Source organism: Robbsia andropogonis (assembly GCF_034047095.1).
Taxonomy (GTDB): Bacteria; Pseudomonadota; Gammaproteobacteria; order Burkholderiales; family Burkholderiaceae; genus Robbsia; species Robbsia andropogonis.
The window spans coordinates 57,672-115,342 of sequence record NZ_CP139166.1 but is presented as its reverse complement, the minus strand read 5'-3'; the positions used below and the strand labels follow the sequence as shown (position 1 = coordinate 115,342).

The 57,671-nt window shown below is 57.7% G+C and carries 44 protein-coding genes (2 of these 44 cut by a window edge); 17 read left to right on the top strand and 27 right to left on the bottom strand.

Features of this window, described 5'->3' with window-relative positions; all coding sequences use genetic code 11:
- The 6 genes from SJQ66_RS05700 to SJQ66_RS05675 all read right to left on the bottom strand — a co-directional run.
- A protein-coding gene (locus SJQ66_RS05700) for a heavy metal response regulator transcription factor (RefSeq protein WP_024904200.1) crosses the window boundary here: on the bottom strand, nt 1-95 show its 5' end (the start). 595 nt of this gene lie to the left of the window's left edge; the window shows 95 of its 690 coding nt (coding positions 1-95); the start codon lies at nt 93-95; its stop codon lies off the left edge, out of view.
- 59 nt (nt 96-154) lie between these two features.
- Nucleotides 155-1,684, bottom strand: coding sequence for an efflux transporter outer membrane subunit (locus SJQ66_RS05695; RefSeq protein WP_320534171.1), 1,530 nt, complete (start codon nt 1,682-1,684; stop codon nt 155-157).
- An 83-nt stretch (nt 1,685-1,767) separates the two neighbouring features.
- A complete protein-coding gene (locus SJQ66_RS05690; protein WP_320534069.1) occupies nt 1,768-3,036 on the bottom strand; it encodes an efflux RND transporter periplasmic adaptor subunit in 1,269 nt (422 codons plus the stop codon).
- Nucleotides 3,037-3,053: 17 nt separating this feature from the next.
- A complete protein-coding gene (locus SJQ66_RS05685) occupies nt 3,054-6,398 on the bottom strand; it encodes an efflux RND transporter permease subunit (protein ID WP_024904203.1) in 3,345 nt (1,114 codons plus the stop codon).
- A 368-nt stretch (nt 6,399-6,766) separates the two neighbouring features.
- Entirely contained in the window at nt 6,767-7,639 is an 873-nt protein-coding gene (locus tag SJQ66_RS05680) for an IclR family transcriptional regulator (RefSeq protein WP_024904204.1), read from the bottom strand.
- A gap of 47 nt (nt 7,640-7,686) precedes the next feature.
- On the bottom strand, nt 7,687-9,264 hold the full coding sequence (locus tag SJQ66_RS05675) for a nicotinate phosphoribosyltransferase (RefSeq protein WP_320534068.1): 1,578 nt from the start codon (nt 9,262-9,264) through the stop codon (nt 7,687-7,689).
- Nucleotides 9,265-9,430: 166 nt separating this feature from the next.
- Here SJQ66_RS05675 and SJQ66_RS05670 point away from each other — a divergent pair, with 166 nt between their 5' ends.
- The gene (locus SJQ66_RS05670) at nt 9,431-10,000 is read left to right on the top strand and encodes a hypothetical protein (RefSeq protein WP_320534067.1); all 570 of its coding nucleotides are present in this window, start codon (nt 9,431-9,433) and stop codon (nt 9,998-10,000) included.
- Nucleotides 10,001-10,033: 33 nt separating this feature from the next.
- Here the strand turns inward: SJQ66_RS05670 and SJQ66_RS05665 are convergent, their stop codons facing one another.
- The 10 genes from SJQ66_RS05665 to SJQ66_RS05620 all read right to left on the bottom strand — a co-directional run bounded on the left by SJQ66_RS05665 (nt 10,034) and on the right by SJQ66_RS05620 (nt 21,260).
- Nucleotides 10,034-11,227: a DUF1501 domain-containing protein gene (locus SJQ66_RS05665; RefSeq protein ID WP_024904207.1), complete on the bottom strand. Its 1,194-nt coding sequence runs from the start codon at nt 11,225-11,227 to the stop codon at nt 10,034-10,036.
- Nucleotides 11,227-12,816 (bottom strand): DUF1800 domain-containing protein, encoded by a 1,590-nt coding sequence (locus SJQ66_RS05660; protein WP_024904208.1) that lies wholly within the window; start codon nt 12,814-12,816, stop codon nt 11,227-11,229. The genes SJQ66_RS05665 and SJQ66_RS05660 overlap by 1 nt, the downstream gene beginning before the upstream one ends.
- A gap of 36 nt (nt 12,817-12,852) precedes the next feature.
- Complete coding sequence (locus SJQ66_RS05655) at nt 12,853-13,419, bottom strand: periplasmic heavy metal sensor (protein ID WP_024904209.1); 567 nt, start codon at nt 13,417-13,419, stop codon at nt 12,853-12,855.
- A complete protein-coding gene (locus tag SJQ66_RS05650) occupies nt 13,416-13,952 on the bottom strand; it encodes a hypothetical protein (RefSeq protein WP_157685091.1) in 537 nt (178 codons plus the stop codon). The genes SJQ66_RS05655 and SJQ66_RS05650 overlap by 4 nt, the downstream gene beginning before the upstream one ends.
- Complete coding sequence (locus tag SJQ66_RS05645; protein WP_024904211.1) at nt 13,915-14,655, bottom strand: RNA polymerase sigma factor; 741 nt, start codon at nt 14,653-14,655, stop codon at nt 13,915-13,917. Before SJQ66_RS05645 ends, SJQ66_RS05650 begins: the two co-directional genes overlap by 38 nt.
- 202 nt (nt 14,656-14,857) lie before the next feature.
- Entirely contained in the window at nt 14,858-16,408 is a 1,551-nt protein-coding gene (locus tag SJQ66_RS05640) for a methyl-accepting chemotaxis protein (RefSeq protein ID WP_024904212.1), read from the bottom strand.
- A gap of 155 nt (nt 16,409-16,563) precedes the next feature.
- A complete protein-coding gene (locus SJQ66_RS05635; RefSeq protein WP_046152191.1) occupies nt 16,564-17,370 on the bottom strand; it encodes a carbohydrate ABC transporter permease in 807 nt (268 codons plus the stop codon).
- A gap of 179 nt (nt 17,371-17,549) precedes the next feature.
- Nucleotides 17,550-18,428, bottom strand: coding sequence for a carbohydrate ABC transporter permease (locus SJQ66_RS05630; protein ID WP_036010949.1), 879 nt, complete (start codon nt 18,426-18,428; stop codon nt 17,550-17,552).
- A gap of 174 nt (nt 18,429-18,602) precedes the next feature.
- On the bottom strand, nt 18,603-19,865 hold the full coding sequence (locus SJQ66_RS05625) for an ABC transporter substrate-binding protein (RefSeq protein WP_036010952.1): 1,263 nt from the start codon (nt 19,863-19,865) through the stop codon (nt 18,603-18,605).
- Nucleotides 19,866-20,018: 153 nt separating this feature from the next.
- A complete protein-coding gene (locus tag SJQ66_RS05620) occupies nt 20,019-21,260 on the bottom strand; it encodes an ABC transporter ATP-binding protein (RefSeq protein WP_320534066.1) in 1,242 nt (413 codons plus the stop codon).
- A gap of 1,085 nt (nt 21,261-22,345) precedes the next feature.
- On the opposite strand from SJQ66_RS05620, the gene SJQ66_RS05615 reads away from it, so the two are divergent.
- Nucleotides 22,346-22,657 (top strand): H-NS histone family protein, encoded by a 312-nt coding sequence (locus tag SJQ66_RS05615; RefSeq protein WP_024904217.1) that lies wholly within the window; start codon nt 22,346-22,348, stop codon nt 22,655-22,657.
- 1,013 nt (nt 22,658-23,670) lie between these two features.
- On the opposite strand, the gene SJQ66_RS05610 is transcribed toward SJQ66_RS05615, so the two are convergent.
- Both SJQ66_RS05610 and trfA read right to left on the bottom strand, forming a co-directional pair.
- Nucleotides 23,671-23,832: a hypothetical protein gene (locus SJQ66_RS05610; protein ID WP_320534065.1), complete on the bottom strand. Its 162-nt coding sequence runs from the start codon at nt 23,830-23,832 to the stop codon at nt 23,671-23,673.
- Nucleotides 23,833-24,629: 797 nt separating this feature from the next.
- Nucleotides 24,630-25,538 (bottom strand): plasmid replication initiator TrfA, encoded by a 909-nt coding sequence (gene trfA, locus SJQ66_RS05605; RefSeq protein ID WP_236693364.1) that lies wholly within the window; start codon nt 25,536-25,538, stop codon nt 24,630-24,632.
- 172 nt (nt 25,539-25,710) lie between these two features.
- On the opposite strand from trfA, the gene SJQ66_RS05600 reads away from it, so the two are divergent.
- Nucleotides 25,711-26,898, top strand: coding sequence for an AAA family ATPase (locus tag SJQ66_RS05600; RefSeq protein ID WP_024904219.1), 1,188 nt, complete (start codon nt 25,711-25,713; stop codon nt 26,896-26,898).
- Nucleotides 26,895-27,842, top strand: a complete 948-nt coding sequence (locus tag SJQ66_RS05595) for a ParB/RepB/Spo0J family partition protein (protein WP_024904220.1) — start codon at nt 26,895-26,897, stop codon at nt 27,840-27,842. Before SJQ66_RS05600 ends, SJQ66_RS05595 begins: the two co-directional genes overlap by 4 nt.
- 293 nt (nt 27,843-28,135) lie before the next feature.
- Here SJQ66_RS05595 and SJQ66_RS05590 read toward each other — a convergent pair whose 3' ends face one another.
- Complete coding sequence (locus tag SJQ66_RS05590; protein WP_046154612.1) at nt 28,136-29,428, bottom strand: IS110 family RNA-guided transposase; 1,293 nt, start codon at nt 29,426-29,428, stop codon at nt 28,136-28,138.
- Nucleotides 29,429-31,559: 2,131 nt separating this feature from the next.
- Here SJQ66_RS05590 and SJQ66_RS05585 point away from each other — a divergent pair.
- Nucleotides 31,560-32,999: an alanine/glycine:cation symporter family protein gene (locus tag SJQ66_RS05585; RefSeq protein ID WP_320534170.1), complete on the top strand. Its 1,440-nt coding sequence runs from the start codon at nt 31,560-31,562 to the stop codon at nt 32,997-32,999.
- Between the two features lie 390 nt (nt 33,000-33,389).
- Nucleotides 33,390-35,399, top strand: coding sequence for a phage integrase family protein (locus tag SJQ66_RS05580; protein ID WP_320534064.1), 2,010 nt, complete (start codon nt 33,390-33,392; stop codon nt 35,397-35,399).
- Between the two features lie 377 nt (nt 35,400-35,776).
- Here the strand turns inward: SJQ66_RS05580 and SJQ66_RS05575 are convergent, their stop codons facing one another.
- Entirely contained in the window at nt 35,777-36,604 is an 828-nt protein-coding gene (locus SJQ66_RS05575; protein ID WP_024904223.1) for an SIR2 family NAD-dependent protein deacylase, read from the bottom strand.
- Between the two features lie 225 nt (nt 36,605-36,829).
- Here SJQ66_RS05575 and SJQ66_RS05570 point away from each other — a divergent pair, with 225 nt between their 5' ends.
- Nucleotides 36,830-37,390: an RrF2 family transcriptional regulator gene (locus SJQ66_RS05570; RefSeq protein WP_024904224.1), complete on the top strand. Its 561-nt coding sequence runs from the start codon at nt 36,830-36,832 to the stop codon at nt 37,388-37,390.
- Between the two features lie 71 nt (nt 37,391-37,461).
- Here the strand turns inward: SJQ66_RS05570 and SJQ66_RS05565 are convergent, their stop codons facing one another.
- The gene (locus SJQ66_RS05565; RefSeq protein ID WP_024904225.1) at nt 37,462-38,415 is read right to left on the bottom strand and encodes a LysR family transcriptional regulator; all 954 of its coding nucleotides are present in this window, start codon (nt 38,413-38,415) and stop codon (nt 37,462-37,464) included.
- 184 nt (nt 38,416-38,599) lie between these two features.
- Between SJQ66_RS05565 and SJQ66_RS05560 the strand changes: the two genes are divergently transcribed.
- The 3 genes from SJQ66_RS05560 to SJQ66_RS05550 are packed head-to-tail and all read left to right on the top strand — an operon-like array spanning nt 38,600 to nt 44,703.
- Nucleotides 38,600-39,832 carry an efflux RND transporter periplasmic adaptor subunit gene (locus tag SJQ66_RS05560; RefSeq protein WP_320534063.1) on the top strand — a complete coding sequence of 411 codons (1,233 nt, stop codon included), beginning with the start codon at nt 38,600-38,602 and terminating at the stop codon, nt 39,830-39,832.
- Between the two features lie 56 nt (nt 39,833-39,888).
- Entirely contained in the window at nt 39,889-43,110 is a 3,222-nt protein-coding gene (locus tag SJQ66_RS05555) for an efflux RND transporter permease subunit (RefSeq protein WP_024904227.1), read from the top strand.
- 36 nt (nt 43,111-43,146) lie between these two features.
- Nucleotides 43,147-44,703, top strand: coding sequence for an efflux transporter outer membrane subunit (locus SJQ66_RS05550; RefSeq protein ID WP_081765005.1), 1,557 nt, complete (start codon nt 43,147-43,149; stop codon nt 44,701-44,703).
- A 7-nt stretch (nt 44,704-44,710) separates the two neighbouring features.
- Here the strand turns inward: SJQ66_RS05550 and SJQ66_RS05545 are convergent, their stop codons facing one another.
- Together SJQ66_RS05545 and SJQ66_RS05540 are read right to left on the bottom strand one after the other, a co-directional pair.
- Nucleotides 44,711-45,913, bottom strand: coding sequence for a sugar transporter (locus tag SJQ66_RS05545; protein WP_096335585.1), 1,203 nt, complete (start codon nt 45,911-45,913; stop codon nt 44,711-44,713).
- A gap of 267 nt (nt 45,914-46,180) precedes the next feature.
- The gene (locus SJQ66_RS05540) at nt 46,181-46,804 is read right to left on the bottom strand and encodes a histidine phosphatase family protein (RefSeq protein ID WP_081765002.1); all 624 of its coding nucleotides are present in this window, start codon (nt 46,802-46,804) and stop codon (nt 46,181-46,183) included.
- Between the two features lie 318 nt (nt 46,805-47,122).
- On the opposite strand from SJQ66_RS05540, the gene SJQ66_RS05535 reads away from it, so the two are divergent.
- From SJQ66_RS05535 to SJQ66_RS05510, 6 genes are all read left to right on the top strand, one after another.
- Nucleotides 47,123-47,344: a CbtB domain-containing protein gene (locus tag SJQ66_RS05535; RefSeq protein ID WP_046152119.1), complete on the top strand. Its 222-nt coding sequence runs from the start codon at nt 47,123-47,125 to the stop codon at nt 47,342-47,344.
- Between the two features lie 15 nt (nt 47,345-47,359).
- Nucleotides 47,360-48,097, top strand: coding sequence for a CbtA family protein (locus SJQ66_RS05530; RefSeq protein WP_253463963.1), 738 nt, complete (start codon nt 47,360-47,362; stop codon nt 48,095-48,097).
- Between the two features lie 39 nt (nt 48,098-48,136).
- Nucleotides 48,137-49,018, top strand: a complete 882-nt coding sequence (locus SJQ66_RS05525; protein WP_024904233.1) for a LysR family transcriptional regulator — start codon at nt 48,137-48,139, stop codon at nt 49,016-49,018.
- A 468-nt stretch (nt 49,019-49,486) separates the two neighbouring features.
- Nucleotides 49,487-51,034 carry a methyl-accepting chemotaxis protein gene (locus tag SJQ66_RS05520; protein WP_253463965.1) on the top strand — a complete coding sequence of 516 codons (1,548 nt, stop codon included), beginning with the start codon at nt 49,487-49,489 and terminating at the stop codon, nt 51,032-51,034.
- A 50-nt stretch (nt 51,035-51,084) separates the two neighbouring features.
- Nucleotides 51,085-51,525, top strand: a complete 441-nt coding sequence (locus SJQ66_RS05515) for a hypothetical protein (RefSeq protein WP_046152121.1) — start codon at nt 51,085-51,087, stop codon at nt 51,523-51,525.
- 101 nt (nt 51,526-51,626) lie between these two features.
- Nucleotides 51,627-51,959 carry a hypothetical protein gene (locus SJQ66_RS05510; protein ID WP_024904236.1) on the top strand — a complete coding sequence of 111 codons (333 nt, stop codon included), beginning with the start codon at nt 51,627-51,629 and terminating at the stop codon, nt 51,957-51,959.
- A 137-nt stretch (nt 51,960-52,096) separates the two neighbouring features.
- Here the strand turns inward: SJQ66_RS05510 and SJQ66_RS05505 are convergent, their stop codons facing one another.
- The 4 genes from SJQ66_RS05505 to SJQ66_RS05490 form a co-directional block, all read right to left on the bottom strand.
- A complete protein-coding gene (locus SJQ66_RS05505; RefSeq protein ID WP_320534062.1) occupies nt 52,097-53,320 on the bottom strand; it encodes an MFS transporter in 1,224 nt (407 codons plus the stop codon).
- Nucleotides 53,321-53,372: 52 nt separating this feature from the next.
- Nucleotides 53,373-53,837 (bottom strand): MarR family winged helix-turn-helix transcriptional regulator, encoded by a 465-nt coding sequence (locus SJQ66_RS05500; RefSeq protein ID WP_046152122.1) that lies wholly within the window; start codon nt 53,835-53,837, stop codon nt 53,373-53,375.
- Nucleotides 53,838-54,119: 282 nt separating this feature from the next.
- Nucleotides 54,120-56,276: a TonB-dependent receptor gene (locus SJQ66_RS05495; RefSeq protein ID WP_320534061.1), complete on the bottom strand. Its 2,157-nt coding sequence runs from the start codon at nt 56,274-56,276 to the stop codon at nt 54,120-54,122.
- A gap of 448 nt (nt 56,277-56,724) precedes the next feature.
- The gene (locus tag SJQ66_RS05490) at nt 56,725-57,165 is read right to left on the bottom strand and encodes a MarR family winged helix-turn-helix transcriptional regulator (RefSeq protein ID WP_046152124.1); all 441 of its coding nucleotides are present in this window, start codon (nt 57,163-57,165) and stop codon (nt 56,725-56,727) included.
- 232 nt (nt 57,166-57,397) lie between these two features.
- Between SJQ66_RS05490 and SJQ66_RS05485 the strand changes: the two genes are divergently transcribed.
- Nucleotides 57,398-57,671: the beginning of an SDR family oxidoreductase gene (locus SJQ66_RS05485; protein WP_046152125.1), read on the top strand. The gene runs 440 nt beyond the window's last position; 274 of the gene's 714 nt are visible here — the first part of the coding sequence; its start codon is at nt 57,398-57,400; the stop codon falls past the right edge of the window.

Genomic DNA, 57,671 nt, shown 5'->3' with positions numbered 1-57,671 from the left:
TCCAACGCGACATCCACGATCCAGCCCTGCTCCGTCAAACCGGTACGCAAATAGTCGACAACCTTCTGCTCGTCCTCGACGATCAACAGCTTCATACCCCCTTCCTCCCCTGGCCCCTACGGCGCCATTTCGGGATGTTACCCCGGACGCGTGATCAACGGTCCGACGCGGCCATTTGCACTGACGATGCCGATGCGGTACCGGCAAGCTCCTGCGTTGTCCAGCCCCCGCCCAATGCCTTGATCAAGTTGACCGCAGTGGTCCAGCGCTGCGCACGAATCTGGGTGGCGGTGCGTTCGCTGGTCAGCAAGGATTGCTGCGCGGCAATCACATCGAGATAGGCGACGAGGCCGCCTTCGTAGCGATCACGCGCCAGTGACAACAAGCGCCGTGCATCGTCGACCGACTGCGCGGCACGCTGCTGCGCCTCACCCAGCGTGGCCAGTCCGGTAACGCCGTTCTGCACTTGCTGGAACGCCATCAGCACTGTCTGACGGTAGTTTGCCTGGGCGGCGCGATAGCCTGCATTGGCGAAATCAATCGATGCCGTGCGGCGTCCGCCGTCGAACAGAACCTGCTTGACCGATGCTCCGAGCGTCCACATCAATTCCGGCGCACTGAACAGGTTGGCAAAGCGGGTCGCCTCCCAACCGATACCGGGCGTCAACGTCAGCGTTGGGAAAAACGCGGCACGCGCCACGCCGATCTTCGCATTGGCCGCCGCCATCGCGCGCTCGGCCGAGGCGATATCAGGACGCCTTTGCAGCAGCTCACTTGGTAGCGCCAACGGTATCGTGAACGGCACGTCAGTGATGAGCGCCGGTGCAATCGTGAAATCAGGGGCCGGTACGCCAATCAGCGCGGCAATGGTATTTTGATATTGCGCGCGCTGATTCTCCAGCAGCGTCTGCTGGACCGCGGTGGCATCGAGCTGCGATTGCTGCTGCATCAGATTGAGCCCGGATACCGCACCGAGCTCGTGCTCCGACTGAACGAAACCCAAGGCCTTGCGTTGCAACGCAAGAGACCGTGCGATGACGTCCAGCTCGGCGTCGAGTTCCCGCAGCATGAAGTAATTATTTGCCAGATCGGTGGTCAATACCAGGCGCGCGTTGGCGAGGTCCGCCTGCGACTGTTCCGTTGCCGCGGCCGCACTCTCGACGTCCCGACGAATGCGTCCGAACAAGTCCAGCTCATAGTTGAGGGTGGGACCCAGCTTGATGTCGTTCTGCACCGTGTGATGCGTCGGCGTCGCGTAATTCGTGCGCGGCCGATCCTCGGATGTTCTAGCGCGCGAGACACCGCCACCCAAATCGACTTCCGGCATGTCCTGCGCGCCGACACCACGCAAGGTCGCCCTCGCCTGATCATAGTGCGCCACAGCGGCCGCCAGCGTCGCATTCCCAGCCAGCGCCCGTCCTTCCAGGTCAGTCAATACAGCGTCATTAAATGCCGTCCACCAGTCCATTCGCATCGGTGCATGCGACGGCACGGCAGTCAGCCAGTCGCGTGCCGCCTGATTCGCTGGCGCGGCGCTGGGCGCGCCCGGCGCGCTTGTCGCGACGTCCGTTGCGCGCCAAGCGGCCGGCGTGGTGGTATCGGGGCGATGGTAGTTGGGACCGACGGTGCAGCCCATCAGGGCTAATATGCCCACCGTCGTGCCGCACGCGGATACCCGATACATCGTCCGCGCGGCCAGGGCGGCACGTGCGCCCCCCTGGCCGGCCTGCCGACTGTCGGAAGCGTTGCCAAAGCGCCGCATGGGTTTCACGACCGGGCTCCGGCAGATGTCGCCTGAGCGGGTGACGATGCCGAACGCATGGTCGCGGCGGTCTCCACGATATGCACGGGATCACCCTCGGCGATCGAATCGCTCGGGTTCAAGATCAAGCGATCGTGCGGTCCGATACCGCTCTCGATTTCCAGCGACTGGCCGAAGTCCTGCGCAATGACGATCGACTGGAGGTGGACGGTGCCATCAGCACGCGCAATGGCCACTTGCGGACCCTGTGCGCGGAACAGCATGGTGTTCCCCGGGATGACGTATTGGGAACGCACGGCAGCCGGCAGCGCGACCTGCACATAGGCGCCAGGCCGCAGCGTATTCTCTGGATTCACCATCCGGATCTCGATTTGCAGGGAACGCGTGGCGACGTCGATGGCGCCCGCGATATGCGCAATCGTGCCTTCGAACGCGCGCCCCGGCAATTCCGCTTGCGAGATGGACACCACCTGCCCTTGCCGCACACCTTGCGCATACGCCTGCGGCACCTGTACGTAGACGCGCAACGTATCGGTCTGCGCCAGCGCGAACAAGGCACGCGTGCTGTTGCTTCCGCCTCCGCCCGCGTCCACCAGGTCACCCACATCGACATTGCGCTGCGTCACCACACCGGAAAACGGCGCGACAATCCGCTTGAACGACTCCAATTGCTTCAACCGCTGCACATTCGCATCCGCGGCGGCCAGATTGGCAATGCCTTGGGTATAGGCACTTTGCCGTTCGTCCAGCTCCTGCTGCGACACCGCATCACGGTCATGCAGCTTTTGCCATCGGTCGAACGAGCTTTTTGCCAGGCCCAGACTCGCGCCTGTCTGGGCACGTTGCGCCAAGGCCTGTATCAACTGTTGATCGATTTCCGGCGTGTCGAGTTCGGCGAGCAGTTGTCCCTGCGTCACCCGCGAGCCAATATCGACATAACGTTTCATCAGATAGCCCGATGCACGCGCGTATATCGGCGACTCCACCGCGCCCCGCAAGGTGCCAGGCAGACGGATAGTGCCATTGGCATTCGCTGGCTTGGGGTTCACCACGTGCACGTATTGTTTCGCGTTCTCGACGGTCGCGGCGGCAACCTCGTGACGCTCCTCGAAGTCGGCAACCGCAATCCGCAGCGTGCCCAACGCCATCAGCAGCAGTACCACCGCCGCACTGAATTTTGCGCGGCGCCAAGCGGTCCCGCGGGCAGGTAACACAGGGGACTCACCGGGCTCCGGTGCGGATATCGCCAATTCGGCATGGTGTTTTTCATTCATCGTTTTTCACCGCTTGATCAGAGCTCCTGCGTACCGCCGGAGTGGGTTGCCGCCGCATACCCCGGCTGCGCCGGGCCATAACCGCCTCCCGCATCGCGGCCGCCACCGGGACCATCGCCACCGCCGTCGGTGCCGTGCCGCATGCCGCGCCGCGCCAGACGGTCATGAATGCCTGCATAAAGCAACGGCACGAAAAACAACGTGGAAACCGTCGCGAACAACAGACCACCGATTACCGCGCGCCCGAGCGGCGCATTCTGCTCGGCGCCTTCCCCCCAGCCCAACGCCATCGGCACCATCCCGATGATCATCGCGCTGGCCGTCATCAACACCGGGCGAATCCGACTGGCGCCCGCTTCCAGCGCCGCGGTCAAGGCTGGCATCCCCGCCGCCGTGCGTTGCTGAGCAAATGACACCATCAAGATACTGTTCGCGGTGGCCACGCCCATCGTCATGATCGCGCCGGTCAATGCCGGCACGCTGAGATGCGTTCCCGTCAGGAAGAGCATCCAGACGATGCCGGCGAGGGCTGCCGGCAACGCGCTGATGATGATCAATGGGTCGATCCAGGATTGGAAATTCACGACGATCAACAGGTAGACCAGCACGATCGCCATGACGACACCGGCGCCCAGGCCGATGTAGGACGCGCGCATCGTCGCCACTTGGCCGCGCACGGTGATCCGGCTGCCGCGCGGCAGCGTCGCGCGGGCCTTCGCAACGAGTTTGTCGATACGCGACGCCACGCTCCCAAGGTCTCGCCCGTCCACGCCGACGAAGATATCCATCACCGGGCGAATGTTGTAATGGCTGACCACGGCAAAGTCCCGTTGCGCAGATACATGCACCAGATTGCCGAGCAACTGCGAATTCAGCGTGCCGGTACCCCCGGCTGCCGCGCTAGGCGCGACCGGCGTACGCAGCAAGTCATCGACCGACGAGATCCGATATTGCGGCGTGACCACGGCCAGGTTGTATTCCACGCCGTTGCGCGCGTTATACCAGAAGCCAGGCGATGTCTGCGCACTGCCGGACAGCGAGACCAGCACATTCTGCGCGACATCCGTTGCGTTCAAGCCTAGCTGCTGCAGTCGTGTACGGTCCATTTCGAGATGGAGCGTTGGCGCATCCATCCGCTGCTGGATATGCGTGTCGACGGTACCGGGTACATCGCGGATCTGCTTCATCAGTTGTGCCGCGGCATCGAAGTTGCCGCGCAGGTCGTTACCCGAAATCTGCACATCGATAGCGGCGGGCAAGCCAAAATTCAGGATCTGCGTGATGATATCGGCCGGCTGGAAGAAAAACTCGACCCCGGGGAAGCGCTTGGGTAGTTCCACACGCAGTTTCCTGATGTATTCAGCGGTGGGACGGTGATCGTGTGTCAGTGCGATCTGGATCTCACCGTCCAGCGTACCGATCGTCCCGGCATTGCTATACGATAAGTTAATGCCGCTATAAGGCACCCCGAGATTGTCGACGATCGTGCTCAGCTCGTCGGCCGGCACGATCTGGCGCACGGCCTTTTCCACTTCATCGGCGATCCGCGCCGTTTCCTCGATTCGCGTACCGGTTGGCGCCCGCATATGCAAGCGGATGTTTCCCGCATCCACCGTCGGAAAGAAATCCTGGCCCAACACGAAGACGAGTCCCAGCGAGGCTATGCAGCCTCCGAGAAAAACCGTTGCGAACATCCGGCGGCGTACGAGCAACGTACTTAGCACCACTATATAGCCGCCACGCATCCGCTCGAAGCCGCGGTCAAAGCGGTGATGAATCCGCAAAAACGTGTTCGGGCCACGGCGAGGTCGGGCGTTGAGCGTAGCGTCCGCGTGCCCCGCGGTGGCATGACCGGGTTGTGCACCGGCGAGCGCTGGCACGACGTGGTCACGCATCATCATCATGGCAAGCGTCGGCACCAGCGTCCGGGACAGGATATACGACGCGATCATTGCGAAAACGACGGCTTCCGCCAATGGCACGAAAAGGTATTGCGCCACGCCAGCCAGGAAGAACATTGGCACGAACACGATGCAGATGCAGAGCGTCGACACGAGTGCCGGTACCGCGATTTCCCCCGCACCGTCGACGATCGCCTGACGTAGCGGCGTGCCCATGTGCAGATGCCGCTCGATGTTCTCCAGCGTAACCGTCGCATCATCGACGAGAATTCCCACCGCCAGCGCCAGCCCGCCCAGCGTCATGATGTTGATTGTCTGACCCAGCATGTGCAGCGCCAGCAACGACGACAGGATCGACAACGGAATCGACACCGCGATAATGCAAGTGCTGCGCCAATTGCCCAGGAACAGCAAAATCATCGCCGCCGTCAGCGCGGCAGCCGTCAGTGTTTCATGGATCACACCCTGGACCGCCGCCTTGACGAAAATCGATTGGTCGAATAGCGCGGTGATATTCAAGTCGGCCGGTAGGGTGGCACTGACCCGCGGCAGCATTCTGTACAACGCCTCGACCACCGACAACGTCGACGCGCTGCCGTTTTTCATGATCGGAATCAGCACGCCACGTTGCCCGTTCTGACGCACCACATTGGTCTGCGGATTCGATCCGTCGCGTACATGGGCGACTTCGCGCAGGTAGGTGGTGGCACCATTGAGCGTGCGCACCGGGATGTCATTCAATTGCGAGATGGTCGGCGGCGAGCCGTTCATGTCGATACTGAATTCCTTCTCACCGATTTTGGCGGTGCCGGTGGGAAGGATCAGGTTCTGGGCATTGACGGCACGCACGACGTCGAGCGGCGTCAGCCCCTTCGCCAGGAGCGCCTGCGGATTCAGATCCACCGCTATCACACGGGTGCGCCCCCCCATCGGAAATGGAATCGATGCGCCTGGGATTGTCACCAACTGAGGTCGCAGCGTATTGAGCGCGGTATCGTTCAGGTCTTTTTCAGACAGTGTCGAACTGGACAGCCCCAATTGCACCGCCGGAATGCTCGACGCCGAATAACTGACCACGGCGGGGGGTGTGGCGCCAGGCGGCATCTGTTTTAAGATGGACTGTTCAATGGCGGCAATTTGCGCGATTGCCGATTCCAGGTTGGCGTTCGGCTGCAAAAAGACCTTCAGGACCGCAACACCAGGTAGCGACTGCGACTCGATATGCTCGATGTCGTTGACAGTGGTAGTGATCGCGCGTTCGTTCGCCGACGTGATCCGCGCGGCCATATTCTCCGCGCTCAGCCCGTTATAGGTCCAGATAACGCTGACCACCGGAATATTGATATTCGGTAGGATATCCACCGGCGTACGCAGCAGGGCCAACGGCGCCGCGAGCAGGATGATGATCGCCATCACGATAAACGTGTACGGCCGGCGCAGCGCTACATTGACAATCCACATCGGCGGATACGCGGAAGGTGAGACAAACGGGTAGCCAGCAATCCCGGTTGATCCACCACGCGCTCCCCTGCGTGCGTCAACCATCCGGAATGCAAAATAATTGCCTGCATGAAAAAGGAGACGGCATTGCTCACCCAGTGCCTCCGGCAGACGTCGTCGCGGAGGGACGGGCCTGCGTCATCCGCCAGGGCCACATTGCTGCGCCATCTCATATTCCACCCGCGATATTAGCGAAACTCGCCAACCGGTAGATGGCGCCAAAATGGCAATTTTGTCAGGAAAGGGTTGGATGTCGCAACGAGACCACATTGCATCGACTGAGATGGGCGCCGCCGGGGAAAACGCCCGAGGGGAAAGTGCCGCGCGGATCAGCGCTCCCGCCGTGCCATCGAGGACACAGCGGCGTCACCCGCGGGGGCCGACACATCGTCTGGTGGGCGCGACGCCAATAGGCACCGATCCGGGAAGATCGTCGGGGACGCATCGTTTGCACCATCGCCCCCGTAACCTAATTCCATCGAGAGCGCCGCGCTGATGGCACGCAAACGCGCCAGATAATCGGCTACCTTGTCACTGGTGATCTGCGATCCCGCACCAGCGATGCTGAGCGCGGCCGCTACCTCCCCGTCGGCGCCCCATACCGGCACGGCAATGGACACCGCACCCTGCAGCACGTCGCCGGCCGTGATCGCATACCGGTTGCGCGCCACCGCATCCAGTTCCTGGACCACATTCATCAAACCGTTCGCGGGAGCCTGCTGCTTATACCTCGAGAGGAACGTCGCCCGGACATCCTCGGGCGCGAAGGCAAGCAAGACCTTTCCCGCCGCGCCGGCGTGGATCGAGCGCCTGTTGCCAACTGCCTCGATCGGATACGCAACGTCATCGCCTTCGCACCGCGCCACGCAAACGCTTTCCATGTTCTGGCGCACACGCAGTACGATACTTTGCTCGACGGCCTGATGCAGTGCATGCATATGCTTCTGCGCCAGTCGAACCAGCGTGTTTTGCCGCGCGGCGGCTACCCCTAGTACAAACGCCTGCGGTCCGAGTGCATAACGCGCGCTGCATGCATCCTGGACGACAAACAGATGCGACTCGAGCGTGCACAGCATCCGATAGGTGCGCGACTTATTCAATCCGAGCTGTGCCGATAGTTCCGTCACCCCCAATCCGGGATGCTCGGCGACGAAGCTCAACAGCTTCAGCGCGAGATCGATCGACTCAACGATGTAGTTCATAAACGTCCGATAAAACCCAACCCGCCAGCCCAGGCGTTACGTTGTTGTCATAATGTATCAAAAAAGGTTGCGGCACGCGCCCGGACAGCGTTGAAATTCTCATCGATCAGCAAGCGTCCGGTATCGAAAACCGTGACCAATGCATCGACCCACACGCCGCCGTCGATGTCTCGCTGGACATCCGCCGCCAACGGCAGTGTCACCGTCCGATACGCGCCGCTTTGTGCATGGCGCAGCAGCGTCAGTCGGCCCGCCTTCGAGCGCTTGCCCGCATCGGTCGACGGATCCTTGCTGACGCCCTGCCATTCCGGTGCCCCACCTTCTCGCGCGATCCGCACCGCGGAACACTTCATTGCAAAACGTTGCGTGTCGCGGGTGACTTGCTGCAATAAGGCGCCGCCCATGCCGAAGACGATATTGTCGATGGCGTAGCCCGCGGCGTCGAGATCCGCGAGAATGGCATCAATCGATTGCGCATTGATTCCGTCACCCTGCAACAGGCGCACGTGATGCAACACGCGATAGCCTTTGCTGTTGACGCTCGTCCCAAACGACGCTTCCAGGGCGCGAAGCGCCTGCAGCACGATCGTTCTCGGATCGCCCGAATCCGGACGCACCACCAGTGTCGCGCCGGAATCGATGACCGCCTGCTTGAGTTCGCCGCCCCATAGCGCCAGCGCCGCGAACAGATCATACGAATCCGAGACGACAGATACGATCGCACCCGGACGCCCGAAACGAGACAACATGTGACGGTATGCATCAGCCTCACGGTCCCGTCCCCATGCGGTAATCGTGCTGTGCTCGGCAGCCGGTACGGAATAGGCCGCCATACCCGCGTGATAGAAGCCATTTGCCGCCAGCACGCCGAGGACGGTATCCGATCCCATGAAGCTGACCAGGTGCGCGGCGCCGCCTATCGCCGCGGACTCGGCGCTGCTGACGCCCCGTGCGCCAAAATCGTGCAGCTTGAACGGCAACTGCGCAGGATCGTCGCTGGTTTTTTCGAGATAGTGGGCGATGCGTTGCCGGATGTGCCAGCTTTGCGTCGCTACCGTAATCGGATACCAGATGCGCAGCAGCATCGTTTCCAGATAGGAGGCCAGCCAGAAGACGGCCGGGTCATCGCATTCGACAGTCATCAACACATTGTGCGTCGGCACGACGCTGCCCTCCGGCACCGCGCGAATGCGTACCGGCAGATAGCCACCGTACCGGTCCAGGATATGACGCCAGCCATCGACGTGAAACGGTTCACCATGTGCCGCGAAAAACGTCTGCGCCTGCTCGATCATCGAGGCCGTGATCGGCCGGCACAGATACTCCTTCAGCAGCATCTGCAGGCCGAAGAAGAGCGTTCGGTCGAAACGCCCACCGCGCGACTCGACATACGAAAACATCGCGTCGATACCGGGCGGATATTGCAAATAATGCGAGGCCTTGTAGGAATCTGTATTCAGGATCGGATTCGACAGATAATCCGCGAACACCGGGTCGGCGGACGCGGGAGGCCGCGAGTCCGTCGTTGGATCGCTTCGCGCGTCCGTGGCTGGCGCATGCGTCGCCGCATCGGTCGAGGACAGGTCGACATGATCGCGGATATCAAAATTTTCTTTGTCGTGCATCGTAGTCATCGGGTGCGCACTTGCCGTTCTCGGGTCCTGGAACTCCGTATGGTATGCGAAGTCATGGGATCGCTGCCTCGGCTGTAGCGCATGCGCTATTGCGCGGCGCTGCATCCGTGACCACTGCATGGCAGAATACCTGCTTCTTTGCTGCACGGAGGCAGCGATGTCGGCGATAAACGCGAAAAGAGTGGGCGTCACCGGGGAGCACCGAGATGGACGCCACCGTAGAGCGCGGCACCGTACCTGCAGCATGCGTGTGGCATGGTGTGCGGTGGGAATCGCCGGGCTTGCCGCAATCGGCTGGAGCGGCGTGCCAGGCGCAATCGCGGCGACCTGGTCCAGTACCGACGCCACGACGACCGAGGCCATTACCAATGCACCGCCGCAGCGGGACACCCCCAGCGCCACGCATCGCGCCCGGTCCGGCAATACCAAGACTCGCACGCTGTCCACGCAAGGAAAGTCGCGGCGCGCCGAGGCTGGCACGGTGACGGAGACGCACACGGTCGTCACCACCACGCTGCCAGGTACCGGCCGGAGCGCCAACACCGTGACAATCGGGTCGCCGCAAGTGATGTTGCAGCCTACGGGAAGTCCGGGCGGAGGCATGAATGCGGCGCCCTGCGTGCCGCTCCATTTTGCGATCGGATATCCACCGCAGGGACAATCGTCACAGGTCGACAGCTGGTATTGCCCACTAGGGCAATCCGGCAATCACGTTGCGCCACGCTGACGCCCGTGCCGATCGATTTCAAGCTTGACGGCATCAACTCCGCAAAATGCCATCGCGCATCGCGGGACTCGGCGACTGTGGGAACAGTGCGGTATTGACGCGACGTGGGTCGAGGCGGAATGTCTCGGCGGCGGCCGAGGCGATCAGACTGTCCAATGCCAGCGTCGCACGCAAGTCGCGACCTTCATTGAGCGCCTGCGGCGACAAGCCCGGCCAGTCGGCCAGTATCCGCCCTCCCTTCACCGCGCCGCCCAGGATCATCGCCGCAGACCCCGTCCCGTGATCGGTGCCGTTGGTACCGTTGACGGCCGCGGTGCGGCCAAACTCGGTGGCCACCACCACGGTCGTATACGCCCACTGCGCGCCCATTCCTTCCTTCAACGCCGCCAGCATCGTATCGAGCGATTTCAAGGTATTCGCCAACCTGGGGTTTTGCGCCGTATGCGTGTCCCAACCGTTGGTCTCGATCATCGCGATCCGTGGTCCGTCCGGACGCACCAGGAATCCGGCTGCCATCTTGCCGATTGCCGCGGGATCCTGCTTCGTACCGATCGACCCCGCAAGGTGACGCGTCTGCATGGCCGAGTCCCACAGCGGATGCAGTTGCGCGTCCTCGGCATAAAGCCGGGATACCCGCAACAGCAGATCGTCCTGTGCCTGGCCTAACGAAGACGGCGCATACGACGTGACATCAGCACGGCCGCGCAATGCGAGCGGCACCGTTGGTGCAAACGCGATGGCGTCATCACGATGTACGGACGCCTGATGCCCGCCCGTGGGCGGGAGCAACGCCACCAATCGGTTCAACCAGCCATCCCTGATCTGATAAGGCCGCAAGCCTCCCGTTTCCAAAACGTTCTGACCGTCGAAATGCGAGCGATCCCGATAGGGCGATGCCACCGCGTGGATCATCAACGCCTCGCCCTGGCCGTACATCACGGCGGTCTGCACCAAGGACGGGTGCAAGCCAAACGTGCCGTCCAGCTTGTGCAACGTGCCGGGATCGAGCGCCAGTTCGCCGCGTAGTCGCGCATAGGCAGGGTCGGCATAGGGTACCACGGTGTTCAAGCCGTCCGCGGCGCCCCGTTGAATGACGAAGACGAAGCGCTGCGGTGTATCCACGGCGGCAAAGGCGATGCGTGCACCGCCGAACATTGTGCCGGGGAAAGCCGTCCAAGCTGCCAGCGCACCGGCGCGGCGCAAGAAATCACGACGTTTCATCGTCATTACCTCCGTAAAAAATCAGGCGATACCATCAGTAACGCGAGTGCCTCGGAGGCGCTCTCGGCACGTGCAATTTCGTTGGCGGTTGCTGGTGAAAGACTGCCTGCAAGCCACACGGGCCCGACGGTACGCGCGTCGACGCGGTCGCCGACCCGGGACGCCAGTCGCTGCGCGAACTCCACGCGCCGAACCAGGGCATCGGGCGCGGCCCAACTCGCGGCGATGTCGTCATAGCCCGCCGGTGATCCTGGTTGCCATATCGGCTGGCCGAGCTGACGCAACAGCGGCGCGGTCTTGTTCGCTTCGGCAGTTTGCCAACCCAGGCCCCGCGTTGCCGACACCGTCCACTCCCACGGCGTCTTGAACTTCGCATTGACGGGGTGCCACGCTTCCTTCGCATCGATCAATGCCCGGTAAACGGTGGGCAGATGGCCATCGCTCTTTTGGAACGCTTCGGCGAGACGCGCCACCAGCGCCGGCGGCGGGTCGTCAGCCACGAAATGCACAGCCAGTTTGCGAGCGATATGTTGCGCGGTAGCCGGCGATGTCGCGAAATCGTGCAGCATCGTCAGCCCCTGCTGCACGCCGCGCGGTCCGGGCAAATCGGAATAGGTCCGCCCCATTACCGTTCGCTCCCCTGGCTCGTGCGCCTGCGGCCGAAAGACGAATACCCCTGGCGGCAACGGCGTGGGAGCCTGCGCCGCCTGGAGCCCCGTCACGCTCCATCCGGTCAGCGCCTTTGCGAACTCCGTGACATCCTGCTGCGTATAACCACTGCGAACGCCTAGCGTATGCAGCTCCATCGTTTCCCGTGCGAGATTCTCGTTCAAGCCAGGGCGACGGGCGGCATTACGCGCCTCGGCACGCTCCGCCGCCACGCTGTCCGGACCGATCGATTGCGCCTGATCGAGGAAATACTGCATCGCCGGATGCTGTTCCACCGCCACAACCATGTCCTCGAACTGTCCGAGTACATGCGGCCGAATCGCTTCCGCCTCGAAGGCGCCGGCCATCAGCGTAACCGGCTGCTTGTCAATAGAGACGGCGAAATGGTTCGACCAGAAATACACCAGCCGCTCGACAAACGGCGTCGGCGTCGTCAGCGCCCCGGTGAGGCGTGCGTCCACGGCGGACCGATAGGTATCGCGGATCGCTTCGTTGTATAACCTGCGCTGCGCGGCAAGCGGAGTCTCGTTCGGGTCTGCCTTGCCAGCCTGCGCATCCGGCGTGACCGGCGCATTCCGATTCGCTTGGCCGCGCTGTCGCATCGATGGCGTCGGTGTTGATGCAACCGACGGTGGCGTCCTCCCGCCTGCCTGCGCGACGTCAGACGGATTGCCGCCCTGCTCGCGGGCAAGCCGCCGCAGCGTTGCTTGCCCCTCGCCCAGACGCGCGGCCAATGTCTGGGTGCCGGGCTGTTGCTGCCAGACAGCTGGAATCGTCTGCGCGACGGGTACGTCAAGCTGCGCATGCAGCCAGGCGGCCGGATCGGTCGGGGCCGCCTCGTCAGGCCGCGCACCCAGGCCAAAACGATTCAGTGCGATGGCAGCCGGCGTTGCGCGGACCGCCGTGGGCGGTTGCCACGCACGCATGGCGGATGGAGAATGCCTTTCTTGCTGTGTCATGGCTTACCTCGTGCTCGCACCGGACTCCGGCGCGACCGGCCGCAATGGTCCATGCCGCTGCATGGCATCAACCATCTGCAGCCGTTCGGGTGGCGTCAACGTCGCGGCGAACGTTGCAACCGTCGTTTCGATGCGGGCGCGTAGCGCGATGTCCGCATTACGCGTACGCGCCAGTGCATCGCGCAGGGCATCCTGATCGAGATTGGGCGCGGACAGCAGTCCCGCTATCTGCAGACGGCCGTCACGTGCTGCCAATGCCAACGCACGGGTCTCCGGATCGCGACGCGTCGCTTTCAATGCCGCCGCGAATGCCGCCTGGCGCGCGGCGGGCAACTGATCTGCCGCATAGCGCAGGCCCCGCTGCTGCAACGCATCCAGCCGCGTCTGCTGCGCATGCCAGCGATACAACCCGCCGCCAGCCGCACCCAGCAAGAACACATTCAACACGATCGACGCCACGAGCCAGCGGCGTGACGCGGTGACAGCGCCTTTGATGACGGTCGATGAAGGCGCCCGTCCGGCCCTCCCGCGGACGCTGTCGGACGCCTCGGCGCCGTTCCACTCTTTCATTGCTCACTCCAGTCGGTCACGGAGCCTCCGAAAACCGTCCCGCGATACAGCGGTTCGGCGGCGTTTTGCATCCCGAGCCCATCGAGGGTCGTCAACGTCGCGGCATTGGCGGGAAACCAGATCGACGTCAGCATCGCGCCACTCGCCACCCCGGCAACCCCGACGAAAGCGACCAGACCGGCCATCACCGCAACGCGGGCGCGGCGCCATCCCTCGGCCAGCGTCCAATGCCGCAATGGCCCGGACGCGAACGTCGCAAGCACGTCTTGTACTTCCTGGGCGGTAATCGCAGGTACGGTGTCGCGCGCCAGGAGCGCATCCAACGCCGACGCCGATGCCAATGCGCTGCGTGCGCCATCGGCATCCGATCCGGTTCCGTCCAGCAGGCGCTGTGCGGCACCCCGTTCGGCGGCCGGCCAGCGCGACGCGCAGCCGCCGTAAGCATCGGTCAGCGCCTCGAACCGCGCCAGCGACATGGGCGCGAGGGGAAAGCGGTCATCTTCCATGCCGGACCGCGCGTTCGAATTCGTCATGATCTTGTTGCCTCCCGATGTCTGAGCCCGATTGCTCCGGTCCCGTTCTCTTCGACTTCACAGACACCCCCGGCGCTTTCGGTTCGTCCAGCGTAGCCCGCAGTGTTCGGCGTGCACGAGCCAGCAGACTTTCCAGCGCTTCAACCGAAATACCCATGATCCGCGCCGCTTCCACATTGCCGCACTCCTGGTAATACTGCAGCACCAAGGCCTCGCGTTGCCGCGTCGGCAAGGCTTGTATCGCGGTACGAATGCGGGCCCGCTCGGCCTTCGCCGCGAGGACGTCCTCCGGGCGCGGTGCCGGATCGTCAGCATCGCGCCCTTGCAGCATCCCGTCGTCAGCGGCAAACCCATCTCGATGATCATCGAAACCGGGCTGTGCGCCGTAGACGGCCGGAGCCGGGTGATCGCTTCGGCGCAGGCGTCGCAGTCGGTCGTAACAGAGATTCAGCACGACACGATGCAGCCAGGTATCGAAGCGCGCAACGCCGGGCTGCCACTTGCCCGCCTCACGCCAGACACGCAGGAAAACCTCCTGCGCAACATCGTTCGCTTCATCGCGGTCGCCAAGCAGCCGGGTCGCGAGCGATAACAGCCGAGGCAGCTTCTTGGCGACGAGTTCACGAGCAGCGGGAGCCTCCCGGCGTCCCACGCGTTGGATCAAGTCCCAATCCGGGTCGGCATCCGGTTCCGGGGCTGTCATGCGCGGCCTTCTCCCCCTGGTGCGCACGCGAGCGTACGCCGGCGTGTCCACATGCGTCGTTTATCTTCACATCACCGCGATGGCGGCGATACGCGCTTATCTTATTAAACGCCGGGGCAACGCCAATCCGTCGCGCTTTCTATTAATATTTTTTTCGCGACGTTGTCGGCAAAGGGCGGCCGTGCTCTCAGCCGCCCTGGGGTCATATGCGGAAGCGGTTGGCGCTGGACTGCAAGACCCGCGACTGGTCTGCCAGCGACAAGGCTGCCGCCGCGGTTTGTTCGACCAACGCAGCATTCTGTTGCGTCGACTCGTCCATTTGATTGACCGCCTGGTTGACCTGCTGAATGCCATCGGTCTGCTCGCGCGACGCCAGGCTGACGCTGTCGATGATGTGATGCACACGCGAAATGGAGGCGACGATCTCGGCCATCGTCTTGCCGGCCGTCTGCACCAGACCGGCGCCCGCTTCCACGCGGCCGTTGGCCGCATCGATCAGCGACTTGATTTCCTTCGCCGCATTCGCGGAACGTTGTGCCAATGTGCGTACCTCACTGGCAACCACGGCAAAACCCCGCCCCTGCTCGCCGGCCCGCGCCGCCTCGACCGCCGCATTCAGCGCCAGGATATTCGTCTGGAACGCAATCGACTCGATGACACTCGTGATCGATGCCATCTGTTGGGACTGTGCGCTGATCGCCGTCATCGTCTCGACGACCTGATCCATCACGCCCCCGCCATTGCGCGCGATGGCGCTGGCCTGTTGCGCCACGTCGCTGGCCTCGGTCGCATTCGCATGGTTTTGCTTTACCGTTGCGGTCAGTTCTTCCATGCTTGCGGCCGTCTGCTCCAACGCGGCTGCCTGGGACTCGGTACGCCGTGACAGATCGGCGTTGCCTGAAGCAATTTGCTGCGTCGCCGTTGCCATTGCCTCACTGCTGGAGAGCATCGCTTGCAGCGTCTGTCGCAATCCGTCACGCATCTCGGCCAGACCGCGCATCATCTCGCCCATCTCATCACCGCGACGCGTGTCGATCGGCGTGCTCAGATCGCCACCGGCAATCCGGCGGCACGCTTGCAGGGCTTGCCCCAGCGGCACGCTGATCGCGCGCTGCACCCCGATGCCACACGCGATGGCGATTACCACGGCCACCGCCAGTAACCCGATCGAACCCAGGCTCACCCAATGCAACAGATCCTGGAAGGCGTTGTAGTCCTGCTCCCCTTGCTGAAGCAGGACATCATTCAGTTTGGTCAACGACTTGGTCAATGCCAGCGCCAGGTTCGGCGTGGTGTTCATCGTGATATTCTGCGCGCTTGCGGTATCGCCTGAGGCGATGCCATCCAAGGACGGCTCGATGCCCTCCGAGAGCAGCTTCAAAAAGTCGGCATTGACGGCGTCGGCAAGCCGCTGTTCCTCCTCCGATTTCGGCAAGGCCTGATAGCGGGCGTAGGCATTCTTTGACGTCGTCAGGTAGGCGCGTGCTTTTGTCACGAGTGCGCGGTTTTCATCCGAGCCCGATGCAAGGGGCCGTAACAACCCCCGATCGATCGTGACGCGCGTAATCGCCAAATTATATTTGAAGTCACCCAGCGCAATCGCGGCCGCCGTCTGCACGGAGTACGTCTGCTTCAATGCCGTGCTACCTGACCGTGTGGCGAACTGGCCTGTGCCGGCCACGGCGAACAGTAGCACCAACAGGCAGCCAAAAGCCGCGAAAACACGGGACTTGATCGAGAGTTGCTGCAACATACGTGTTTACCCATAGGCGAGCCGACGCGCCCTATGCGCATCCGGTACGCACGTAAACGGCTGAATGAATAAAGACTTCAGTAAATTTACAATTCACGTTGGCTGATCAACGTATAAGAACAATTTGCCGGACAAATGATGCATAACGGTCTTTTTTACCTGATACCGGCGCGTAAAAAAGCTTGTATGAATTGCCGCTGGAAAATCAAGAAGCCAAGGGTCAGCGGCGCGATCGTCAATAGCGTCCCGGCGCTGATAACCGAGATGTCAACGCCATTCTCAGGCGCGCCGAACAGGGACAAGCCGACGGTAACCGGGCGCGTTGCCGCCGAATTGGTCACGACCAAGGGCCAGAGGAAACTGTTCCAGTGTGATGATACGGATACCAATGCATAGGCGAGATAAGTCGGTCTGACGGCTGGCACATAGACACGCCACATCACGCCGAACCAGGAACACCCTTCTATACGCGCGGCCTCATCGAGTTCGCGCGGCACCTGTCGAAACGCCTGCCGAAGCAGAAAGATGCCGAAAGCGCTTGCCATATAGGGCAAGCTTGTTCCCAGGTAGGAATCAAACAAGCCCAGCCGGGACACCATCCGATAATTCTCCAGGATCAAGACCTCGGGCAAGACAAAAAGCTGAACCAGCACCAGACCAAACAGAATGTCTTTGAAAGGCAGATCCAATCGTGCGAAAGCAAAGCCCGCAAACGTGCAGATCACCAATTGCCCGCAGAGAATCGTCGTGCTTAAAACGACGGTATTGAAAAAAAAGCGCGGCCACGGCGCCGCATGCCACGCCGTAATGACATTGGACCACGTCAACGGAGCACGCCAATCAAACGTGAGGGTTGCTTGCGCGGTATGAAATGCAGCCCACATGGCGAACAACAACGGTGCGATCCACACCACCGCGAGCACCCATGCACCCAAGGTGTCAAGAAACGTGGCAAACGCCATCCGCCAGGGGCGCGGCGGCGCGGGGTGGTTGTCCCGCGCGTCTGCGCGATAGGTTTGATCCGATTGCGTAATGCCCATTACCTCTCCAAGCGACGCGGCATGTGCGGTTGCAGCGCGGGTCGGATTGATCGACACCGGGGGCAATGGATTGGATGTCGGATGCGCGCCGTCAATCGATATCATTGATAGTGCGTCCGGCGTTCGGCGACGATGAATTGCACGATACCTACCACGGCCAATGCCCCAAGTACCAGCACTGTAATCGCGGCGGCCGTCGACTCATCAAAATAAGCAAACGCGTTTTCCCATATCCAATAAAGCAGGAGCTTCGATGCGTTGTCCGGCCCGCCTTTGGTCAAGATGAACAAATGGTCGATCAAACTGATGGACTGAATGGTCGCATTGACCATGACGAACAGCGTGGTGGGCATCAATAGCGGCAAGGCGACCCGGCACGTGTAATACCACCGCCCCGCGCCCTCTATCACGGCAGCTTCCTTCAACTCCGGCGGAATACTCTGCAATGCGGCGAGGTAAAACAACATGAAAAAACCCGCTTCCTTCCACACGGTGACAGCCGTTACCGCCCACAGTGCCGTGCCGGGTTCTCCCAACCAATTAATCGACGGCGCGCCGAACCATGCGCCGATGCGATCGAACAACCCGAGGTCAGGCGTATAAAAGTAGAGCCACAAATTGGCCGCGGCGATCATGGGCAACAAAGTCGGGGTGAAATAGGCCAACCGCACGAATGCCCGCCCCGGCAACGCGGCGTTGGCCCAGAGCGCCATGCCCAATGCGATACCGGTGGAAGCCGGAATGGTGACCGCGGCATAGATCACGTTATTTCGCAGTACCTGATGAAACGTCGGGTCATCGAATAACGTGCGATAGTTTCCAAGTCCGACGAAGTGCGCCGGCCTGGCAGGTATGCCGACACGAAAGACACTGTCCCAGACCGTGGAAAGCGTTGGATAAAACGCAAACAACGTCAGGAGGATCAAGGCAGGCGATACAAAAATAAGTCCGACCCATCTTGATTCACGCCATGCGCGCATGCGCACGACGGAGGAAGCGGCAGCGTGAACGGACATCACCCGGTTTCTCGAAATATACGTGGCGTGTGGGACGGACGCGCAAGGCGGAGCAACGGTGCGATGCGGCACCAGTGCGACGACTTACCCTCCTTGACCCGCAAGAGGATGTGGCGGATGCGACTGGCGTGCCGCACGTCAGCGATAGCGCGCAAGAATACGGTCCGCGGTCGCCTGCGCCTTGTCTAGGGCCTGTTGCGGCGTGGTGGTGCCGGTGATCGCCGATTGCAGCGCATTGTTCAACGCTTCGCGAACACGGGCCGAGTCGTGGGTCGACAACTCTGGAACCGCCACTTTCAATTGATCGCGGGCGACCATCGCCTGCGGAAACGTGGCGCCATATTCACGCAACGCTTGCGTCTGGTAGGCCGGCTCTGCGGTACCGACGTAGCCTGTCGCAATCGACCACCGCGCGGCTTGTTCGGGCGCCGTCATCCAGCGGATAAATGTCAGGGCCGCCTTCTGCTGATCCGCGTTTGCCCCCTTGAACAAATAGAAATTGCCACCGCCCGTCGGCGAGCCGGCACGCTTGTTCGCAGGCAACATCGCCACGCCGAAGTCAAACGTTGCATCATGTTTCACAGCCGTCAAATTACCGGTGGTGTGCCACATCATCGCCGTCTTGCCCTGCACAAAAGCCTGACGCAACGTGCTCCAATCGATGATTCCCTGCGGGCTGACCTTGGCGTCCTTGGCCAGCGACACCCAATACGCAAGGGCCTGCACCGCAGCGGGGCTATTGAACTTGACGTGCGTACCGTCTTCGCTCATCAGCGTCACACCGTTTTCGATGGCCAATGCCTGGAACATCCAATAGGGAAAACCGCCCGACGGGATCATCAGGCCGTAATGGTCTGCATTGGTCAGTTTTTTCGCATCGACCAGCATCTCGTCCCATGTCTTTGGCGGTTTGTCGGGATCGAGGCCCGCCGCCTTGAACATCGCTTTGTTGTAGTACATGACGATGGTCGAGCGTTGGAAGGGTACGCCCCAGACATGATTCGCGACGTTGCTATTTGCCAGTAATGCCGGATAAAACGTCTTGAGCCAGGCACCGTCGTCGCCCGCGGCCTGATCGAACGGCACAATCAGATCGTGGTCGATCAGGTCCCATGTGTCCAGCGCACCCAGGACGGCGAGTTGTCCGGATGACCCATCGCGGCTATGTGATGCGGAAACCGCACGCACCCGTGTCTGATCATAGTCACCGGCGTAGATAGCCTGAACCGCAATATCGGGATGTTGCTGCTGGAATCTGGCAATCAGCCCGTCCATGATCTTGGTTAACGGCCCCCCTACAGAGATGGGGTAATACATCGTCAACTTGGTTTCCGCATGCGCGGCTGCCCCCCATCCCATCGCCGCGATGCCCCACGCCAATGATAGAGCGGCGCGTCGGATGCGGCGACCGGTGGTTTCACGGCGCCTTGCGTGATGCGCTTTCATCGAAGTGACTTCCATCGGCGAACGCGGGTTAGCCGTCACGCCCTCGCCGTCACGGGACGCATGGCGTAGGACAGGCGGCAGAGCGGCCAGCAAGCGTGTGATCATGTTTTAAACCATGGTGGACAAAAACGGCGCGACGCGTACGGACGCATGGTTGGATGTTTGATCGTCATCCGACGCGACATCGAAGGGTTCCGACAGACTCAGTGGCGACATGCTAGGGCGGGGCACGCTTAGATCCATGCGCGATTGGTCAAACACCTCAAGGCGCTTTCCTGTATCGGCGTCAAATACATGACATGCGTTCTGGCGCCAGTCCAGGCCGACCACATCGCCAATCATCGGCATCGCCTGTAGCGCCCGCACGGCTGCACGAACGACCACGGGATGCCCGTCGCGTGTCTTCAAATAGATATAGGATTCGGCGCCCTGGAACTCGATGCCGGAAACCGTGGCGTTCAGCACGCGCTCGTTCGGCCGAGTGATATCGATGTGCTCGGGCCGGATGCCCACCTGAACACGCACGCCCTGCGATTGTCTCGGATCGATGCGTGCGTCCAGCCAGGGGCGTTGCGCGGAAGGCAGCCCCGCCTCAGGCAGGAGCACCATTGGGGGACTGCCAATAAAACCGGCGACAAATGCACTGGCGGGATAGTGGTACAGCGCGGTGGCCGAACCATACTGCTCCACGCGTCCCGCCTGCATCAGCACGATGCGGTCCGCCATTCCCATGGCTTCGCTCTGGTCGTGGGTGACATACAAGACAGTCATTCCCAGGCGTTGCTGCAGCTCACGAATCTCCATGCGGACCGCGTGCCGTAATTTGGCATCCAGGTTCGACAGTGGCTCGTCCATCAAGCAAAGAGGGTGATCCGCAACAATCGCGCGCGCCAAGGCGACGCGTTGCCGCTGCCCGCCTGATAATGCCGCCGGCTTGCGCTTCTCATAGCCGATCAGCCCCGTGGCATTGAGCGCTGCCGCTACCCGGGCACGTCTTTCCTCACGGGGGACGCGCCGGACGCGTAATCCGAACGCCACGTTTTCCTCGACACTCAAGTGCGGAAACAGCGCGTATGACTGAAAGACCATCGACAACTGGCGCTCTGACGGACCGACGCCGTCCATGTCGCGTCCGTCGATCAAGATGTCGCCGGAATCCGGCTGATCAAGACCGGCAATCAGACGAAGCAAGGTGGATTTGCCGCAACCGGACGGCCCCAGCAGGGCAATGAACTGACCGCTGACCACATCGAGATCAATGCCACGCAGGACTGGATGCGGCGCATTACCCTGCTTCGCAGGCCAAGTCTTATGGATGCCGCGAAGGGAAAGCGCATAGTTCAGTTGCACAAAAAACTCCGCCTCGATTCTTCTAAACGCAATAATCCGCCCGTATATGATCGACGAACGCGCTATCGTCGCCATCACGGCAAGGTGTGTGAACACGTGTTAAAGCGATTCATACAACAGACCGTCGCCAATTGACTTATCGAATCGTTTCTTGCGTCGCGACGGGAACTTGCAGCGATAACAACCATGCGCATCACAATAACGCCCGACAATGACATTCGAGTGACGGTCGTGCAATGCAAGAATGAATTTAAGGCAATCGCCGCAGGCATTAGCAGTTCGGGTGAAAGCGCGTATATCCGATCCGGCGTAGTTCGAAAACGAGTTCAGGCGTAACAAACTACATCGGTTAGTACGTGCCTTTCATTTCCTTTCAATTGACGGGAATTACCGAGAGCGCCGGTAAAAAGTACTGCTCATCGTAGCGAAGAATTCAAATTGCCAGATGCTGGATGAACGGCTAGTGTTTCGTTAATCCAGCTCCTGGTGCTTTTTTATTGAGCAAACTTAGCAGGTGGCTTACCTGCCACCGACCATGACCAAATCGTTAAATCGTCGGCAATGAAAAGAATCACTTTCGCCGTATATTCACGCACATGCCTATTCTTTAATTATGATGCAATACCCTGATCAAATTGGATAGCGGATCGTCCGGGCCCATGTCTCCGGATACCAGCACACTTACGAGAACGCACGGAAGATTCAGCCATCACCCTCGCATCATCGATCAATCGCTTCAAGACCGCATGCACCGTTGTCGTAAGTGTCGATTATGACTCTGTTTTTATAGAAGACACGTTTGCCTTTGTTGCTTCTAAAAAGCTTTGCTTTTCACTTTGCAATATCGCAGTTACATTTCGTCAAAAATCCAAGGTATTACGTCATTATTGCCGATGTCCGATTTTATTAAAATCATGCATTTCTGTAAATTAAAATTACCGTACAATAACATTTTTGTATTGCTTAGGCAAATTTCTCGACGCTTTTAGGCTAGATTAAGAGACTGGCGCGACTACATTACGTTACACACTGCGCTGCTCATTCATGTATCCTTCATTGAACCAAACGATTATTTTTATTGATCCATGAATAGTATAGATCTCGCAAAACTGCTTGAGCAGCGTGAAGAGCTTGACCAGCAAATCGACCGCGTGCGTAAAGATGCGAAGTTAACCGCAATCATGGAAGTCAAGAAATTGATTGGATTGTATAACCTGACATTACAGGACCTTGGACTGACTAAGCGGAACGGCGAAACGGCGACCAAAGGTCGCGGCGCCCCACGCGGTCCGGTTGCACCCCGCTTTCGCGATCCTGAAAGCGGGGCGACCTGGTCCGGACGCGGGAAAGCGCCCCGTTGGATTGCTGGTAAAGACCGCAATGCGTTCCTGATCTGAGATATCGCGTTTGGTTCGGTGTTTTCGCTTCAATTGGCGCGCTTATCCCTATCTCTATCGCTCCAGAAAACCAGCTAACCCTCATCCTCGCTTTACGGCTCCAATACGGTTATCTGACGTGTTGCATACGACCGTACCAACGGACACCAGGCGCAGAACGTTGGTATGGTCGTGCCCTGGTATTGACCTCTCAAATCGATTAACAGTCGCCCTTCTTCCACGTGTCACCACGAAAGCTTTTCACTCGTGCTCTCTCATCGCCTCCTCCCACCGCAGCGTTTTCTCACTCCAGCCTTGCAAATGCTGAACGTTGACGTTCCAGCAGGTATTTCGACATCTATCAAAGTATTATTGTGCAACTAACAAATATATCGTGATCAACATCCATTTCTACATGTGTCGATTACAGAACGACAATATTCTCACCCGCTGAGACAACCTGCTGTTAGAGATAGTCATGGCACGTAGTTCCCTGCACGCAAAGCAAACTAAAACGATCTGACGGATATAACCATACGGATTTGGATTTACCGGCATCGCTTTGCTTACTCGTAAGGTAAACGGAAACGCGCAAGGTTCGTTTTTGCACACTGGCATAACAACTGCACGTAATAGGAAGCCTCTCCATCAAGCGGTTTTCCACAGGAGAGGCCAATCGGATCCTTATTTGTCGGGATCTGCAGATTGTCGAAAATGCGTGTGAGGACTGTCGTACCTTCACATGGAAGCGTATAGCAACCGAACCGCTTGGAGGCCCGTCTTAGGGAAATCATGCAAGATGTACGGTTTGGGGCTGGGGTTCCTGTCTATTGAAGAAGGTAAACTAAAAACTACTAAAACCCTTCTTAAAACCTTCTAGTTCCTCTCAGATCATCGATTAATTCTCTTAGAATCATATAGTTAAATTGTTCGCCGGTGACTAATTGACGAGATTTGGGGAGCATTTGACTCGTTCGGGGAAGTATTTGACGTTCACCGGTGATCATTTGACGCAGAGTGGGGAGTAATTGACTTCAAGCTGTGGATAACTTCAACAGCAAACCGCTTCCCGCAGGCTGATTGCGCATTCGTTGGCGCACGAACACGTGTTTACCCGTAATTTGCCGCATTCCGGTGGTTTCGTTGGCTTTGGTGACCATTTGACTCAAGTCGGCAATCACAAATTGCAAACGCATGCCTTGATTGTGAGTGGTATCGAGTCAAATGGTCACCAACCCGGAAGTCGACGGGTGACTATTTGACTTGAATTTGCGTCTCATATTTTTTGTTTGGTGAGTATTTGACTCGATTGATGGCGCTGCGCCAGCGGTGATAGTGGGTATTTGACTAAGATTCATGGCATAAAGCACCCGTATGAGGTGAGTATTTGACTAAATATTCGCATTAAGCGGATGACCCTACCTGTGTTTGGCTAAGTGCATCGCAATAGCAACCGGTTTTGATCCGGCGACAGTGCTTTACGTCGTTTGAAATCGGTATTCCTATCTCCCTGGTCGAAGGGGGGCGCACCGAGGTGAGTATTTGACTTAGACGCGTATAGATAAATTGGTAATTGGATCAAAGTGATACATCGTCAGCAGGCTTGTTCACGCAGGCAGTGCTCGTGGCAGCGCCATTGTGCACGGCGACCGCCGGGCTTAACCGTAAAACAGCCAAATCTTGCCTGTAAAGCCCTACTACGATGTATCTAGACAGCAAATCCCGGCTGTTTTTAGCTTTTGCGGCCAGGTCGCGCCGGCTCAAAGTTCGGTGGAAAGGATTTTGTGATGTTCAGACACAAGATTGCGTCTGTTTCATGGCGCACGGATAGGCGACCCTCGTCTATCGCGGAGTGGCGGGGAGTAATTGACTTATACAAGACGCTTGACGGCGCCAGACCGTAAAAAGTGCTGGCGTTCGAAAGAGCTATCTGATTCGGCCGTGGTCGGAATTCGGCCGCAGGAGGATGTCAAGCGGCCCGTTTCAAGGCCATTTAGATTAAATTCTGAACTGGCGCAACAGACAAGACGGGCTGGGCACCGTCGCCGGTGACCATTTGACTACGAACCACTTTGATCTTATCGGTTTCGTCTAATTGCCAATCCGTCAGAAATCCGACATCAACCAAGCTTGCAAGCGCCGCCTTCAACGCTTTTCTGAAAGACTTCAGCTCTGCCATCCGTGATCCACACAACTTGTAAATCGTTTCGACCTTCATCGGATATGGCGCCTGATTAGTTGCATAAAAGGCGTGCAACCACTTTTCAAGTGGCGACAGCTTTGCGCGCATTGTCCAATCGATGCGGGTGTAATCACCAGGACGCAATTGTGCAGCAACGTCCGAGTTGATTTGTACTTTCCACAAGGTCACGTCTTCAACGTTCGATTCTTTTACGCCAGCGTACTTTAACAGCAACGCCCCGCCATACACCACCTCAACGTTGTTCTTCGAGGGTGCCCGAGTTACTTCCAAAGCGCAGGCAACCAGTCGGCGAATAGTGGCACGGAGTTCGGTCAGACTACGGGAATTATGGGTCCATCCCAGCGCTTTGATCATTTGACGGCCATCGAACTCTACCCATTCTTGGCGGTTATCGACGGTCGATCCGCGCGCGAGATGCAGTATTTGCAAATAGACGTCGTAGTCGCGCTGGCGCAGCTCTTCACCCGTGTACGTAATGCGGAGATGTTCAAGCGCATAGACGGGTTGTCCCTTCAGATTACGCCGCGCTTCTTTTTGTCCGCATGTAAAAAGCGCCGAGCGAACCAAGTCGTGCAGCACGGGGCGATGTTCCTCTGACCATAAAGGAATCTGGACGCGTCGTGCAAGTGATCCACTTTGGGTTGGCGCATTCTTACGCGCCGCGGCAGTACGCTGCAGCCGTTCGACGACCTCAAGCACGGATTCTTTCCGTTCCGCGCTATCGGCGGACGGTTGCGAGAAGAATTCGGGCGAGATCAGGTTCGCAAGGTTCCGTGTAGCCATTTCCACTTCATTCGGTGGGCATAATCGGGTATTCTAGTTCCGATCACTTTTTTATGCCAGAAGTGAAATTTCTGATCGGAATTAAAAAATGATAGAGCCTCTGCGGTCCGAATATACGATCGATGACATCGAAGAGCAAGCCAACCGTGTGGCGGATGTCGTCGAGCGCGTGCGGAATAGTATTTTTTCGCCAGACTACATCAAAAAGTCGCCCATTTTTTCGATCAAGCAAGTGGCGGCGCTGTGCCGCCTTGATCGGAGCGCATTTGCCCGGCGGCTGGCGAAGGGTGACTTACCGCCCGGGACCGAGATGAACAGGTCCAAACGCGATTTTACGCTAGCCGAGGCGAGAGTATGGGCGCGTGCCTATAACCGATCTTACAAGCGCAAGTCTGGCGATAAGGCAGTGGTCATCACGACTGGGAACAGCAAAGGGGGCGTCAGCAAGACGACGACCACCATGTGCATGGCCCAAGGACTGTCTTTGCTCGGATATCGCGTCTTATGTGTAGATCTGGACCCGCAGGGATCGCTTACTAGTCTTTGCGGCTATCTTCCAGACACGCAGGTTCAAGAGGAGGATACGGTGTTGTCGCTATGCGCGGGCGAGCAGACATCGCTTGATTACGCCGTGCGCCAAACTTACTGGGACGGTATTGATGTGGTCGCCTGCGCGCCTGTCGCGTTTGCAGCGGAATTCCATATTCCAAGCCGCCAATCACGTCGAGAGCCGGGGTTTCAATTCTATGACGTTATCAACAGTGGGTTGGAATCGTTACGGAATATTTATGATGTCATTCTGATTGATACCTCACCCACGTTGTCGTATCTGTCACTGAATGCCTTTTATGCCGCTGATGGCTTGGTGATGCCGATGCCGCCACGCGGCATGGACTTTGCAAGTTCCAGTCAGTTTTGGACCTTGTTCTCCGGATTGGCGACCACCATCGCAGAGCAGACGGGAAGTCAAAAGACCTGGAAGTTTATCGACGTCCTGCTGTGTATGACCGAGGGTAAGGGCAACGTCAACGAAAGCGTCGTACGTGAATGGATCAAGGTCGCTTATGGAGACAAGCTGATGACTTGTGAAATCCCCAAGACAGTCGTGACGAGTTCGTCCGGGACCAAGTTTTCAACCGTCTACGATATTGAGAAGTACGTGGGTAGTGCGAAAACCTACGAAAACGCTCGCGTGGCCTATGACGCCGCTGTCGAGCAATTAGAGAGTCAGATTCGCCGGATTTGGGCCAACCAGACAGTCGGAGTTGAAGGATGAGCAAACAACGCGAAGAGGCTGCCCGTTTGGCGGCCGCGGCCCTGGGAACCGATGTTCTGCCGACCTTCTCTCGTCGTGCACCACGTGTTGCGATGAACACAGTGTCTGATTTCACCGGTGAATTAGAGCGGGCGGAGCGGGATTTGTCAGAGGCGAAAGTGCGTTTGGCTGAGTACGATGGCGCGTTGCCCACGCGAAAGATTGATGCAAAGCAAGTTCGCCTTTCCCGATTCGCAAACCGGATCGAAGATTCGTTTCGCGATGCTGACTTCGCCGCGCTCAAAGCGGAAATCGCCAATGCAGGCGGTAATATCCAGCCGATCAAAGTTAGACGCGCTGGTGAGTCGTACGAGTTGGTATGGGGCCACCGACGCCACCGTGCATGCCTAGAGCTGGATCTTCCGGTGCTGGCAACAATCACCGAATCGATGAGTGATCGAGAGCTTTTTGAGGAAATGAGCCGGGAAAACGAGCAACGGAAAAATTTGTCTGCTTACGAGATGGCGATGCACTATCGGCGGGCGGTTGATTTGAAGCTGTACAAAAATTGGTCCGAAGTAGCGGCCGTGCTGGGGAAGACACGCGGTTTGCTGAGTCGCTATAGTGCACTTGCAGATCTGCCTAAGGTGATCGTGGAAGCTTTTCCTTCGCCGAATGATATTCAGCCCAAATGGGCAGCGACGTTGCGTAAGGTATTCGACGTTGATGCTGAAGCAGTTTCTCAGGCGGCCCAGCGAGTAAAAGGAAGGTCGTTGCCCGCGCGATCAGTGTTTGAAACACTCGTCAACCTGCCAGTCAAGCAGTTTACCCGGGTAAACATTGGAGCGTGTCAATGGACCGAATCGGAAGATGCTGTGCGCATTGATATTGATCGACGGCGATTTGACAATAACAAACTTCAGGCGGTTCGGTCGTTTCTCCAGGAATTGGAAAAATCTGATTAATGTGGTTGTGTACCAACTTTAACGGCACCCTCGTGGTGCCTTTTGCATTTTAGGGACGAGATAACGTACTAAATGCAATAGGCTCAGACAAAAAAGTTACAGCATCCCCTGGCGGCGAGATTTCGCTCGTCGCACATTTAAAAGAGCGCGTCCTGCAACATTCCTAGCGGTCTTCCGCTCTGTAACGGGCTCGCCCAGCTCACCATAGTAGAAACAAGATTCGAGATGCCCGCACCTCGATCTTCACGTTACTTAAAACAGCATAAGGGCCCAGCGGAAGGTCCAATCATTATCTACGAGGTCACTTGCTGCTGTGCCTCAACGGCCCTGCAGAGAGGGATCGATCCGCTGGGTAAGCTTTGTTCAAAGAACCGCTGATACGGACGGTTCGTTTTAATCATTCCGTGTGCGACTCGCGCCATCTTCGCGCAAACAGCAGTGAGGGCTTTGCGCTTTAAGTCGGCGTTGCCAGGATCGGACTTGATATATCGATCGTATTTATCTTTAAATGAATTCTCACGTAGGCGAACTGCGACAGTGCCTGCCATCCAAAATGCCAAGCGCAGTCTCGCGTTTCCACGTTTGGACAACTGCTCACGACCTCGTGCCGTTCCAGACTGATGCTTGGCCAGATCAAGGCCACAATATTTCAGGAATTGCCGATAATGGCGGAATCGGCGCAAATCACCCGCTTCCGCGAGAATGGTAAGTGCGATGATCGGACCAATACCTGGCAACGTTCGCAAACGTTCGTAGTCGGCATTGTTCAATAATGCCGCTTCGGCACGCTCCTCCAAACTCGTACGCGCTTCGTTGAAGTGCTGAAGTTGCCGAAGTGACAGTCGAAATGTTTCTACGGCTAGGCTGTCTGGGTGATGCGGCAGCGCAGCTGACTGTTGTGACATGTCCCAGATTTCACCTAGTTTTTGGGTCTTCTCGACCTTGCGACCGACAAGGTCCCACGCCGCTTTTACAAACTCTTCTCGCGTCAGCCGTTGCACATGAGCCGGCGTCGGAAATTCCAGCATGAATCGTATCCACCACTCACTGCGGCTGCTGCTCCAGTACTTGTACATCTCCGGAAAGTACAGAGGGACGTGGTGATTGATGATTGAATGCTGAACGCGTGTTCGCAACCTCGATATCTGGAAGTAAGTCTTGGACAGCTCTTGCAGATCATGGTTGCCAGCGATCATCGGGTCAACGTATTGCTGCACGATGCCGTGTTTCAGCATATCCAGAATCACTGAGGCGTCTTTGGGATCATTTTTATCCCATGAGTTGAATTTGGCCTCGCGGTAGCGAGCCTGTGCGACCGAAGACACACTGACAAGATCGACACCGGCCATCAAAAGTCGATGAGCTATTGGGCGGTGGTAATCGCCGGTCGGCTCCAGTGCACCTTTACACCGACCTCCAAGGCTTTGAATGAATTGGATAAGCCGGTCAAAATCCTGAGCGGAGTTTGCCATCTTGAAGCGATGCTTCATACCGGTCGCGGTTTCGATCAACACAGCGTTCCATTGCTTTGCAACATCGATTGCAAGGAAATGCACGTCAGTCGTAGTATTGGAAGTGTCAGCCATCACGGTGTCCTCCTGTGGTCCTCGAGAAACCTAAGGATGCCAGTCACTGGGATTGGCTGACCACCATACTGCATTTACTACGGCGCTAGGTTAAACACTCATCGGTAGGACTGGTCGAGTGCGAAAATGTTTACCTGGGTAAACATGTGGGAGCCCGATCGAAAACTTGCCTTGCATATCTGCGCCGCACAATGTGACAGCGTTCCCAATGGAAAAACGCGAATTTTTATCACGAGGAATTTGACTGAGGCATGTCAGCGGTTGGGGGTGACAGTCAAACAATCGAACTTGTCGCCCGTTAGGAAGCCTGCCGCCTTGATGGCCGCTTTGTTTACCCCGGTAAACGAATTTATAAGTTGCTCAATTAAGAGCACCTCTTATGTAGCGGCGTGGGTTGTATTGCAGATTGATAAAGTAGCGTGTGACCATATCCGTGTTACACCTGCGCGCCTAGATGTTGAAACGTACAGCATGGGCATCTGGGGAGTGCATCACATAGACGTCCTCGCTTGCAGGTGTCCGAACGTTAATCAAGCATCGGGCGATTCGATTTGGTTGTCACCTTCCGACATTTGTTTACCCGGGTAAACAAACGATGAGTGATCCAGTGGGCCATCTTTGTGAAGTTGTTATCCAGCAAGGGTCGTGGTACTAGGCGTCTTGCAAAGCGCGTCTTGCACGCTAAGGAATACGGAAACCTATATCGGGGCAAGATCCAATGCCCTTTCACTAATGCGAATCTTGAGCGTCATCGTGAGCGGCAAAGGGTGTTGTTGCAATGTGTATTTTCTTTGTCCGATATGGCGGCAGGCTGCCGATTGCGATACGGGTCAGCGGCGTGTTCAAGCGATAGAGTCGCTTGCGGGGTATGCCGTGCGAAATGGCCCGATGGAACGATGTCAGGCGATACGCGTGGTTAATCCCGACTTCGTCGCATCTACTATCGCTTTACCCAGTAGGACTTGGACGTAGTTAGGAGGGGTCGCTTTAGCCTGTTTACCCGGGTAAACAATGCCGAATACGCCATGCAAAGCGGGATTCAACATCAAGCAATAGGGGGCCAACAACGACGTTTTCGGCAGGGAATTGTTCTGGAATCCATGCCGAGGGTATTTGCTGACGGGACCCTACAGAGCCGCGCAAATTGTTCAAAATTCGGTGTGTGATGTCTAATTGCGGTCGTTACGTATTTTGCCGGAAGGTCAAACATTTGCGTCGTTCGTACCGGATCGTCGAGCCTAGCGGCACGGAGTTGGCATTCGCATTGATTGCGTATAAAGTTTTGAATCAACATAGCCGAATCCTGTCGACGCGCCGCCAAATAAACCCCTCCGTTCGCGTTTTTGTCGTTCGCCCTGCGTCCCGAGAATCTCGTTGCTTGATTAAATGGAGCAACATCGAAATCGCGTTCTAGATTAAAACCGTCGACAAAAAGAAGAAGCCGGTACGGTAGCAACTACCCAAAAAAGCGCTCATCTCGTCTCCTGCATATGCCGATATATTTTCCTGGCGAAGGCGAGACCCGACGGATCAATATGGCATTGCCCTCTTTCGCATCATCGGCTGAAATATCCGGGATAAAACGCCACACGAGCTCCGATGATCTATTCACTCACATGCGCCGCCTATTCGTATCGAGTTGCCTTCGCTTAAAAGAACGAGCGGATATCTGCATAAAATGCATCGTACGCAGAAGCGCGAAGCGCTCCCTTGAAGAGACAGCGGTTCCGCGCCTATTGATGACAGAGGAATTCCCTCATCCATATACATCCTTGCGCCAACGAAGCGAGTGACGGCGCGTTAACACCGTCTGCTTTAACCAAAGATCCTGAAGTTGTTTACCCGGGTAAACAACGCCACACACCATTGTCGCCTATGCGGATCGGTGATCACGTTATCCCGGACAACATATTTCATGTCTCATCCATGTAGAAATCTCGCCAGTCACAGAAAGTGCCACCGCCTGTCATGAGAATAGTCGGAAATCAAGCATCTCCTCTATGCGAGCGGGCCTACGTCGGACAGGCTTCCTCCGTTGTTGGCACTTTTTGGTCAACTAAAAGCGAGGAGAGATGGTGTGGATTCTTTGTTGTTGAGATGGACTGGTGAACTCGCTGATGCCGTGTCAGGGATGGCTTTAGTGGCAACGCTTTTAGGCGCGGGTGCGTTCTTCACCTATCGATTTGGTGGCGTCCAGATACGTGCCTTGTTCGAGAGCTTACGCGTAATGGCCGGAAGCGGAACGGGTGCAGGGCGCGGCATCACTCCTTTCCAGGCGTTTGCAACCGGTTTGGCGAGTCGAGTAGGTACAGGAAATATCGCCGGTGTTGCTGTAGCGCTATCAATGGGCGGTCCAGGGGCAATTTTCTGGATGTGGATGACAGCGTTATTGGGTATGGCATCCGCTTTTGGAGAATCCACCCTTGCTCAAATATTCAAGGTTCCACATCGCGATCACACTTTCCGTGGCGGGCCCGCTTACTACATACGCGATGGACTAAAGGCAAAATGGCTTGGAAATATTTTCGCTGCTACCTTGATTTTTGCATTCGGCTTTGCATTGAATACCGTTCAAGCGAACTCGATCGCGGACGCTTTTCATACATCGTTTGGCTGGTCTAAGATGGCCGTCGGCATAGGCCTCGTGTTGATCACCATCCCGATTGTTTTCGGAGGTATCCGCCGTATAGCGTTGAGTGCCCAATACATCGTGCCGCTGATGGCGCTGATCTATATTGGTCTATCGGGCTATGTGGTTCTCGTCAATTTTGAAGCCATTCCCAGCGTCTTAGGAACAATCTATCGGCACGCATTTGGCGTGGAGCAGGCGGCAGGTGGCACCGCAGGATATGCCGTGGGCCAGGCGGTCATGATGGGAGTTCGTCGCGGTCTGTTTTCAAATGAAGCTGGAATGGGAAGCGCACCCAATGCCGCCGCGGTCGCGACTGCAAAACACCCCGTTCAACAGGGCTTACTACAGATGCTGGGTGTCTGTTTTGACACAATGATCGTCTGTACCGGGACCGCGGCCCTTATCCTGCTGTCCGGTGCATTTGAACCCGGCGGCGGGATGGTAGGGGCGTCGTTAACACAGCGGGCAATGGCCGTTCATGTAGGCGAATGGGGCTTGCCCTATATGGCGGTGACGCTATTCTTTCTCGCCTACTCTAGCGTTTTGGGGAATTGCGCGTATGCCGAAGTGAATGTCGACTTCCTGACCAAGCATCCTGCGGCGTTGTATCTGTTCCGACTTGCCGTTGTATGCGCGGTGATGACAGGGGCGCTATCTAGCTTGCCTCTAGTATGGAGTTTGGCTGACATCAGTACCGCTCTCATGGCGTTTATTAATATTGCCGCGGTTGTTCTGTTGTCTCGCTATATCGTTATTGCATGGCACGACTATCGTATGCAGCGTAAAGCCGGCATCAGAGCCCCCGTATTTAGCCGCGCGACGCTGGGGGATCTCGACATGTACATTCATGCTGAAGTCTGGGGACCAAAGACAAGCGTGGGCCAAAAAAAGAGTAGCGAGCACGCCCTGATTGGCGAACAAACCAGGCAGACCCAGTAGCCAGAAGCTTTGAATCGGCAAAATCTCTTTGCTTTGGATTCCTCGTTGCGGTTTGTTTACCCGGGTAAACAAACCGTACGCTATACATTCAATTTGCCGTTCCTCAAAAAGTTCTGGAACGTCTGGGCGTAACGGCGATGCATCATTTATGCGTCTCAAATCGTGCCATCAGATGCATCCCCAACAACTGCGATTGATTCACTTTCATTCATGCATTATCGAATATAATCATGTACGACGTTTTTTATGTGAACTTCAAGCAATTTCTCATCATTCAGCCGGAATCCCTCGCCAGGTAAGGGATTCCGCAGGTGAGTAGCGATCTTTGGTGATCGCGATGAGATAAAGGACATCCATAGGGCCCGTGAAATGCCATTAAGCACAAGACGATTGGAGAATTCGCATTTCGCGTTCTATCGTGCCTATTTGGAAGGTCCGGACGCGCTTGATCTGGCCGCTCTTGCGGATCGCTATTTGGATTGCGGACGAGATCCGCGTCGTGTCCGTGCGTTATTACGATGGTTGCAGGACGAATTCGCCGCGGCCGCCCGTCGCAACGGTGATTGGGAAGCGTTGCGGCTGTTGCGACTCCCGAAATCACTTGAGCACCATGATGATCACGCGGACGCTTCATTCACACCGTCGTTGACAGATTTTGCCGCGCAGGTCGATCCAGACAATGTGTACGGTGAGGCCGAACTCATTGGGCTGTATCGTGAGCACCATCCGAAAGCCGACAATCGTCGGGCGGCGAAAACCGCGCGCCTACGAGAGCGACGTCTTGCCGCGTTGCGCCGTTTGCAGCATATCTCCGTGGATGCCCCACAGCCAGGGCATGCCGTCGACGGATGGTTTGATGCGAATGTCGTCATGCGAATGCACCGTGCAGGCATAGCAACGCTTGCACAGTTATGCGAAACGATCAACGGGAATGGCGTGCGCTGGTATCGCGATATTCCGCATCTTGGACCGATCGGCGCGGCGCGCATCGTACGCTGGGTACAGGCAAACGCAATGAGCTTAGGCGGGTTGGTGTCGCGGCATTGTGCGGAAGGGGGCTTCACGGCGTCAGTGGCTATTCCAGCGCGTGGCGCGATTGTTCCGATCGAAACCCTGGCAAGTCAAGGCTTGCCAGCGGCGTTGTCGGGGAGCGAAGGGACTAATCGCAGTCTGAATGCCGAGCGGTCCATTGCCGCCGAGACGGATGTCGCGGCGATATGCATCTGGTTGGACGCACAAGCCGGTTCAGCGCACACACGAAGGGCGTATCGTACACAGGCCGAACGTATTCTGCTGTGGTCCATCGTGGAACGCGGCAAACCGCTGTCATCGCTGAATGCAGAGGATATTGCCGCATATCGCGACTTCATCATGGCGCCGCCGGCGTCGTGGATTGCGGCGCGTCATACGCCGCGGTGGTCGGTGCGATGGCGTCCGTTTGCCGGCCCGCTGACCGAGAGCAGCCGCGCAACAGCGAGCAATGTTCTGAAAGCGCTGTTCCGATGGCTCGTCACCGTAGGCTATCTTCATACCGATCCATGGCGAGCGTGGCGCGATGCCGTCGCGCCACGTCTTGCTTCATCATCGTCGTCTGTCGCCGATGCGCAGCAACGCAGAGCGCGGGTGGCGATTGGCGTTGATACCCGCATTCCCGTACGCGTTGAGCGTGTTGTTGCGGCCATGCCATGGCAAGCATTGATGGCATTTGCCAAACAATCCGATAGGGAGCGCGACCATCGAGCGTTCTGCATGCTTGCGCTTTCTCATGCCGCGGGACTTCGTTTGGAGGAGATCAGCGCATTGCGACTGCGCGACGTGCGTTTTCCGCGGGATGCCTCCGGTGTTTGCACGATAGCGATAGCGTCAGAGGTAAGAAAAAAAGTGATTCGGAGCGCCACTACCCGTATTCTCGATCTGCCGTCGTGGGTCACCGCGGCGCTGCGCCGGTATATCGAGATGCGCGGTGAGGTCAGCACAACTGGTTTGCATCATCATGATCTTCCGCTGTTCATGCCGCTAGCGAGTGAACGATACAGATCTTCGCAACCGGATAGGGCGGTTGGATCCGATGGTCTGCCCGCATCGCCGGACAAAGGCCGTGTGTTCGATCGCGCACGTGTCGGCATACCAATGCACGCATCGGCGCTCGCGCGAGCGATCACTGAGTTTGTCGAGGCCGTGGCCAAATCCATCGAAAATGACGAGCCGATACTTGCGTCGCTACTGCGTCAGATTCGGACGGGCGTTTGCCGGCATACCTATACCCGAACGGCATTGATCGCCGCGACGCCGACAGACCGGTTACAGCGCCAACTCGGTTTGCGATCAAAGACCACGATCAACGCACATCGACGTGCGCTAGCGGGGCACGATGCTGCCCGTGATCGCGTCGGCTATTGAGCAGCGCGGCGGTCTCGTCGTGATGCGATAGGTGAACGAATCCACGCGCCGCGCGAGGTAACGGGCATGCGTGGCGGGGCGGGCAGGGACAAGGATACGTGGCACGACCTCTGTCACGAGGTCGTCATGAGAAAATGAATCGCGGCAAAACAAACAGGTCAGCAATAGAGTTCAAGTGAACTATGAACAGTGCGGAAATTCAAGCACCTTCAGAGGTGCATGTCACAAAAGGAGATGTCACCGTCTGATCGCGGCGATATGACCATACGCATGCACCTGCCATGCGCAGTGCGACCATGGGCTTCAGTCAGCCGGCTGCCCAGGAGCCAGAGCGCGACCGCCACGATGACCACAACGCATTCGTGTGGTCCCGGCCACTATTCCGCGAGTTTTATCTGGGCGTCTAATAGCTGCAGACCCGCCAAGGCCGATTGCTGGAAGCCGACGCCCAATGTGGGCGGGATGGAAAACTCGCGCGGATTGATCCGAATGATCCTCTGGCCCATCCGTTCGCTGAAATGACGTACTGTTGGGACAGCCGTCCCTGCCCCCAATTCAATGACTACCGGCTTCTTGACCTTCGCCAACCATTCCGTCAATGCCGCCTGCTGGTGTTCAGTGGATGCACTGACCCAATGCCAATCGCTAAACATCAGAACGTTTGGGCGCGCGAGGCCGCCACAAAATGGGCAGCGCGGCAATGCGTTGCGTAGCTCGCAGCGCGATGCATCAACATCGGGAACAAAATCGTCAGCCGACCACGAACGGTAGCAGCACGGTTCGACGCATTGCATGGCGTGGATCGATCCATGGCATTCGACCACGCGTGACGGGTCGAAACCGGCTTTTTGAAACTGACCATCGACATTGCTGGTGAATACAAACGCGCCATGCGTCATCTTCGCCGCCCACTCCAGCATTCGGCCATGGCCTTCGTGCGGAACGGTGTTTCTATACAGCGCTAGCCGGTGCCCATAGAAGCCCCAGCTCAACGTCGCATGCCGCGAAAATCCAGCGGGATTTGCAATCTGTTCAAACGACAGCCTCGCCTCACGCAACGGCGGATAGGCCCGCCACAATCCTTCGTCGCCGCGGAATTCGGGTAGACCGGAGTCGACCCCATTTCCAGCGCCAGCGGTAATCAACAGCCCATCAGCTTCGCGGATCCATGAGACCGCCAATGCGAAGCGCGCTTCTTTGTCCATCCTTTATTAGCTCCAGGATCACGGCAATTGTCGCATCGCGAGTATGCATGTAAACAGATTTGCAAGACTGACAAAATATGACAGATCAACAACGATTCGGAAAGAGGCCGACCGTCGTCGAGACGCCCGACATCACGCGCAAATGGCGGCGGCGCAACATCTCGTAATAGCGTCTTGCGCGAACCCGCCTTGACAGCTTGAAATTGTGATCTTTATCATAACCTTATGTCGACCAAAAATGTCCAATTCTCGATCGCCGTGCATATCCTTGCCTCGCTTGGTTATCACGAAGGCGCCGAGGTTCGTTCCGCCGAGCTCGCTGAGAGCATCAACGCGGAACCGACGTTCGTGCGCCGGACGTTGTCACGGTTGACCAAAGCCGGTCTCGTGAGTGCCACTCGCGGACGTAACGGCGCTTGCCGACTTGGCCGCGCGCCGGAATCCATTACGTTATTAGATATTTATCGTGCGAGTGAAGCACCCCCCACCTCGTGCATGCATACCTATCCGGTGGAGTCGCGCTGCCTGATCAGCGTTAATATCAAAGACTGCATGCAGAGCGTGCTGGAAGACGCGCAGCGGGGATTCGAAGCACGTCTCGCGGAGAAAACACTGGACTGTCTGCTCCACGCTCTCAAGTCGTGCCCTTCTAAAGACGTGGTTGCAATGGCGTTTGAAACAGACAAGCTATCGGCATCGGCTATACATCCGGCGAAAAAGGATAGGGTCGAACGCACGCCAAAGCGTCGCCGTAAAGCGTCAGCATCCGCGCTCGACGTCATCTAATTTGATACGCGCCAGCGCATCTTGCGCGAGTTTCTTTTTTTGAGATAAACCGGCTGGCAACGTCGGGGCCATCACGCGTAAAGGGCCTGTTGTTCGATGTGCGCCTGCGTTTGCCGTTCACAGTCCTGCTCCGTGCAGTTAGCAAACACCTCCGCGATCCAGTCAACAAAGACGCGCACTTTCGATGCAAGATGCCGATTTTGGGGATACACGACCGAAATCGGTTGCGACGGCGGCGGCAGATGCGTCAGCACTTCGGTCAAGGCTCCGCAGCGCAGATAAGGTGCAAGCAGGAATCGCGTGGATTGCACAAGTCCCGCGCCCTCCACGGCGGCCAGGATACAGGCCTCGGCATCATTGAACGACAAGGTGCTCCGCATCTTGATCTCGTGCAATCGCGCGCCGTCTTCGAAAACCAGATCCAGCATCCGCCCGGTCCGATGCGAAAAATAGCGCACGGCGCGATGCTGCGCCAGCGCCGCTAGCGACTGCGGCCGGCCGTACAATGCCAGGTAATCCGGACTGGCCGCGGTCAGCATGTCCAGGGATCCGAGCTTGCGCGCCACAAGAGTCGAATCCGCCAATTCTCCTACACGGATCGCACAATCCACACCGTCCTGGATAAGGTCGACAGGACGGTCGCTGAACCCGATCATCAGTTCGATGTCGGGATAGCGCTCGCGAAAAGCGGGCAGGCGCGGCATGATCAAGCGGCGCCCGATCGCGCCGGGCATATCGAGCCGCAACACGCCGCGTGGACCTTGCGTGCTTTGTGATACAGCGTGCTCGCCGTCCTCAATATCGGCCAATATCCGAACGCAATGCGCGTAGTACTGCGCGCCCTCCGGCGTCAGATTCAGCTTCCGGGTGGTGCGTTGTAACAGGCGTACGTTGAGGTGTGCCTCCAGTTTCTTGATCAACGTCGTCGCCGACGCGTGCGGGATGTTCAGCGCATCCGCAGCACGCGAAAAGCTGCTCATCTCCACCACACGCGTAAATACCTGCATCGCCTGAAATCGGTCCATATCGCGCCTCACGGTGGAAGATTGTTCGCGGATTATAAATTGTGTTCGTAATTGGCGCAATTTATCCCGATGCCAATTTTTCGCACAATGCGCGAGTCCCCATACCGCGCCGCGACACCGGCGCGGTATGCATTGCTATTTCAATGCACGAAATTTCGCATAACCGCCTTTACTGGAAGCGACCATGTCTCTGACAAAGCATCAACAACGCGCGATCCTGGGGGTTGGCGCCCTCGCCGTCGTCGTTTTCGCCCTTAACCTGGCCCATCGGTTGAACGCCCCACTGGCACTTACAACCGTTGCCCATGCCGCGACGGCCGTGCCACCACCGCCAGAGGTCGATGTCGCGCCCGTGGTGGCACGCACGATCACGGACTTCCAACGCTATTCCGGTCGTCTTCAAGCCGTTGATCATGTCGATGTCCGGCCTTTGGTGGGAGGCACGATTGTCGCCGTGCATTTCAAGGATGGCGCGATGGTCAAGCGGGGAGCCCCGCTTTTTACGATTGACCCAAGGCCTTATGCCGCCGCACTCGACCGGGCGGTTGCACAACTCGCCGCGGCACGTGCGCGACAAGGCTATGCAGTGAGCGATGCGGCGCGGGCGCAGCGCTTGATCGCCGACAATGCCATTGCAAAGCGTGACGTCGACCAGAAGCACAACGCGGAGCTGGAAGCGGATGCCGATGTAAAAGCAGCCCAGGCAGCGGTCTCGGCAGCCCGCATCGATTTGTCGTATACGCAGATCAAGGCGCCCATCAGCGGGCGGCTGTCGCGTGCCGAACTGACCGTCGGCAATATCGTGTCAGCGGGCGCAAATGCGCCGTTGCTGACGACAGTGGTATCCGTGTCGCCAATGTATGCGTCGTTCGATGTCGACGAGCAGACCTATCTGCAATACCTCAGTCAGAACGCGCGAAATGCCGCGGGGGAACAGGCGGTTCCCGTCCGTCTTGGCTTGGCCAGCGAAGACGGCTATTCCCGCACCGGGGTTATCGATTCGATCGATAACCGCATGGATACACGCTCTGGAACGATACGCGTACGCGCACGTTTCGATAATGCCGACGGTGTCTTGTTACCGGGGTTGTACGCTCGCGTGGCGGTAGGTGGGGGCAAGCCGCATCCGGCCGTGATGATCAGCGATGCCGCCATCGGCACCGATCAGGACAAGCAGTACGTGCTTGTGGTCGACAAGGACAACAAGGCCCAGTACCGCGAAGTACACACCGGAGGCGAACACGACGGCCTACGCGTGATCACTTCGGGATTGGACGCCGGTGAACGCATTGTCGTGGAAGGGTTGCAGCGTGTGAGGCCGAATACGCCGGTGACGGTACATCTCGTTGCGATGTTGCCATCGGGTGACCAGCCGGACACGGCAAAGCAGCAAACCGTCGCGCAAGCGCAGCCCTGATCGCGCGGCAACGCGTTGCCGCCGATAGCCGCAAACAAGGACGCCGGAGCGCCCAGATGAATATCTCAAAATTTTTTATCGATCGACCGATCTTCGCGGGTGTCCTGTCCGCGATCATCCTGCTCGGCGGCTTGATCGCCGTGTTCCAGTTGCCTATCTCCGAGTATCCGGAAGTGGTGCCGCCGTCCGTGCTCGTGCATGCGCAGTACCCGGGCGCGAATCCGAAAGTGATTGCGGAGACCGTTGCCGCACCATTGGAGGAACAGATCAATGGCGTGGAAAACATGCTGTATATGCAGTCGCAGGCTAACAGCGACGGCAATATGACAACCACGGTCACGTTCAAGCTCGGTACGGATCCTGACAAGGCGCAGCAACTGGTGCAGAACCGTGTCTCCCAGGCCTTGCCACGTTTGCCGGACGACGTGCAGCGCCTGGGGGTGACGACGATCAAGGCATCTCCCACCATTACCTTGCTGGTCCATCTGATATCGCCGAGTGGCCGTTACGACTCCACTTATCTGCGTAACTACGCATTAATCAATGTGAAGGATCGGCTTGAGCGTATTCGAGGCGTAGGACAAGTGCAGATTTTTGGTGCCGGCGATTATGCGATGCGCGTGTGGCTCGATCCGCAGAAGGTGGCGGAGAAGGGGATGACCGCGACCGATGTTGTCAATGCGATTCGCGAACAGAACGTGCAGGTGGCTGCAGGTGTGATCGGGGAATCGCCTTCGATGCGCAACACGCCATTGCAGTTGAATGTTAACGCGCAAGGTCGACTGCGCAGCGAGGACGAGTTTCGCGACATCATCCTGAAAACGTCGCCTGATGGGGCGGTTACCTATTTGAAGGATGTGGCACGTGTCGAATTGGGGGCTTCCGAGTATGGTCTGCGCGCCTTCCTGAACACGAAGTCCGCGGTGGCCGTCGTAATCAATCAGCAGCCCGGTGCCAACTCGCTGCAAATTGCCGATCAGGTCCGCGCCGAGATGAAGGACATGCAGGCCGACTTTCCGCCGGGCTTGTCCTATGACATCGTCTATGATCCCACGCGTTTCGTCAGCGCCAGTATTCATGCCGTGATGCATACCCTGATCGAGGCCATCGCGCTGGTGGTCCTGGTCGTCATTGTTTTCCTGCAGACGTGGCGTGCTTCGATCATTCCGTTGCTGGCAGTACCGGTGTCGATCATCGGCACGTTCTCCCTGTTGCTCGCGTTCGGCTATTCGATCAACGCCTTGTCACTGTTTGGTCTGGTGCTGGCCATCGGTATCGTGGTGGATGACGCGATCGTTGTTGTCGAAAACGTTGAACGAAATATTGCCGCCGGTCTCTCGGCGAAAGCCGCGACCTATCGTGCGATGCAGGAGGTCAGTGGTCCGATTGTCGCCATCGCGCTGACCTTGGTGGCGGTGTTTGTGCCGCTGGCTTTCATGTCAGGCCTTACGGGGCAGTTCTACAAGCAATTCGCGATGACCATCGCGATTTCGACGGTGATTTCGGCATTCAATTCGCTGACGTTGTCACCGGCCTTGGCGGCCATGCTGCTGAAAGGACACGATGAGCCGAAGGATTGGTTGACGCGTGTCATGGATCGATTATTCGGTGGCTTTTTCCGGATATTCAACAAGGTATTTCATCGCGGCTCCGAACAATACGGGCGTGGCGTATCGCGCATTATCGGACGCAGGGCGGTGATGCTGATGTTGTACGCGGTCCTGCTTGGTGCGACGGTGTTCATGGGCAAGACCGTGCCGGGGGGCTTCGTACCGGCACAGGACAAGCTCTATCTGGTTGCCATCGCGCAGTTGCCAAATGGCGCGTCGCTGGATCGCACCGAGGAAGTGGTGCAGGAAATGGGCCGCATTGCATTGACGGTGCCCGGTGTATCGGCCGCGGTGCAGTTTCCGGGCTTGTCGGTAAACGGCTTCACGAACTCGTCAAGCGCCGGCATCACGTTCATCGTATTGGACCCGATCGACAAGCGACCCGGCCATGTGCCAATGGACAAGATTCTGGCCGAATTGAATACCAAGATGTCCACGATCAAGGGGGCGTTCCTTGCCGTATTCCCGCCACCACCGGTGTTGGGACTCGGCACGCTTGGCGGATTCAAGCTACAGATCGAAGACCGCGGATCGCAGGGCTATACCGCGTTGTATGACGCGACCCAAGCCTTCATGAAGCGCGCGGCGCAAGCGCCGGAGTTGGGGCCGACGTTCTCGAGCTATCAGATCAACGTGCCGCAATTGAACGTCGAACTCGATCGGGTGAAAGCCAAGCAGCTCGGTGTCTCCGTAACCGATGTTTTCAATACGATGCAAGTGTACCTGGGATCGTTCTACGTCAACGACTTCAACAAGTTCGGCCGTGTCTACCAAGTACGTGTGCAGGCGGATGCGCGTTTCCGATCGAATACCGGCGATATTGGTTTGCTCCAGACGCGTAATGCGAACGGTGACATGGTGCCGTTGTCGTCGCTCGTGAAGGTCACGCCAACCTATGGTCCGGATATGGTGGTGCGTTACAACGGCTATACCGCCGCCGACGTCAACGGCGGGCCGGCGCCGGGCTATTCGACCGATCAAGCGCAAGCGGCGGTACGCCGCATTGCGGCGGAAACGCTGCCACGTGGGTTCAAGTTCGAATGGACCGACCTCTCGTACCAGCAGGAACTGGCGGGAAACGCCGCGTTCATCGTCTTCCCGATCAGCGTGTTGCTCGTGTATCTGGTGCTTGCCGCGCTGTATGAAAGTCTGGTGCTGCCACTTGCGGTAATCCTGATCGTGCCGATGAGCATCCTGTCGGCGTTGACCGGCATCTGGTTGACGCACGGCGACAACAACATCTTCACGCAGATCGGATTGATGGTGCTGGTGGGCTTGTCGGCGAAGAACGCGATTCTGATCGTCGAATTCGCGCGGGAACTGGAGATGCAGGGCCGCACTCTCATCCAGGCTGCGGTGGAGGCGAGTCGCCTGCGCTTGCGTCCGATCTTGATGACCTCGATCGCTTTCATCATGGGAGTCGTGCCGCTGGTGCTGGCGAGCGGCCCAGGTTCCGAGATGCGGCATGCCATGGGGATCGCCGTCTTTTTCGGCATGCTGGGGGTGACATTGTTTGGCCTCATGCTGACGCCGGTTTTCTATGTGGTGTTGCGCAAGCTTACGCGCAAAGCGCATCTGGAGGACACGCATCACCGGCATCCTGCGATCCAGGGCGTGGATGCTTCCTGGAACGGCGACGGTGGCCGAGCCGCAGATGAATCGTCGTGAGCGCGCGCAACGGGTGAAGAGAGAAACGAAATGACAATGCATTATCTCAAGCGATATATCGCGCCGCGGTTCGCCCGGTTGGCGCCACCGGTGGCGTTGTCCGTCATGACCGCATGGGTGTTGAGCGCATGCTCGATGGCGCCACATTATGAGAAACCGTCGATCGGCACGCCAACGGCATTCAAGGAGTCTGCCGCGCAGGTGTCCGATGCGTCTGACACCGATACGACGCCGGAAGTGTCGGACCCAGGCGCGAGAACACAGTGGAAGGTTGCGGCGCCGTCGGATCAATTGCCACGCGGTGAATGGTGGCGTATCTTCGGCGACACGACATTGGACGGCCTGGAGTCGCGTGCCGTATCGGCAAGCCCAACCTTGCAAGCCGCGTTTGCCCGGGTCAACGAATCCCGCGCGACGCGTGACACCGCTCGCGCGGGCCTGTTCCCGTCGCTGGGCGCGGGCTTTGGTCCCACGCGAGAAAAGGTGTCCGGGGCGTCGCAGTTGTTGTCGGACAATGCCACCGTACCGTCGCAGACACTGTGGCGTGCCCAAGCCACTGCATCGTATGAGGTCGATTTGTTCGGCCGCGTTTCCGATAGCGTACGGGCAGCCCGTGCCGACGCGGAGCAAAGCGATGCCCTGTATCGATCGGTGTTGCTTACGCTCCAGGCCGACGTCGCGCAACAGTATTTTGCCTTACGGTCGCTGGATGCTGATCGTGACGTCCTGCGGCGTACGATCACGTTGCGCAAGCAGGCACTGGATTTGGTCCAGCGACGATTTGCCGAAGGCGATATCAGCGAGTTGGATGTGGCCCGTGCGCGCAGCGAACTGGCCAGCGCGCAGTCCGATGCGATGACGGTGGAAAGGCAGCGCGCCAGCGCCGAGCACAAGCTGGCGGTGCTGGTGGGCAGTACGCCGGAATCGTTCACCATGCCGGACAGTCCATTGCAGGCGGTGCATGTGATCGTACCGGCGGGATTGCCCTCTTCATTGCTAGAACGCAGGCCGGATATCGCCGCGGCGGAACGGGCGATGGCGGCCGCGAACGCGCGCATTGGCGTAGCGAAAGCGGCGTATTTTCCTTCGTTGTCGCTCACTGGCACGGCGGGCTTCGAAGCGGCGACGTTGGGAGATTTGTTCAAGTGGTCGAGCCGTGCCTTTGTCCTCGGACCACTCACTGGTACCGCGTTGACCTTGCCGATATTCGACGGCGGTCGTCGCCGCGCGCAGTTGGCGCAGTCCCGTGCCCGCTTTGACGAACAAGCGGCGAACTATCGATCTCAGGTCCTCAATGCGTTTCAGGAAGTAGAGGACAGCCTCTCTGATTTGCGCATCTTGCGTACCCAGCGCGACACCGTGGCGGTTGCCGTGCAGGCGTCGGCGCGCGCGGCGTCCCTGTCTCGCCGGCAGTATGCGGAGGGGGAGGTCGACTATCTGAGCGTGATCGATTCTGAGCGCACTGCCTTGCAGTCGGAGCGGACCGCGACGCAACTGGCAGGGGTACAGGCGGCCGCGACGGTGGCATTGATCCGCGCATTGGGCGGCGGTTGGGGAGCGGTGGCGGGTGTAGGTTCCGCCCCCCGGATGTAACGCGCGGTCAGCTCGTCGGCGCGCCGATCTGGCGTGCGAATCGGCGCGACATGTAGTAGACCAGGGCTACGCCGAACAACGCGACCAAGCCGCCGCCGAAGCCGATATATCGCATGCCGACGTGGGCCGCGACCACGCTACCCAACAAGGCGCCGCCGCCAATGCCGACGTTGTAGATGCCTGAGAACATCGCCATTGCTACATCCGTGGCATCGCGTGCGAGCGTCAAAACCTTGGCCTGCAATGACAAGCCGAAGCACATGATGGCAATGCCCCATAACACGCTCAACCCTTCCAGCAGATAAGGGTTGCCGGAGAACGGCAACAGCAGCATCAGGCTGATCGTGATCACGACAATCGCGCCGATCAACAATGCAAACGGGAATTTCCCGCTCAGTCGATTAAAAAGGAAAGAACCGATGACACCCGAACCGCCGAACAACAAAAGCAAGGCCGTGACCATCGGGCCGCTCAACTGCGCCACGTCGTGCGCGAACGGTTCGATATAGCTATATCCGGTGAAGTGTGCCGTCACGACAAGCGCGGTCAGCGCATACACGCACAGCAGCGCCGGTCGCTTGAACAAGATTGGCAGACTACTCAGCGAGCCGGCATTTTCGCTCGGCAGCAACGGCAGTGCGCGAGCAAGTTGGTACGCGGCCACTGCCGCCACCGCGGCAATCGCGAGGAAGGTGTAACGCCACCCCACCAATTCACCGAGCATCCGGCCCAGCGGTATACCCAGCACCATTGCCAGACACGTACCGGTGGACAGCAGGCTGAGCGCCTGGACATGCTTGCCTGGCGGTGCAACCCGGACCGCTAACGATGCCGTGATCGACCAGAAAATTGCGTGCGCAAATGCGATCCCCACGCGGCTCAGTTCGAGCACATGGAAACTCCATGCAAAACCAGAGACGACATGGCTGACGATAAAGACGACAAATAACGCGATCAGCAGCTTGCGGCGCTCGACTGATCGCGTCAATAACATCATCGGCAATGACAGCAGGGCGACGACCCAGGCATACACGGTGAGGATCAGTCCCACGGCCGAAGGCGGCATGTCGAACGACGCACCGATATCGCTCAGCAGCGCGACCGGCACGAATTCCGTGGTGTTGAAAATAAATGCGGCCAGAGCCAGTGCAATGACACCGCGCCAGTTATCGGTCGGGTCTTTCGGCGCGTCGGATGCAGGCAAATCCATCGGTCAATCTCGGGGCAGGAAAAAGTGGGTAACTGCCCATATGCAGCCATGAGGAGCGTGCACGCAGCGTGGCGATCGGCGATACGGCGTGATGCGCTGCAATATGGGCAGCAGTCGAGTGTACGCCCGCCCCGAGGCGGGAGACAACTGCTTCTCGCGAATGTAATCGCATACAGATACGACCGTTACAAATAGTCGTATTTCGGCGTATGGAGAATCAATTTGCGTTGGCAAAAACACGACATCGATTGCTTCATCAATTCATTGCTAAAGCGTAAAAAGCGCAGCGGGTGCGACGTTCAGTTGAAAAAATGTCTCGATGGGGGCACGGCGTGCCAACAGAACTGCTGCCCGTATGACTGGCGCGCTGGCGATTGCCAATACCGGTAAAGCCTCGTCGTCGTCGCCCGCCTGATCGCTATCGTCTTTCATTACCGTGGCGAGCCAGATTGTCACGCGTCGACAGACCGCATTGAAAGATTCACCGCCAGGCGGTGCGAAAAACGGATCACGGGTCCATGCCTGTAAAGCGACTGGGTTGTCCAGACCGATTTGCAACGCGCTCGCGCCTGCCCAACTGCCATGATGCGGTGTGGCCAAGCCCGTGTCGAGGGTGATCTGGTCCGACGCGAAGCCGAGGCCGTAGGCAGACGCGACGGCAATGCGCGATGGCGCGCAACAAACCCGTACGTAAGTGTCAGTCAACGCGACAAAGTTCCTGCTTGTCCGCGTTGCCGTCAACTCTTCGATGGCGCGCTGGTCTAGGGCGTCGCCCGCGCTCCCCGTGCGAAGCGCGAGCAGGGCCGCGGCTTCGTTGTCACGCTCGGGGAACGCACCTTTACGCATTGCGGGTGTTGACGCGTGCGCCATCATAAGAATTGCGCGTGCCATTTCCGTTGCTCCCTATGCGTCCCTCGTCGCGTATCGGATTGCGGCGCGCGTTGCACGTTCATCGACGCGCGCTGTTCGTGAGGCCGTGCCGGAATGAGAGTGCACGCCTGGCGGCCTGCAAACACGCCCATGCCGTAGAATACGCGAATCGGGGAGCGGAAGCCGGTGGGAATCCGGCGCGGTCGCGCCACTGTATCCGGACCACATGCCACGGCGCATTATGTTTCGGTAGCCAGACCTGCCCCTGTAGTACGGTCGTTTCCTAAAACGCGGCCGCTTTTATCTTCGCCACGGGCGCACGACCCTAGGAGAAATACAATGCATGACCATGCTCTTTCCCAGCCGGTGGACGCCGGCGCCGCACCTGCCGCGATTCCCTTGCGCGACCTGCTGCCCTGGATCGTCTTCGGCGGCCTGCTGATGTTGATCGCTATCTATTTTGTGGGGGCGGAGGAGGGCGCGACATCGCTGATTCCAGGCATGTACGTCCATGAATTTGTCCACGATGCCCGACATTTGCTCGGTTTCCCTTGTCATTGAGCGAAGGCGGTCATCATGGTAGGTCGTCTTTTGATTCGCGGCATGGTTGCGGGAATTGCCGCAGGACTGCTCGCATTCGGGCTTGGCAAGATCGTCGGGGAGCCCCAGGTGAACCGCGCCATTGCGTTCGAGTCGGCAGAGCATGCGCATGACGGTGATCACGAGGAAGAACTCATTAGTCGCCATGTTCAGTCCGGACTGGGCTTGGCAACCGGCGTGCTGGTTTTTGGGACAGCGGTAGGTGGCTTGTTTTCGCTGACCTTTGCCTTCTGTTACGGTCGTGTAAAGGGCCAGTCGCCGCGCGCATTGTCGGCGTGGCTGGCGGTAGGGGCCTTCGTCTCTCTCGTCATCGTGCCGACGCTGAAGTATCCGGCGAACCCGCCTTCGATTGGCGATCCGGAAACCATCGGTTTTCGCACCGGGCTCTTTTTCCTCATGCTCGCCATCTCGGTTGTCGCTATGGTTTTTGCGTTGAGCGTGCGTCGTGCCGCGGTGGCACGATGGGGTGACTGGAATGGATCGATTGTCGCGGGTGCACTGTATTGTGCGATCATCGTGGCGGTGCAGGGAGGCCTGCCAACCATCAACGAGGTGCCGGCGACGTTTCCGGCATCGACGTTGTGGCAATTCCGCGTTGCATCGATCGGCATGCAGGCGGTGGTCTGGACCACGTTGGGTCTGTTGTTCGGCATTCTGGCCGAGCGTGTGATTCAGCATCGAAACGGTCCACTCCCGGCTGGTATGCGTGCCTGACACGATGCGCGGGTATCAGATCTTTGTCGAGCATGGGCAATGGTGAATCCGCAATGGTTGAAGACCTTCGCGCTGTTGGCGAAGCTAGGCAACTTTACGCGTACCGCGGAAAAGCTCGGACTGACGCAGGCGGCGGTAAGCCAGCATCTCAGGCATCTGGAAGCGGAGTATGGCGCGCTGTTGATCCGCAAGCCGCGCCGCATCGAGTTGACCGCCACGGGCCGCGCGCTTCTGGATTATTACGATGAAATCAATCGCGCGGACCATCGCCTGCAGCAACGCATCGCCGATGCCGATGAAGAAGACGGTGACATCACCCTGATGACGCCAGGGAGTGTCGGTCTGGTGTTGTACCCGCTGCTGCTGGATCTACAGGAAGCGCGCCCGGGGCTGACCGTACGGCATCGATTTGCGTCCGATCGAGAGACGCTGGAGGCAGTGTTGCAAAGCCAATGCGAGATTGGCCTCGTGACGTCCCGACCGGATCATACGCAGATCGAGGCCCGCTATTTCGCGCAGGAGCCACTTGAACTGGTGGTGCCCGCAAAGGCGGATATAGGAAGTTGGCAGGACCTGGCGGAACTCGGCTTTATCGATCACCCAGATGGCCAGGCGATGGCGCAGCGCCTGCTGAGCCGACAGTTCAGCGAAGCGTCGCATGTCGCCAACTTACGGCGTGTGGGCTTTGTCAATCAGATGGCATTGATCCTCGAACCGGTTGCCCGTGGCCTGGGGTTTACGGTGATCCCTCGCTATGCACGACAAGCGTTTGCCGATCAGTCACGTATTCGCGTGATGACAGCACCCGTAGCGGTGATCGATACACTATGGTTGATACATCGTGCGGAATGGTCGGTGTCGCGCCGCGCTACGCACGCCATCGACTATCTACAACAGCGCCTGGGCGAGCATCCGCTCTGAAATCGGCGTTCTCGCGACGAATAGGAAGATGCCGACGAAGCGCGGCATGATCAATACCTGCTTCAAATTCAAATCGTCGCGCAACCAGCGTATTGAAAGCCTCGCGACGAGGCGGCCTTCCGCAGGCGCCGCTCGACCTGGCGTCGTCAACGGCCGGGCAGGCCGCGGCCACGCTCGGCGCCGTCTCAAATAGTGCCGTGGCCACCACGTTATCTTTTGGTAATGCGGCGCTCTTAACACCCTCGCTTGTGAGTTGACCGCCCCAACCCGGTCGGTTTCATCGATTAGGCTCAACGCGGCTGCATTTGAAATGCGAAAGACCTAACGAGCGGCCTGAGCGTCTTTGAGTGAAAACCCTAATTTAGAAGTGTTGAAGATTTTCGCTTTTTCACTTCAGCAACTTTCCGCCGTAACGTTAATGCGGATACGGCTGCTGTATTGAGGCTAACTCCATCAAGGGGACTTACGATGTTAAGAAATTTCCGGATCAGCACCAGGCTGTTTATCGGCTTTGCCTTGACGCTACTTTTGACTGTTAGTTTGGGTGTCACGGCAATAATCGAGGCGGGAAAAATTCGTAATGCGGTGAATGACATTACGTCCAGATGGTTGCCTGGTGTGCAAATACTGGGAGAAATGGAGGCAAAGGCGAACGAGGTCCGGCGTTCCTCGTTGAGAGCGATTATGGAATCCAATCGCGAAAAAAAAGCCATCCAGTTTGACCAAAATAAAGCCTCCCTGAAGAATTACAATGAGGCTTTCGTACTCTACAAATCGCACGTCAATTCTCCAGCAGAGCAGGCAATTGCCAATAAGATCGAATCTGCCTGGCAGGCCTATTTGGTATTCAACACTCAAACGCTTGAACTTGCGAGCGCTGGCGAGAGTCGCCTTGATGAGGCAAGAACGCTAAGCGTTGGTAGCGCAGCAGGCAGTTTTAAAGATGCAATGGCCGCTATCCGGGAAGCTATCGAGGTGGATCGTCGCGGGGCGGACGCCGCTGCCACCGCGGCGGACCATAGCTACGTCGCTGCAGTGAACATTACGGCAAGCGTGATTGTTGTAAGTGTCGTTTTGTCGATCGTCATTGCAAAGATCATCTCTCGGTCTGTTACCGCACCCCTTGCCAAGGCGGTGCAAATTGCGAGCACCGTCGCAACGGGCGATCTGACGGCTGAGATCCGTAGTGAAGGACGTGACGAAATAAGTGGTCTGCTGGATACCCTCGGGTCGATGACAACGAGCCTGCGGGAGATAATCGGTAATGTCCGAGCGAGCAGCGAAAGCATCGCGCTTGGTGCCTCTCAAATTGCTGCCGGAAATGCGGATCTCAGTCAGCGTACAGAAGAACAGGCTGCTTCGCTTGGACAAACAGCATCCAGCATGGAAGAAATAACCGCGACGGTAAAACAGAACGCGGAAAACGCCACGCAAGGTAATCTTCTGGCGCTTAGCGCAGCGGAAGTTGCTCGGCGAGGAGGGGATGTCGTCAAGGAAGTTATTGAGAAAATGGAAAATATTTCGCAAAGCTCGCTACGTATTTCCGACATTATTACGGTCATCGAGGGGATTGCGTTTCAAACAAATATCCTTGCGTTAAATGCGGCGGTTGAAGCCGCCCGGGCCGGTGAGCAGGGTCGGGGATTCGCGGTCGTCGCAGGCGAAGTTCGTTCACTGGCACAACGCAGCGCGGGTGCGGCAAAAGAGATCACCGAATTGATCAAAGAGTCGGTAAAGCAAGTGGAAGAAGGCTCGGTGCTGGTCCACCGTGCCGGCAGTACGATGGAGGAAGTGGTGCATTCCGTGAATAAGGTAACGGATATCGTGAACGAGATCAGCGTGGCTTCGAAGGAACAACATAACGGCATTGAGCAAGTCAACATCGCTGTTTCGCAAATGGATGAGGTCACGCAACAAAACGCGGCGCTAGTTGAAGAAGCCTCGGCAGCAGCCGGGTCCATGGCGACGCAATCGGTATCGCTAAAAGAGCTTGTTACCAAATTCAGACTTGTTTAACGTGCCTTGATGCGCGAGTCATGACACTCATTACTTGATGGAATGACGTCATGGAGAGCAGTATTGGACGCAGTGCTGGCTTCGGCATGCTGTGCCCAACGTGGTTAAGACCAATTTTTCTCATACACATTGACAGCGTGATCCTGTGCGAAGGATCGACATTTCTGATGTCATGGCTAATGGATTACACCACGATAGCTGGTTGCTGTCAGCAAGCACTGGATAACCCGTTACCTATGAAGATCCAAACATATAGGACACCTGTAAAAATCGCGGGGGTATCGGTCGTGGACGCAGAATCTAAGCATAACGTCAAGTCGTCAGAGTGGGAAGACAGCCGACAAAATCTGGAGGGTCTATCGCGTCACGCGCTCATGGCGGTCGACTACCTGAATGTTCTGCTCGAACGACGCATTGCAGAACACGTCAGGAATCTTGAGCTTGAGCGGCTCGACTGGCGTCAACGGCGTAAAACCGGCGGCCTTCGCTAAGCGTCGTAACGTAAGCGCAAGCGGCCTCTTGCGGGTACTGTCACACAGTCTGCGGTGGGCATAAAAATGCCGGAATATGCTCTATCGATCAGGAGAGAGACATGAGCAGTAAGTACGATGACCACTATCTGGACGAGTGCGATCTCATATGCATCTTCGAAGTCATTGATTGTGCATACCTAGTGAACTGGGATAGTTGTGACAACTACGCGGAGTGTCAATGCGAATGCAAATTGGATCCGATGAATGCTTCCGAGAAGACGCAGGTCTTGTCGCTGTCGGAAGCACTGTCACGTCTTCGCGTTATCGAGGAGATATGCCACGAACGGTTATCGCCGAATGAACGTAAAGTCCTCTCCGATATTTGCAACACGATCCAATTTGCCGAGATGGAGGAGCGGTGGCGCGAGTTGCATTACTGCCATACCCCTTAAAGTAACGTATCAAATGACGTCCCTGGGCAGGGTGTCGGAACACTTGCGCGGCCGTTCGTTCAGTCCAGGTAGCGCCGATATCGCCTATTGCGCCGGTTCGAACGCGACACAGGTATGAGGTGGGGTAAGCCGTAACGTTAGCGTGGCCAGCGCTTGCTTTTCATCCAGGCCCATCCGCCATAAGCGGCTGCCGCAAAGCCGCCGGCTGCGCCCACGAGCAATCCGCATCGTGCGCCGAAATGGTCTGCGACCCAACCGACGGTGGGGGCACCTAGCGGTGTGCCGCCCAATGCGACGGCCATTCGAATGGCCATCACGCGACCGCGCATCGCCGGTTCCGTCGATAACTGCATAAGGCTGGAACTACTGTTCGTTACCGTTAGCGCGGCGACTCCAATCAGCACCAATGCCGCGGCGAAATACCATTCGTTCGAAGCTGCTGCTGCTGCGGTGCAGCCGACCCCGAACACCAGCGAGCCGATCATGACGATACGAAAACGCGGCAGCGCACGCTTTGCGCCTAAAAAGGCGCCACTGACCGTGCCGGCCGCCATCGCCGAGGAAAGCATTCCGTAGTGACCCGCATCAAGGTGGAAGACGCTGACTGCCATCGTCGAAATGAACAGCGCAAAGTTCAACCCGAACGTGCCCACGAAGAACAGCATGATCAACACAGTCTTCAAATCGTCGCGCGACCATACATAACGAAAGCCCGCGACAAGGCTGCCTTTCCCGCGCTTTGCACGTTCCTGTAGATGCAGATCCGAGATTCGAAGGCGATACAGTGAATACAGTACGGCAATAAAAGACACACCATTTAGCAAGAAAGCCCAACCGGTGCCAACGGCGGCAATGAGCGCACCGGCGGCGGCCGGTCCGATCATGCGTGCCGCGTTGAACGAAGTCGCGTTTAGCGCAACCGCGTTAGGAAGATCCTTGTCTCCAACAAGCGCGGAGACGAATACCTGCCGCACGGGGGCGTCGAACGCGGTCGTGCAGCCGAACAGCAGCGCGAAGACATTTACCTCCCAAAGCCGCACCACGCCGGTGACGGTCAGCAGCCCCAGCAGCAATGCCAGTACGCCCATTGTTGATTGGGTGAGCATTAGCAACTTGCGTTGGTCCATGTGATCGGCCGCATAGCCGGTCAACGGCAACAGCGCCATTTGCGGACCGAATTGCAACGCCATGACTACGCCTACCGCGGACGCGTTGTGATGGGTGAGTTGCGTCAACACCAGCCAATCCTGTGCGGTGCGCTGCATCCAGGTACCGATATTCGATACAAACGCGCCCGCGGCCCATACGCGGTAGTTTCGGTTGGAAAGCGAACGAAACGCGCTGGTGGACGAGCTAGTCATGCGTGCGAGTGTGCCGGGTGCCGTGGCAAGACATGATGCGATCCAATCATGGTCAGGTTCCGCTGGAACGATGTTCAACGAGACGGCGTATCAATTCGACCGCGTCGGCCAATTGCCGTTGTTCGTCGATCGACAGCGCTTCCTGTATCTGTCGGAAAAGCCAGTCTTGTCGGGTCGCGCGACCGGATTGCATACGCTGGCGGCACGCATCCGTCAGGGTGAGCAGGGTTTGCCGGCCGTCGTTCGGATCCGGACGGCGGCTGACTTGTCCAGCCGCTTCGAGCGCCGTGATGACCTCGCCCATCGATTGCGAGCGGATACCGACATTGCGCGCCAGCTGCGACAGCGGAATGGGTTCGTCCTTTTCCAGACGAAGCAGCACTGTTTTTTGAGACGGCGTGAAGTCGCCAGGGTCAGCCTGTTCCCTGAGCCGCCGCTTCAACTTTCCGGTAAGGGTGCGCACATCCTCGGCCAGGCGGAATGCGAAGGCGTCGGGTGAGGAAGGCGGAATGTCCATATCCGCACTTTAGCATATCGGAAGGTAACCTGTGAAGGTTGCCTTCGCAAAGCGTGGTTTGCGGGGCACTGTCACGTTATTGAGCGATGCGCGGGAAGACGGTATTTCACTGCCTGCTTTCAAAACGCGGACGAATTTCGAACAGTGGTCGCAAAACGCCACTTTTTTGCTTCACACATCACCAATGTGACAATGCCCCGATTTGATGCGACGGTCGACTCGCGAAATTGGGCGGTCCGGTCTGGTCATAGCGCCGACAGCACTTATGGTGCTGTCCGTGAATCAGAATTGTTTCGTTACACCCGCATAGACCGCACGATATGGTCCGTATTGCGGTGCGCCCACGCCGATGCCTGATCCGTCGCGCAACTCGTACATGCGCCCAAACGCGTTTTCCAACGAGACGCTGACACTGAACTTCCCAAGCACAGGTTCGTCGAACTTCTGCGTCACGCCCAAATTGAAGGTGGCATACAGCGGCAACTTATCTGTATTCGCAAAACCACTGCGTAATCCGCTCCCGACGGTGCCATCCGCCGAAATGGTCGTTTGGTGCCATTTGTACGCGCCGCCCATCGATGCCGTGACGCGTTGGTCGTGGTCGAGAAACACCCAGTGGTTCGAAATGAAGTTCAACTCGTCCTGGCCGAAATTGAACTGTGCCGAGTTGACGTTTTCGCCCTGGGCACGACTAAACGCAAGATTGAAATAACCACTCAGGTTCTCGCGCTTGTAATTTGCCGTGAACTCCACGCCATAAACGCGCCCTTTCTCGTAGTTGAACGGCGTATAGATCAGTGCTGTGCCAAATTGCCCTTCATCGAGCAATTCCTTGGCGCGCTTATAATAAGCATCGAGGCCGATGGTGACAGTCGAACTGAGTTTTTGCGTGACGCCAATATCGTAGTAGTCACTACGCTCCGGCATGACAGGACTATCTTGCGTGACCTCGCTGGCGTTTGTCGTACCCGCAAAGCGGTTAATCGTACTACCCGACACCAGTTCGAACGACGGCGGCGTAAAGTACCGCGCATAGCCGGCGTGAATCGTTGTTGTTGGCGTGAGCTTGAATACGGCGCCTACCCGTGGGCTCAACTGGCTCGCGTTGACATATTCGTTCATGCCGTCATACCGTAAGCCGTAATTCAGCGTGAGGCGATTGGTAACAGCCCACTCATCTTGTACATAGGCACTCCAGAAATATCCCGTCTTGCTGCTCGCATCGGCTATCGAGGTCGGTACATCGGACGTCTGGTTGCCATCCGCGTCGGTGGGAAATACGCTGACGGTATCACGGAACTGCGCATGCTCCTGCTGAAACAGGGTTCCAAAGCGCAGCGTATGTTTGGCGTTCAGGCGGTAAGTGAAATCGGTTTGCAAGCCATTCGTCGTGTCGTTATGAAAGTCGTCTGATGCCACGCCGTTGAACATCAGATCTCCCGCAACGTCGGGCGTGAAGTGGGTGCGCGTATAGCGGGTGAACAGCGAAACCTGGTAATCCAATTGGGCGCCGATGCTGCCCTGCAGGGATACGGCTGCGAAATTATTCAATTCCGACTGATTGTCATCCAGCGTCGACGAATCGAAACCGTCATGGCCGGCCAGCGCATAGCTTGTGGCCAGCCCTGGCGTATTCGGTATTTGGAATTGATTGCTCGTGCTGCCGAACAACACGCTGATACGTGTGTCCGAGTTGATCACATATGACATATAGCCGAAGCCATCGCCCTGCCGGGTATGGTCGTGCAGCGGAGACCCCGATGCAGTCGGCGATTCGATACCCAAATTGTTCTCTCCTAGAGAACCCGTAAAGAAATAGCTGAAAGGTCCCTTACTGCCGTAGACATCCGCGCTGGTCTTGAGCGTCTGGTGACTTCCGCCAAACATGCTGACGGCGCCTCCATCACCATCTTCACCGGATTTCGTCGTAATGTCGATGATGCCAGCCGTACGATAGCCATATTGTGCTGGCAGCGCGCCTGTCAAAAGATTGACCTGGTCGATAATCCGTGTGTCCAGTGACTGACCGAACCCGGAAATTGCCTCGGGGATGATGACGCCATTGATGCGATACTGCAGGTCCGCGTGATCGCCGCGTACGTGCAACTGGCCATAAGAATCGTTTGCGACGCCAGGTGCCTGCAATAGCACTTTGTTCAACGGGTTATCGGCGCCTTGCGGCAAATTATCGATATCGTCGCTGGTGATGCGATAAACCGAGCTGCCCGCCTCTGGCGACAAACCATTGCGGGTCGTGTCGAGCCTTTTCGCCGTGACTGCCACGCTCGATTGCGCTGCGTCCGTGCTTCCGATCAACGGCGCGACAGCATCCGACGCCGAAGCGGCAGGAGGTGGTGTCGTTTGTGCAAAGACAGTATTGGATAGGATAACGTACGAAAAAATCGAATAAGAAAGCGCGCGCTTCTTTTTGGAATGCATTATGGCCGGCTCAGAAAAAGACAAAGGTACGTTGCTTGATAAACGTAATGTTATATCGTTTCAAAAATTAGATAGAAATATTACTGTATTTATTTTTCAGTAATCTAATCGAATGATATAAATTCAGCGAAATAAGAGGCAAACACTACATTCTGCTTTCTAAGCGTTGTATGTACGCGCTACTTTGTTGCCATCCATCGATGATATTTCGAAAACCTTTCGCTGGCGGAGGATTGCTTCGCGTGATGGTGTCAACCACGCTGCGCTAGCCTTCAAAGCCGGCATATGCCGTACCACAGCATACCGCCCCCGCACATTGCTTTCTGAATTACGCCGTGCGGCAACTAGCCCGACACTAGGGGACAGGCGTCTTGGGTGCGCTTATAGTGTATGTCGCAATCGATTCCAGACACTCGAAGAAACACGAGATATGTCTCATCGACTTTGTTCACGCTTCCGATGTTGTACAGATTTTTTTTACGTTCTGTAATTCACTTCTAAGTGCTACCGCCCGGTCTTTGCCTATCAGATTCTCAAAAGCTTGCTGCGCTGCCTTCCACAGCTGGGCCGCCTCTTTCACCTTTATTTGTCCAGCGGGCGTCAATGTAAGAATCATCGCTCTCCCGCTCGTCGGCAATTGATTTAAAACCCACCCTGACTGTTGTAATGGTTTAAGCGCCCGGACGAGCGTTGTTCGTTCCATGACCATGAACTCCGCCAGTTGCACAATCGTCAATGTCTTCGCGGATGCCAGGCTAACCAAAATCGAAAATTGCGAGGACGACAAGCCAGAAGGAGCAAGATGCTCGTCGAAAAGTCTGGACAGATATCGTGCACTTTGCCTACTGGCCAAGCAATAGCAAAGACTGGGGCCGTGCGGAGGTTTCATTCCCGGACAGATATTTCAAGTGGTGGCACGTTGTATCGGTGTAATTGCACAATGAAGTGTAGCAGAACCGATAGCACTCGACGAGGTATGCCTAAGACAATGCGTCACTTGACAACTGTGCAATTGCACACATAAACTCCGCCAAGTGCTTCGGGGTTTGTTCTAATCGGATCGTCAAGGTTCTCGCGAAGCCCTGGGCGAACTTCCTACCGTTACAGTGCGGAGAAAATTGATGGAACTGAAAGGATCTGTTGTATTCGTGACTGGCGCATCACGAGGCCTGGGGCTGGCATTTGCAAAAGCGGCGGTTGCGCGCGGAGCGTCGAAGGTCTACGCCGGCGTGCGAAACCCGGAGAATGTCACTATCCCCGGCGTGACCGCAGTGAGGCTCGATGTCACGAACCCGGCGTCCGTCAAGGCAGCTGTCGAATTGGCATCGGACACGACGATTCTCGTGAACAATGCCGGGATCGCTCGCGTGATGCAATCCGCACTCGATGAAAACG

Excerpts from the sequence above, each read along its gene's own strand:
- SJQ66_RS05695 (WP_320534171.1), bottom strand. The coding sequence starts at position 1,684 with ATGTATCGGGTATCCGCGTGCGGCACGACGGTGGGCATATTAGCCCTG.
- SJQ66_RS05690 (WP_320534069.1), bottom strand. The coding sequence starts at position 3,036 with ATGAATGAAAAACACCATGCCGAATTGGCGATATCCGCACCGGAGCCC.
- SJQ66_RS05685 (WP_024904203.1), bottom strand. The coding sequence starts at position 6,398 with ATGTGGATTGTCAATGTAGCGCTGCGCCGGCCGTACACGTTTATCGTG.
- SJQ66_RS05680 (WP_024904204.1), bottom strand. The coding sequence starts at position 7,639 with ATGAACTACATCGTTGAGTCGATCGATCTCGCGCTGAAGCTGTTGAGC.
- SJQ66_RS05675 (WP_320534068.1), bottom strand. The coding sequence starts at position 9,264 with ATGCACGACAAAGAAAATTTTGATATCCGCGATCATGTCGACCTGTCC.
- SJQ66_RS05670 (WP_320534067.1), top strand. The coding sequence starts at position 9,431 with ATGTCGGCGATAAACGCGAAAAGAGTGGGCGTCACCGGGGAGCACCGA.
- SJQ66_RS05665 (WP_024904207.1), bottom strand. The coding sequence starts at position 11,227 with ATGACGATGAAACGTCGTGATTTCTTGCGCCGCGCCGGTGCGCTGGCA.
- SJQ66_RS05660 (WP_024904208.1), bottom strand. The coding sequence starts at position 12,816 with ATGCGTGCGTGGCAACCGCCCACGGCGGTCCGCGCAACGCCGGCTGCC.
- SJQ66_RS05655 (WP_024904209.1), bottom strand. The coding sequence starts at position 13,419 with ATGAAAGAGTGGAACGGCGCCGAGGCGTCCGACAGCGTCCGCGGGAGG.
- SJQ66_RS05650 (WP_157685091.1), bottom strand. The coding sequence starts at position 13,952 with ATGACGAATTCGAACGCGCGGTCCGGCATGGAAGATGACCGCTTTCCC.
- SJQ66_RS05645 (WP_024904211.1), bottom strand. The coding sequence starts at position 14,655 with ATGACAGCCCCGGAACCGGATGCCGACCCGGATTGGGACTTGATCCAA.
- SJQ66_RS05640 (WP_024904212.1), bottom strand. The coding sequence starts at position 16,408 with ATGTTGCAGCAACTCTCGATCAAGTCCCGTGTTTTCGCGGCTTTTGGC.
- SJQ66_RS05635 (WP_046152191.1), bottom strand. The coding sequence starts at position 17,370 with ATGGCGTTTGCCACGTTTCTTGACACCTTGGGTGCATGGGTGCTCGCG.
- SJQ66_RS05630 (WP_036010949.1), bottom strand. The coding sequence starts at position 18,428 with ATGCGCGCATGGCGTGAATCAAGATGGGTCGGACTTATTTTTGTATCG.
- SJQ66_RS05615 (WP_024904217.1), top strand. The coding sequence starts at position 22,346 with ATGAATAGTATAGATCTCGCAAAACTGCTTGAGCAGCGTGAAGAGCTT.
- SJQ66_RS05610 (WP_320534065.1), bottom strand. The coding sequence starts at position 23,832 with ATGCGTTTGCAATTTGTGATTGCCGACTTGAGTCAAATGGTCACCAAA.
- SJQ66_RS05600 (WP_024904219.1), top strand. The coding sequence starts at position 25,711 with ATGATAGAGCCTCTGCGGTCCGAATATACGATCGATGACATCGAAGAG.
- SJQ66_RS05595 (WP_024904220.1), top strand. The coding sequence starts at position 26,895 with ATGAGCAAACAACGCGAAGAGGCTGCCCGTTTGGCGGCCGCGGCCCTG.
- SJQ66_RS05590 (WP_046154612.1), bottom strand. The coding sequence starts at position 29,428 with ATGGCTGACACTTCCAATACTACGACTGACGTGCATTTCCTTGCAATC.
- SJQ66_RS05585 (WP_320534170.1), top strand. The coding sequence starts at position 31,560 with ATGGCTTTAGTGGCAACGCTTTTAGGCGCGGGTGCGTTCTTCACCTAT.
- SJQ66_RS05575 (WP_024904223.1), bottom strand. The coding sequence starts at position 36,604 with ATGGACAAAGAAGCGCGCTTCGCATTGGCGGTCTCATGGATCCGCGAA.
- SJQ66_RS05570 (WP_024904224.1), top strand. The coding sequence starts at position 36,830 with ATGTCGACCAAAAATGTCCAATTCTCGATCGCCGTGCATATCCTTGCC.
- SJQ66_RS05565 (WP_024904225.1), bottom strand. The coding sequence starts at position 38,415 with ATGGACCGATTTCAGGCGATGCAGGTATTTACGCGTGTGGTGGAGATG.
- SJQ66_RS05560 (WP_320534063.1), top strand. The coding sequence starts at position 38,600 with ATGTCTCTGACAAAGCATCAACAACGCGCGATCCTGGGGGTTGGCGCC.
- SJQ66_RS05555 (WP_024904227.1), top strand. The coding sequence starts at position 39,889 with ATGAATATCTCAAAATTTTTTATCGATCGACCGATCTTCGCGGGTGTC.
- SJQ66_RS05550 (WP_081765005.1), top strand. The coding sequence starts at position 43,147 with ATGCATTATCTCAAGCGATATATCGCGCCGCGGTTCGCCCGGTTGGCG.
- SJQ66_RS05545 (WP_096335585.1), bottom strand. The coding sequence starts at position 45,913 with ATGGATTTGCCTGCATCCGACGCGCCGAAAGACCCGACCGATAACTGG.
- SJQ66_RS05540 (WP_081765002.1), bottom strand. The coding sequence starts at position 46,804 with ATGGCACGCGCAATTCTTATGATGGCGCACGCGTCAACACCCGCAATG.
- SJQ66_RS05535 (WP_046152119.1), top strand. The coding sequence starts at position 47,123 with ATGCATGACCATGCTCTTTCCCAGCCGGTGGACGCCGGCGCCGCACCT.
- SJQ66_RS05530 (WP_253463963.1), top strand. The coding sequence starts at position 47,360 with ATGGTAGGTCGTCTTTTGATTCGCGGCATGGTTGCGGGAATTGCCGCA.
- SJQ66_RS05525 (WP_024904233.1), top strand. The coding sequence starts at position 48,137 with ATGGTGAATCCGCAATGGTTGAAGACCTTCGCGCTGTTGGCGAAGCTA.
- SJQ66_RS05520 (WP_253463965.1), top strand. The coding sequence starts at position 49,487 with ATGTTAAGAAATTTCCGGATCAGCACCAGGCTGTTTATCGGCTTTGCC.
- SJQ66_RS05515 (WP_046152121.1), top strand. The coding sequence starts at position 51,085 with ATGGAGAGCAGTATTGGACGCAGTGCTGGCTTCGGCATGCTGTGCCCA.
- SJQ66_RS05510 (WP_024904236.1), top strand. The coding sequence starts at position 51,627 with ATGAGCAGTAAGTACGATGACCACTATCTGGACGAGTGCGATCTCATA.
- SJQ66_RS05505 (WP_320534062.1), bottom strand. The coding sequence starts at position 53,320 with ATGACTAGCTCGTCCACCAGCGCGTTTCGTTCGCTTTCCAACCGAAAC.
- SJQ66_RS05500 (WP_046152122.1), bottom strand. The coding sequence starts at position 53,837 with ATGGACATTCCGCCTTCCTCACCCGACGCCTTCGCATTCCGCCTGGCC.
- SJQ66_RS05495 (WP_320534061.1), bottom strand. The coding sequence starts at position 56,276 with ATGCATTCCAAAAAGAAGCGCGCGCTTTCTTATTCGATTTTTTCGTAC.
- SJQ66_RS05490 (WP_046152124.1), bottom strand. The coding sequence starts at position 57,165 with ATGAAACCTCCGCACGGCCCCAGTCTTTGCTATTGCTTGGCCAGTAGG.